This is a genomic window from Arthrobacter paludis (assembly GCF_056782315.1).
Genome location: NZ_JBXAEW010000010.1, coordinates 109,860 through 165,890 on the forward strand (window position 1 = coordinate 109,860; position 56,031 = coordinate 165,890).

At 72.7% G+C, this 56,031-nt stretch carries 51 protein-coding genes and 2 pseudogenes (2 of these 53 running past the window's edge); 32 read left to right on the plus strand and 21 right to left on the minus strand.

Features of this window, described 5'->3' with window-relative positions:
• From AC1Q5D_RS10250 to AC1Q5D_RS10290, 9 genes are all read left to right on the plus strand, one after another.
• On the plus strand, positions 1-98 hold the 3' end of the coding sequence (locus tag AC1Q5D_RS10250) for a hypothetical protein (RefSeq protein ID WP_481738495.1). The gene continues 667 nt to the left of window position 1, outside the view; 98 of the gene's 765 nt are visible here — the last part of the coding sequence; its start codon lies off the left edge, out of view; it ends in the stop codon at positions 96-98.
• A gap of 9 nt (positions 99-107) precedes the next feature.
• Entirely contained in the window at positions 108-1,193 is a 1,086-nt protein-coding gene (locus AC1Q5D_RS10255) for a hypothetical protein (RefSeq protein WP_481738496.1), read from the plus strand.
• Between the two features lie 14 nt (positions 1,194-1,207).
• Positions 1,208-4,300, plus strand: coding sequence for a hypothetical protein (locus AC1Q5D_RS10260; protein ID WP_481738497.1), 3,093 nt, complete (start codon positions 1,208-1,210; stop codon positions 4,298-4,300).
• Positions 4,301-4,317: 17 nt separating this feature from the next.
• The gene (locus tag AC1Q5D_RS10265) at positions 4,318-4,674 is read left to right on the plus strand and encodes a hypothetical protein (RefSeq protein WP_481738498.1); all 357 of its coding nucleotides are present in this window, start codon (positions 4,318-4,320) and stop codon (positions 4,672-4,674) included.
• Between the two features lie 164 nt (positions 4,675-4,838).
• Positions 4,839-5,132, plus strand: coding sequence for a hypothetical protein (locus tag AC1Q5D_RS10270; RefSeq protein ID WP_481738499.1), 294 nt, complete (start codon positions 4,839-4,841; stop codon positions 5,130-5,132).
• On the plus strand, positions 5,129-5,938 hold the full coding sequence (locus AC1Q5D_RS10275) for a hypothetical protein (RefSeq protein WP_481738500.1): 810 nt from the start codon (positions 5,129-5,131) through the stop codon (positions 5,936-5,938). Before AC1Q5D_RS10270 ends, AC1Q5D_RS10275 begins: the two co-directional genes overlap by 4 nt.
• The gene (locus tag AC1Q5D_RS10280) at positions 5,935-6,081 is read left to right on the plus strand and encodes a hypothetical protein (RefSeq protein ID WP_481738501.1); all 147 of its coding nucleotides are present in this window, start codon (positions 5,935-5,937) and stop codon (positions 6,079-6,081) included. The genes AC1Q5D_RS10275 and AC1Q5D_RS10280 overlap by 4 nt, the downstream gene beginning before the upstream one ends.
• Positions 6,081-7,085, plus strand: a complete 1,005-nt coding sequence (locus AC1Q5D_RS10285) for a hypothetical protein (protein WP_481738502.1) — start codon at positions 6,081-6,083, stop codon at positions 7,083-7,085. Before AC1Q5D_RS10280 ends, AC1Q5D_RS10285 begins: the two co-directional genes overlap by 1 nt.
• A gap of 2 nt (positions 7,086-7,087) precedes the next feature.
• Positions 7,088-7,441, plus strand: coding sequence for a hypothetical protein (locus AC1Q5D_RS10290; RefSeq protein ID WP_481738503.1), 354 nt, complete (start codon positions 7,088-7,090; stop codon positions 7,439-7,441).
• Between the two features lie 1,114 nt (positions 7,442-8,555).
• On the opposite strand, the gene AC1Q5D_RS10295 is transcribed toward AC1Q5D_RS10290, so the two are convergent.
• Positions 8,556-9,005: a Panacea domain-containing protein gene (locus AC1Q5D_RS10295; RefSeq protein ID WP_481738504.1), complete on the minus strand. Its 450-nt coding sequence runs from the start codon at positions 9,003-9,005 to the stop codon at positions 8,556-8,558.
• Between the two features lie 221 nt (positions 9,006-9,226).
• Between AC1Q5D_RS10295 and AC1Q5D_RS10300 the strand changes: the two genes are divergently transcribed.
• From AC1Q5D_RS10300 to AC1Q5D_RS10310, 3 genes are all read left to right on the plus strand, one after another.
• On the plus strand, positions 9,227-9,349 hold the full coding sequence (locus tag AC1Q5D_RS10300; protein ID WP_481738505.1) for a hypothetical protein: 123 nt from the start codon (positions 9,227-9,229) through the stop codon (positions 9,347-9,349).
• Between the two features lie 556 nt (positions 9,350-9,905).
• Positions 9,906-11,495 carry a M23 family metallopeptidase gene (locus AC1Q5D_RS10305; RefSeq protein WP_481738506.1) on the plus strand — a complete coding sequence of 530 codons (1,590 nt, stop codon included), beginning with the start codon at positions 9,906-9,908 and terminating at the stop codon, positions 11,493-11,495.
• Positions 11,496-11,602: 107 nt separating this feature from the next.
• Complete coding sequence (locus AC1Q5D_RS10310) at positions 11,603-12,871, plus strand: glycosyltransferase (RefSeq protein ID WP_481738507.1); 1,269 nt, start codon at positions 11,603-11,605, stop codon at positions 12,869-12,871.
• Here the strand turns inward: AC1Q5D_RS10310 and AC1Q5D_RS10315 are convergent.
• Genes AC1Q5D_RS10315 through AC1Q5D_RS10325 form a run of 3 tightly spaced genes read right to left on the minus strand, consistent with a single transcriptional unit; the run spans position 12,868 to position 16,387 of the window.
• The gene (locus tag AC1Q5D_RS10315; RefSeq protein WP_481738508.1) at positions 12,868-13,761 is read right to left on the minus strand and encodes a MaoC/PaaZ C-terminal domain-containing protein; all 894 of its coding nucleotides are present in this window, start codon (positions 13,759-13,761) and stop codon (positions 12,868-12,870) included. The two genes, AC1Q5D_RS10310 and AC1Q5D_RS10315, sit on opposite strands and share 4 nt — an antisense overlap.
• Positions 13,758-15,095 (minus strand): 3-oxoacyl-ACP reductase, encoded by a 1,338-nt coding sequence (locus tag AC1Q5D_RS10320; RefSeq protein WP_481738509.1) that lies wholly within the window; start codon positions 15,093-15,095, stop codon positions 13,758-13,760. Before AC1Q5D_RS10320 ends, AC1Q5D_RS10315 begins: the two co-directional genes overlap by 4 nt.
• 2 nt (positions 15,096-15,097) lie before the next feature.
• The gene (locus AC1Q5D_RS10325) at positions 15,098-16,387 is read right to left on the minus strand and encodes an acetyl-CoA C-acetyltransferase (protein ID WP_481738510.1); all 1,290 of its coding nucleotides are present in this window, start codon (positions 16,385-16,387) and stop codon (positions 15,098-15,100) included.
• Positions 16,388-16,452: 65 nt separating this feature from the next.
• On the opposite strand from AC1Q5D_RS10325, the gene AC1Q5D_RS10330 reads away from it, so the two are divergent.
• A complete protein-coding gene (locus AC1Q5D_RS10330; RefSeq protein WP_481738511.1) occupies positions 16,453-17,130 on the plus strand; it encodes a TetR/AcrR family transcriptional regulator in 678 nt (225 codons plus the stop codon).
• Complete coding sequence (locus AC1Q5D_RS10335; RefSeq protein ID WP_481738512.1) at positions 17,073-19,232, plus strand: acyl-CoA dehydrogenase family protein; 2,160 nt, start codon at positions 17,073-17,075, stop codon at positions 19,230-19,232. The genes AC1Q5D_RS10330 and AC1Q5D_RS10335 overlap by 58 nt, the downstream gene beginning before the upstream one ends.
• Before the next feature lie 136 nt (positions 19,233-19,368).
• Here AC1Q5D_RS10335 and glgA read toward each other — a convergent pair whose 3' ends face one another.
• A complete protein-coding gene (gene glgA / locus AC1Q5D_RS10340) occupies positions 19,369-20,571 on the minus strand; it encodes a glycogen synthase (protein ID WP_481738513.1) in 1,203 nt (400 codons plus the stop codon).
• Positions 20,572-20,673: 102 nt separating this feature from the next.
• Here glgA and glgC point away from each other — a divergent pair.
• Positions 20,674-21,915, plus strand: a pseudogene (gene glgC / locus AC1Q5D_RS10345) (glucose-1-phosphate adenylyltransferase); the annotation flags it as partial.
• Here glgC and AC1Q5D_RS10350 read toward each other — a convergent pair.
• Entirely contained in the window at positions 21,912-22,622 is a 711-nt protein-coding gene (locus AC1Q5D_RS10350; RefSeq protein ID WP_481738514.1) for an ion transporter, read from the minus strand. The pseudogene glgC and the gene AC1Q5D_RS10350 overlap by 4 nt on opposite strands.
• 82 nt (positions 22,623-22,704) lie before the next feature.
• Here AC1Q5D_RS10350 and pepN point away from each other — a divergent pair, with 82 nt between their 5' ends.
• From pepN to AC1Q5D_RS10365, 3 genes are all read left to right on the plus strand, one after another.
• Entirely contained in the window at positions 22,705-25,362 is a 2,658-nt protein-coding gene (gene pepN / locus AC1Q5D_RS10355; protein WP_481738515.1) for an aminopeptidase N, read from the plus strand.
• Positions 25,363-25,506: 144 nt separating this feature from the next.
• The gene (locus AC1Q5D_RS10360; RefSeq protein ID WP_481738516.1) at positions 25,507-26,163 is read left to right on the plus strand and encodes a dihydrofolate reductase family protein; all 657 of its coding nucleotides are present in this window, start codon (positions 25,507-25,509) and stop codon (positions 26,161-26,163) included.
• Between the two features lie 158 nt (positions 26,164-26,321).
• Positions 26,322-27,161 (plus strand): alpha/beta fold hydrolase, encoded by an 840-nt coding sequence (locus tag AC1Q5D_RS10365; RefSeq protein ID WP_481738517.1) that lies wholly within the window; start codon positions 26,322-26,324, stop codon positions 27,159-27,161.
• On the opposite strand, the gene lplAB is transcribed toward AC1Q5D_RS10365, so the two are convergent.
• Positions 27,145-28,236: a lipoate-protein ligase LplAB gene (gene lplAB, locus AC1Q5D_RS10370; protein ID WP_481738518.1), complete on the minus strand. Its 1,092-nt coding sequence runs from the start codon at positions 28,234-28,236 to the stop codon at positions 27,145-27,147. The genes AC1Q5D_RS10365 and lplAB overlap by 17 nt on opposite strands.
• 87 nt (positions 28,237-28,323) lie before the next feature.
• Positions 28,324-29,094, minus strand: a complete 771-nt coding sequence (locus AC1Q5D_RS10375) for an SDR family oxidoreductase (protein WP_481738519.1) — start codon at positions 29,092-29,094, stop codon at positions 28,324-28,326.
• A 92-nt stretch (positions 29,095-29,186) separates the two neighbouring features.
• Between AC1Q5D_RS10375 and AC1Q5D_RS10380 the strand changes: the two genes are divergently transcribed.
• A complete protein-coding gene (locus tag AC1Q5D_RS10380) occupies positions 29,187-30,161 on the plus strand; it encodes a sigma-70 family RNA polymerase sigma factor (protein WP_481738520.1) in 975 nt (324 codons plus the stop codon).
• A 71-nt stretch (positions 30,162-30,232) separates the two neighbouring features.
• On the opposite strand, the gene AC1Q5D_RS10385 is transcribed toward AC1Q5D_RS10380, so the two are convergent.
• The 4 genes from AC1Q5D_RS10385 to AC1Q5D_RS10400 all read right to left on the minus strand — a co-directional run bounded on the left by AC1Q5D_RS10385 (position 30,233) and on the right by AC1Q5D_RS10400 (position 33,027).
• Complete coding sequence (locus AC1Q5D_RS10385; protein WP_481738521.1) at positions 30,233-30,490, minus strand: type B 50S ribosomal protein L31; 258 nt, start codon at positions 30,488-30,490, stop codon at positions 30,233-30,235.
• Between the two features lie 123 nt (positions 30,491-30,613).
• Complete coding sequence (locus AC1Q5D_RS10390) at positions 30,614-31,420, minus strand: TrmH family RNA methyltransferase (RefSeq protein WP_481738522.1); 807 nt, start codon at positions 31,418-31,420, stop codon at positions 30,614-30,616.
• Positions 31,420-32,217 carry a sulfite exporter TauE/SafE family protein gene (locus AC1Q5D_RS10395; RefSeq protein WP_481738548.1) on the minus strand — a complete coding sequence of 266 codons (798 nt, stop codon included), beginning with the start codon at positions 32,215-32,217 and terminating at the stop codon, positions 31,420-31,422. Before AC1Q5D_RS10395 ends, AC1Q5D_RS10390 begins: the two co-directional genes overlap by 1 nt.
• A gap of 6 nt (positions 32,218-32,223) precedes the next feature.
• On the minus strand, positions 32,224-33,027 hold the full coding sequence (locus AC1Q5D_RS10400; protein ID WP_481738523.1) for an ABC transporter ATP-binding protein: 804 nt from the start codon (positions 33,025-33,027) through the stop codon (positions 32,224-32,226).
• 121 nt (positions 33,028-33,148) lie between these two features.
• Between AC1Q5D_RS10400 and serB the strand changes: the two genes are divergently transcribed.
• The 3 genes from serB (at position 33,149) to AC1Q5D_RS10415 (ending at position 38,181) form a co-directional block, all read left to right on the plus strand.
• Positions 33,149-34,063 carry a phosphoserine phosphatase SerB gene (gene serB, locus AC1Q5D_RS10405; RefSeq protein ID WP_481738524.1) on the plus strand — a complete coding sequence of 305 codons (915 nt, stop codon included), beginning with the start codon at positions 33,149-33,151 and terminating at the stop codon, positions 34,061-34,063.
• A gap of 168 nt (positions 34,064-34,231) precedes the next feature.
• Positions 34,232-35,923, plus strand: a complete 1,692-nt coding sequence (locus tag AC1Q5D_RS10410) for a VanW family protein (protein WP_481738525.1) — start codon at positions 34,232-34,234, stop codon at positions 35,921-35,923.
• Between the two features lie 197 nt (positions 35,924-36,120).
• Positions 36,121-38,181 (plus strand): Ig-like domain-containing protein, encoded by a 2,061-nt coding sequence (locus AC1Q5D_RS10415; protein WP_481738526.1) that lies wholly within the window; start codon positions 36,121-36,123, stop codon positions 38,179-38,181.
• 143 nt (positions 38,182-38,324) lie between these two features.
• Here AC1Q5D_RS10415 and AC1Q5D_RS10420 read toward each other — a convergent pair whose 3' ends face one another.
• A complete protein-coding gene (locus tag AC1Q5D_RS10420) occupies positions 38,325-39,074 on the minus strand; it encodes an SDR family oxidoreductase (RefSeq protein ID WP_481738527.1) in 750 nt (249 codons plus the stop codon).
• Positions 39,075-39,225: 151 nt separating this feature from the next.
• Positions 39,226-39,948: a 3-oxoacyl-ACP reductase FabG gene (gene fabG, locus AC1Q5D_RS10425; protein WP_481738528.1), complete on the minus strand. Its 723-nt coding sequence runs from the start codon at positions 39,946-39,948 to the stop codon at positions 39,226-39,228.
• Positions 39,949-40,087: 139 nt separating this feature from the next.
• Here fabG and AC1Q5D_RS10430 point away from each other — a divergent pair, with 139 nt between their 5' ends.
• Genes AC1Q5D_RS10430 through AC1Q5D_RS10440 form a run of 3 tightly spaced genes read left to right on the plus strand, consistent with a single transcriptional unit; the run spans position 40,088 to position 41,823 of the window.
• The gene (locus tag AC1Q5D_RS10430; RefSeq protein WP_481738529.1) at positions 40,088-40,684 is read left to right on the plus strand and encodes a DUF3099 domain-containing protein; all 597 of its coding nucleotides are present in this window, start codon (positions 40,088-40,090) and stop codon (positions 40,682-40,684) included.
• The gene (locus tag AC1Q5D_RS10435; RefSeq protein WP_481738530.1) at positions 40,681-40,929 is read left to right on the plus strand and encodes a hypothetical protein; all 249 of its coding nucleotides are present in this window, start codon (positions 40,681-40,683) and stop codon (positions 40,927-40,929) included. The genes AC1Q5D_RS10430 and AC1Q5D_RS10435 overlap by 4 nt, the downstream gene beginning before the upstream one ends.
• A 6-nt stretch (positions 40,930-40,935) precedes the next feature.
• The gene (locus AC1Q5D_RS10440) at positions 40,936-41,823 is read left to right on the plus strand and encodes an SURF1 family cytochrome oxidase biogenesis protein (protein WP_481738531.1); all 888 of its coding nucleotides are present in this window, start codon (positions 40,936-40,938) and stop codon (positions 41,821-41,823) included.
• A gap of 49 nt (positions 41,824-41,872) precedes the next feature.
• Here the strand turns inward: AC1Q5D_RS10440 and AC1Q5D_RS10445 are convergent, their stop codons facing one another.
• Positions 41,873-43,474, minus strand: coding sequence for an ABC-F family ATP-binding cassette domain-containing protein (locus AC1Q5D_RS10445; RefSeq protein WP_481738532.1), 1,602 nt, complete (start codon positions 43,472-43,474; stop codon positions 41,873-41,875).
• Positions 43,475-43,589: 115 nt separating this feature from the next.
• Here AC1Q5D_RS10445 and AC1Q5D_RS10450 point away from each other — a divergent pair, with 115 nt between their 5' ends.
• From AC1Q5D_RS10450 to ypfJ, 4 genes and pseudogenes are all read left to right on the plus strand, one after another.
• Positions 43,590-44,210, plus strand: a complete 621-nt coding sequence (locus AC1Q5D_RS10450; RefSeq protein WP_481738533.1) for a biotin transporter BioY — start codon at positions 43,590-43,592, stop codon at positions 44,208-44,210.
• 3 nt (positions 44,211-44,213) lie between these two features.
• Positions 44,214-44,942 carry an energy-coupling factor ABC transporter ATP-binding protein gene (locus AC1Q5D_RS10455; protein WP_481738534.1) on the plus strand — a complete coding sequence of 243 codons (729 nt, stop codon included), beginning with the start codon at positions 44,214-44,216 and terminating at the stop codon, positions 44,940-44,942.
• Positions 44,942-45,595 (plus strand): energy-coupling factor transporter transmembrane component T family protein, encoded by a 654-nt coding sequence (locus AC1Q5D_RS10460; protein ID WP_481738535.1) that lies wholly within the window; start codon positions 44,942-44,944, stop codon positions 45,593-45,595. The genes AC1Q5D_RS10455 and AC1Q5D_RS10460 overlap by 1 nt, the downstream gene beginning before the upstream one ends.
• Positions 45,596-45,685: 90 nt before the next feature.
• A pseudogene (gene ypfJ / locus AC1Q5D_RS10465) lies at positions 45,686-46,586 on the plus strand (KPN_02809 family neutral zinc metallopeptidase).
• A gap of 156 nt (positions 46,587-46,742) precedes the next feature.
• Here the strand turns inward: ypfJ and AC1Q5D_RS10470 are convergent.
• The 5 genes from AC1Q5D_RS10470 to AC1Q5D_RS10490 are packed head-to-tail and all read right to left on the minus strand — an operon-like array spanning position 46,743 to position 51,343.
• A complete protein-coding gene (locus tag AC1Q5D_RS10470; protein WP_481738536.1) occupies positions 46,743-47,081 on the minus strand; it encodes a metal-sulfur cluster assembly factor in 339 nt (112 codons plus the stop codon).
• A gap of 2 nt (positions 47,082-47,083) precedes the next feature.
• A complete protein-coding gene (gene sufC, locus AC1Q5D_RS10475; RefSeq protein ID WP_481738537.1) occupies positions 47,084-47,839 on the minus strand; it encodes a Fe-S cluster assembly ATPase SufC in 756 nt (251 codons plus the stop codon).
• A gap of 23 nt (positions 47,840-47,862) precedes the next feature.
• Positions 47,863-49,113 (minus strand): Fe-S cluster assembly protein SufD, encoded by a 1,251-nt coding sequence (sufD, locus tag AC1Q5D_RS10480; protein WP_481738538.1) that lies wholly within the window; start codon positions 49,111-49,113, stop codon positions 47,863-47,865.
• Positions 49,114-49,115: 2 nt separating this feature from the next.
• Positions 49,116-50,576 carry a Fe-S cluster assembly protein SufB gene (gene sufB, locus AC1Q5D_RS10485; protein WP_481738539.1) on the minus strand — a complete coding sequence of 487 codons (1,461 nt, stop codon included), beginning with the start codon at positions 50,574-50,576 and terminating at the stop codon, positions 49,116-49,118.
• Positions 50,573-51,343 (minus strand): helix-turn-helix transcriptional regulator, encoded by a 771-nt coding sequence (locus AC1Q5D_RS10490; RefSeq protein WP_481738540.1) that lies wholly within the window; start codon positions 51,341-51,343, stop codon positions 50,573-50,575. Before AC1Q5D_RS10490 ends, sufB begins: the two co-directional genes overlap by 4 nt.
• A gap of 345 nt (positions 51,344-51,688) precedes the next feature.
• Between AC1Q5D_RS10490 and AC1Q5D_RS10495 the strand changes: the two genes are divergently transcribed.
• From AC1Q5D_RS10495 to AC1Q5D_RS10505, 3 genes are all read left to right on the plus strand, one after another.
• Positions 51,689-52,645 carry an ABC transporter ATP-binding protein gene (locus AC1Q5D_RS10495; RefSeq protein ID WP_481738541.1) on the plus strand — a complete coding sequence of 319 codons (957 nt, stop codon included), beginning with the start codon at positions 51,689-51,691 and terminating at the stop codon, positions 52,643-52,645.
• Between the two features lie 109 nt (positions 52,646-52,754).
• Complete coding sequence (locus AC1Q5D_RS10500; protein WP_481738549.1) at positions 52,755-53,441, plus strand: ABC transporter permease; 687 nt, start codon at positions 52,755-52,757, stop codon at positions 53,439-53,441.
• 55 nt (positions 53,442-53,496) lie between these two features.
• Positions 53,497-54,435 carry a COX15/CtaA family protein gene (locus AC1Q5D_RS10505; protein WP_481738542.1) on the plus strand — a complete coding sequence of 313 codons (939 nt, stop codon included), beginning with the start codon at positions 53,497-53,499 and terminating at the stop codon, positions 54,433-54,435.
• A 258-nt stretch (positions 54,436-54,693) separates the two neighbouring features.
• On the opposite strand, the gene AC1Q5D_RS10510 is transcribed toward AC1Q5D_RS10505, so the two are convergent.
• A protein-coding gene (locus tag AC1Q5D_RS10510; protein ID WP_481738543.1) for an HNH endonuclease signature motif containing protein crosses the window boundary here: on the minus strand, positions 54,694-56,031 show its 3' portion. 276 nt of this gene lie beyond the right edge of the window; 1,338 of the gene's 1,614 nt are visible here — the last part of the coding sequence; the start codon falls outside the window, past its right edge; its stop codon occupies positions 54,694-54,696.

A 56,031-nucleotide genomic window follows, 5' to 3' on the forward strand; every position in this document is an offset into this window, starting at 1 on the left:
GGGTGCGCCCGTACGTTTCCCGCGCCGCCAACGTCATCCCCGCCACATCGGGGGGCATCGGCATCTACAAGGTCATGGTCAGGGACACCTGGATGTAGGAGGCGCGCATGGGATGGACGTACTGGTCGGTGGAGACCCACACGGGGACGAAGCTCGCACCGCTCCCCGTGCGGATGCAGGGCAACGTGATGCGCGGCCTGAACCTGGCCGACGACCCCGCCCAGGCCAGCGTCTCGGCCATCGACCCTGACTGGGCCAAGGCCGACTTGGACGACCTGACGACCGAGATGAACCGCCTCGTCGTCATGTGCCTTGACGACCAGCCGCTGCACGCGTGGCAGATCGAGCGCCGCCGGTACAGCGAGGCCGCGAAGTCCTGGGACCTGGAGCTGCGCCCCATCGGCGAGATCCTCGACGGGCGTGCCCTGATCGGGCCGGCCTCGACATACCCGTCCCAGTCCTACTACAAGTTCGGCCCCGCCTCGTTCTCGGCCATCGCGGACCGTGTGGTGCGCCAGGTCGCGGAGAACAACGCCGAGGTCTGGGACGACCTTCCGATCCTCTACCCTCCGTTCATCTCCGGAACCGAGGAGATGCGCTACTACGGATACAACGCGTTGACCGTCCTCGACGCCCTCGAGGAGCTGACGGAAATGTCCGGGGGCCCGGACCTGGACTTCCGGCCCGTCTGGAACGCCGGCAAGTTCGCGTGGCAGATGGACGCCCACCCGTCCCTGAACTACGGGGCCCAGATCGACCTGCATGTCGGGGGCGGAGGAGCAACGGATGTCCTGTACGAGCGGGACGGCAAGACCCTCGCGACCCGGGCCCACGTGTTCGGGGAGGGCACCGGACGGGCCACGATCAGCGCCTCGGCCACGGTGGGAGCCGGGCAGTCCTACGCGACCAACGAACAGATCCACACCGGCAAGCGGACCAAGAAACTTGCCCACGTCCAGGGGTTCGCGGCCCGCATCGTCGACCGGTACGGGGCGCCCTCCGAGTGGGTCTCCGCGTCCATTCTGCGCGACGGGACGCCCGGCCTGTCTGATCTGAAACTCGGCATGAAGGTCGTCCTCCAGACACCGAAGGACGACCCCGCCCTGAAGGGGCGCAGGATCACGACCCGGTTGGCTGGATACAGCTTCGCGCAGAACTCACGGAAGGTCGGCCTCGACCTCCTCGTCCCCTAAGGAGGTACTCGCCAGTGGCACGGATCCCGCTGCAGCCCCACCGTCGCAATCCCCTGGCCATGGCCCGCGCCGCGGACCGCAAGGCCCGCCGGGACCTGCTGCACGCCTCCGACCTGCAGAACGCCTCGGTCACGATCGACGACCCCGCGAACCCGGGCACGGACCTGGACGTCGGGATCCCGGAGATGGCGGTCCGGCAGGTCGAGCACGACGCGACGATGGTGGAGCTGGATTCCCGGCTGGGCACGGCGGAGGGCAACATCACCACCGCGCAGGGGCGCCTGGACACGGCGGAGTCGGACCTGGACGCCGCGTTCGGGCAGATCACGACCGCCCAGAACACGGCGAACGCCGCGCAGACGGCGGCCAGCAACGCGCAGACCACCGCGGACACTGCCGTGACCGACGCGGCCGCTGCGCAGGCCCTCGCGGACGCCCTGGCGGCGAAGGCGGAGAACCTGGTCCTGAACGGGTCCGCGGAGCTGGGCGACACGTCCCACTGGCCGGCCATGGTGCAGCTGGCCATGGACCAGACCCCGTCCGGGTTCCCAGGCGCGTTCAAGGTCGGCTCCTCGTCGACCGCCATCCCGGAGCACCTGGACCGGATCACCGTCGACCCGGCGAACACGTACCGGATGACGGCCCTGATCAAGGGGACGGCCGGGGTCCGCCAGTACCTGGTGGTCAACCAGTACGACGTCGACGGGCTCGTGGTCAGCCACCAGATGGCCAACCGGACCGCGGGGTCCGAGACCACCCTCGCCGCCGCACTGAACCCCGGGGACACCACTATCAGCCTGACCGACGGCGCCGGCTGGGCCAGCGGGGTCCTCTGCTGGATCGGGGCGTTCCCGTACGCCACGACGACGGGGCCCGTCTACCAGGCCTCCGACGGGTACACGCGGACGCTCGGCACCCTGTACTCGGGCTCCAACTACCCGACCGTGTCCGGGAACACCGTCACCCTGCCCATGCCCTACGCGGGTCCCGCCCTTCCGGCCGGGCAGCAGGTCGCCCAGATGCGGGCCGGCGGCTCCTACCTCTACCCGACCAACCGGCTCGCGACCGGCGGCTGGGACACGCTCACCGGGACCACGGATCCCGGCGTCTCGTCCGGGATCTTCGGGCAGGAGGCCAGGCACCTGCGCCCGGGCTGCGCGAAGGTCTCGGTCTCGTTCCTGCTCAACTACCAGGGCACGACGGCGACCACCTACTTCACGGGCGTCCGGCTGGTGAACGTGAACGCCGAGCAGGCCGCCGCCGATGCCCAGGCCGCGGCCGACGCCGCGCAGACGGACGCCACCCAGGCGCTCGCGGACGCCGCCGCGGCGCAGACCGCGGCCGGGAACGCCCAATCGACGGCGGACCAGGCCCTCACGAGCGCCAACGGGAAGACGAAGGTCTACCGGGACACGCTCGCCCCCTCCGGCGCCGGCACGGCTATCGGCGACGTGTGGTGGCGGTACAAGGACACGACCTGGACGCAGCTGACCGGGCAGTGGTTCTGGAACGGGACCACCTGGGACGCGACGAAGCTCTCCCACGAGACCATCGCGTCCCTCGACGTGGGGTCCCTCGTCGTGATCGGCCAGTCCACGCTCTCCGACGTCGTGGCCGAGCACATCGCGGCCCGGTCCGGGCAGTTCATCAGCCTCGACGTCGAGCAGCTGACCGCCACCGGGACGTCGACGATCGCCACGGCGGTGATCGACGAGCTGTGGGCGGACTTCGCGGCGTTCAAGACCGTCGTCGCCGGGATGCTCGACGCAGCGGGGATCTGGGCGGACACGGCCTGGTTGGGCACGTTCGAGTCCTCGCAGGCGAAGTTCCGGTCCGTGAACGGGACCCGCGAGCTCACGATCAACAAGGACGGGCTCGTCGTCACCGACGTCCTGGCCGACGGCTCCACCGAGGAGCTCGTGAAGATCACGGCCGCGGAGATCGAGCGGCTCACGATCAAGAACACCGTCGACGACGGCGGGGACGTCACGATCGACAACGCCGGCGGGCTCTCGGCCGCGACCGTGAACGCCGGGTCCCTGCTCGTCGACGGCACCGACGTGATGGGCCAGCTGAACCGGCAGTGGGAGCTCGTGGCCCGCGGCCGCCGGGACTCCTCCACGGGCGTCCGGGCCTCGACGTCCTCTTCGCACAACCAGCCGGTCTACCGGCTCGAGTACGAGGTCGAGCCCGGCTGGGAGTACGTCGTGAAGTTCACGGGCTGCAAAGCCACCAGCGGGGGCGTGAACACTCGCGCCCGCTGGAGGATCGCCGCCACCACCGACGGGACCCTGGCCACGACCAGCGCCACCATCCGGCAGGAGGCAATCTCCGGGGCCCGTCCCTCCGCGGTGAACGAGCTGCCGTCCGTGGACCTCCAGTGGTCCCTCCCGAACCAGACCCAGCGCACCGTCTCCGCCCTGCTCTACTACTCCGCCTACGGGGGCGTGGACCCGGTCGCCCTGGATGTCTGGGGAGACACCCCTCTCGAGGTCGAGGTCGTGCGCCGGCCCCTCATCGGGGTCTCCGGGTACGGCGGCTACGTCGGGTCCACTTCGGCCGGTTCGACCGAGGAGACCCCGACGGCGGCGCCGATGAAGGTCACCCAGACCTGGTCGGCGACCGGCTGCAACTCGTGGCGCAACGGGGCCGCCTACGGAGGCGGCACCTGGATGTACCAGGGGTACACCCCCTACGACGCCGCGGGCGGCATCAAGACCAGCCACTGCGTATTCGGGGCAGGGTCCCGCGGCCAATCCATCCCCACCGCGATGGGGGCGGCCACCGAGATCGTAAAGCTCGAGGTCTACCTGTACTTCGAGCACTGGTACGCGGGCGCCGGCGGCACGGCGAACCTCTACCGGCACGGGTCCACGGCCGTCGGCTCCTACCCGGGCGGGACGTTCATGAAGTCCGTCGGGTGGAAGCGCGGGCAGGGCAAGTGGGTGGAGATCACCGACAGCGCCTCCATCTCCGCGTTCCTGGCCGGCAGCTTCCAGGGCTTCACCCTCTCCACAGGGTCCACGTCCTCCGAGTTCTACGGGTACGCCCGCGGCACCGGGAGCCTGAGGCCGAAGATCCGATGCACGTACATGACCACCGCCTAACAGGAAGGGGCAAGCGCATGGACACCGGACTCATCAAGGTCCGCCACGCATTCGACGACCAGGACCTCCAGGACAGGGTCGCCGGTGCGCAGCTCGTCTACGTCACCCAGAACGCCGCCAACCACCCGCCGGGTTCCCCCGAGCGTGCCCTGTGCGACCAGGTCCGCTCGAACCCGACGCAGGCGATCCAGGAGTTCGTCACCGAGGCGGTCCTGAACCCGACCATCCAGTCCGCGATCGCGTATAGGGAGCAGGACTCGTCCACGGATTCGTCCCTGGTGCTCGACCAGGACCTCTCGTTCGTCATCGGCGACCGCTGGCCCGCCGTCGCGGCCCGCCTCATCGACCCGACAACGGTCCCGCCCGCCGGGTAGAGCAGCCCGACAGCCATCACAGCCGCGGTGATTCCCGCGGCTGGCACCCGACCCCCGGAAGGCCCGACTGCCCTCGCCGACCGGGGCCTTCCGCGTACCCACACCCGTACCGCCGCTCCCGCCGTTCCCCGGGGCCGGCCCGCACGAATTGGAGGAGCCGGAGTGTGGAGCCTGCAACTGCCGGAGCGATCACGTCCCTTCTGCCGCAGCTCGGCATCGCCGGAATCGGCTTGCTGCTCATCGGTGGTCTCGGGTTCTGGTGGCTCCGCGCCAGCAAGGACCTGCGCGAGGAGAAGGAAGGCGTCATCGGCCGCCAGAACGAGAGGATTCGGGAGCTCAAGACCGAGCTCGTGGACATGGCGGCCGAGCGGGACAAGTACCGCGAGGCCTACTACGCGGCGAAGTACCCGGGATCCGGGGTTGACCCATTCGACGAGCAGGAGGCGCATTCCGAATGACGCAGCGTGAGATGCAGCTCGAGCGGAAGCGCCGGGTACTCGGCATCGTTTTCGCCGCGGTCCTCCTGGCCGCCCTCGTCGGTGTGTACGCGTTCGGGGTCTTCCAGGGCCGCCGGGCGGACGTCGCCGCGTCCAACGCCAACGCGCTCGCCCAGCAGGTCCAGGCGATCTGCGAGAAGGACGGCGGGAAGGTCATGGTCGAGGACCGGGACCTCTGCGTGAAGGCCAACCGCGTCATCGCGGCGCCCGCGGACCCGATCCCCGGGCCGCCTGGACCGCCAGGTCCGCAGGGCGAAACCGGGCCCCGCGGCGTCCAGGGTCCGCCCGGGCCTCCCGGCCCGGAGGGACCAGAGGGAGACCAAGGACCGGCAGGCCCGGACGGTCCGGCGGGGCCCGAGGGCGAGCCCGGCCCGGCAGGCGCAGACGGGGAACCCGGAGAGCCTGGCGAGACCGGTCCGCAGGGAGAACCGGGAGACGCCGGCCCGCAGGGCGAGCGCGGTCCAGTCGGACCGAGCGGTCCTGCCGGGCCCGAAGGCCCCCCGGGAGCCGATGGCAGCGACGGCGCAGCCGGTCCCCCAGGCCCCCCAGGCCCAGCGGGTCCCGCCGGCCCGGCGGGGCCGGCAGGGACCGACGGCGCCGACGGCCGCGGCATCGTCTCCATCCAGTGCGTCGGCACGGGCGACACGTCCCATTGGGAGGTCACCTACACGGACGGCACGACGGAGACCAGCGACGGCCCGTGCCGCCTCGACACCATCCCCGGTAACGCGCCGGCAGACCCCCTAGCAGGAGGCACCACGCCATGAGCCAGACCCCCGACGAGACCCCGAACGACCTCGGCTGGGACCGGGCCCGGGACGGGTTCATGATCGACCACGCTGCAGCCGACGACGAATGCGCGGCCCTGCTGCGCGATCCGACCGACGACGAGCTGAGGGAGGACCGCTGATGGCGCGCCTGCTGAATCTGCCCTGGGCGCTCCAGCTCTGGGGCCTGCCGGTCAAAGTCGTCGACGGGTGGGAGACCAGCGGATCGGACCACATCTACGCGTACGGGCATCTCGCCCACTGGACGGCCGGACCGCAGTCCGGCGACATGCCCTCGCTCGCGGTCTGCGTGCTGGGCCGCCCAGGCCTGCCGCCACCGCTCTGCCAGGACTTCCTGCCCCGCGGCCTCACCCCGGCAACGCAGAACGTTTACGTCGTCTCAAGCGGGCGGGCGAACCACGCCGGCCGCGGCGACTACCGGGGCGCCGACGGCAACACCGACGTCACCGGCACCGAGGTCGAGTGGTCCGGACGGCCCGGCGAGCTGACCGCCTGGCAGCGGTACGCGTGGCCGCGGATCAACGCCGCCCACCACACCCTCGGCCAGAAGTGGGTGGCCGGCCACGACGAGTACGCGGTCCCCCGCGGCCGCAAGATCGACATCGGCGGCGAGATCGAGTGGCTGCGCGCCGAGACCGCCCGCCTGATCAGCATCGGCCCCGAGGCCGCCCGGCGCGAGAAGTTCGGCGCCACCATCATCCCCGCAGCAGACGCCATCACGGATCCGGAGGAGCTCACCGTGGCAGACATCAGCAAGATCCTGGAGCAGTTCAAGAACCTTCCGACCAAGGCCGACGTCCAGCAGATGATCAACGACCGCATTAACGCGGGCGTGGTCATCGACTTGAAGAACACCGCCGCCTGGTGGAAGTCCCACGTCACGGGCGAGCAGATGAACATCCGGCTGTCCCAGCTACTCCAGAACATGGATCTGCGCACGCAGCGGAACCAGCGGGACAACCAGATCGTCAAGGCCCTCGTCCGGCTGCTGATCGCCGAGCAGGGGAAGACGGCCGAGCAGGTCGCGGCCCTGTACGCCGCGGCGGAGAAGGAGGCCGACGCCGCGGTGGGCGAGCTCGCGGCCGCCGAGGAGGCCGACCGCACCCTGCCCCCGGAGGTGGCGTAGCCGTGGGCAAACACGAGGCAACCGTGGCCACCCGGGAGCCGGTGGCCATCCGCACGCTCGTCACGGCGGCGGTGGCGGCCGTCCTGCACGCCCTGGTCGTCACCGGGGTCCTCCCCCTCGCTCCGGAGGCGGAGAACGCTGTCGTCCTCGCCGTCGACGCCGTCGCCGCCCTGGTGATCGTGTTCATGGTCCGGCCGGCCGTGACCCCGGTGAAGGCTCCGGCCATCCCAGGATCCGTGGTCCTGCACGAACAGGAGGCCTCCGAGCTGTACGAGTCCCAGCAGGAGCTACAGCGTCGCAAGGACGCCGCTATGAAGCGTCCCGGCGACGACGGCTACACCGTCCCCACAGGCTGACCCTTCCCCGGGGTCCGCATCGCCGTGGGTGCGTCACGACCGCGGCACCGCCGGCCGCCCGGAGCCTGCAGCTCCCCGGGCGGCTGGCACAACCTCCCCACCTTGTATCGGTCCCCACAAGGTGGGGATACACCCTGGATTGGTCCGGCCATAGGCTGGGTCCACCCGGGGAACAGGTAGCGCCCCCACTCTCCTTCAGGAGGGTGGGGGCGCTTTCCTCTCGTTTCAATCCGCTATTGCGCGGTTCCATGTGTAGGCATAGTCTCAGAGTCCGCACCGGGGGGATGCGGCGAGGGCTGTCTCACCTCGGTCCAGGGTGGGGCGGTCTCATCGCACCTCCGCCATCGGCAGAAGACAGCGAAACGCCCCCACCTTCAAACGCGAAGGTGGGGGTGTTTTCGTGCGCGAATCGGTTCTTCGGCCTAGGGTCTGTTAGTCTGCCTGCTGCCACCCTTGGTGGCGTCGGCCGTCGGCGGCATCCCCCAACCTCGCCGCCCGAGCGACCCCCAACTCGCACGGCCGACGGCGCCCCACGTTCCCCCGAACCGGTGGGGCGCCCCCCAATTTCGAAGCGATGCAGCTGGGATGGGTCTTGGTGGACGGCCGCTCAATGTTTAGTTGGGGTCCGTCGGGTAAACCCGGTGATGCTCGTCGTACCAGATGACATGGAAGTAGGCGCCCTCGCGGACACCCCATAGACGTTTGGCACCGGACAGACGGAAGCGAAATAGGGTATCGGGAGCGTCCTCCCCCAAATGCTTCCGAAGGCGATCCTGAGCCACTTTCGGGAGAACGCTGACGTCCATCTGATGATGCTTCTTATGCTGGCGGGTCCGTGAAGATGTCCGCTCAGCCTCGATCTGCCGCCACGTCTTACCACTCATGTCCGCAAGGAAGTTGAGGACTTCCTTCCAGATTCCGGAGTGCGGTCCCCACTGCCATTCGCAGTCGAGCGCAGGTCCGGCGTCCAGGTCAATGTGGTTTGCGCTGAAACGAAACGGCGAAGACTCGTACCTCGTTGCCGCCTCGAAGGAAGGCTCTTCGGGAACAACTTTCGGGCGCTTCTTCGGGACTGCCCGTTCCGGGAACCGACCCTTCTTTCCCCCGCCCATGCCTAAGCGGACGCGGCCAAGGCCGAGAAGTACTCCTGCATCACGTCTTGGGTAATCGGGGTCGTCGAACGTGCGCCCACATTCAGGCCCTCCCGCGCTTCGAGCCATGGTCGCTCGCTGTGCGTCATGTCCGAGAGTTGTTGGCCGGTGAGCATGCCGTAGTGATCAACAACCGCATCTACGGTTTCCTTCTCAGCTTCGGTCAGCGCCTGGGGGTCACCGACGCCGTCAGGGAGGGCATCAATGACGAAGCGGCCCCGGTGCTGATCGAAGAGGTCGTACACGACCGGACCGTTGGCCCATGCCTGAATCTGCTCTGGAAAAAGCGGGCGCTCGTCCCAAGCCAGCGACCACCCCTGTGAGTAGTAGCAGAGCTTCTGGAGCTTCATTGTGCTGATTGGGGTCTCAAACTTGGACAAGATATAAGCCGCTACGTCGTGCACGGTCGCCATTTCGATCCCCCTACAGTTTGAGTACCACGCGTTGTCAACAGTGTTATCCACAGGCGCTGTGGATAGTCTAATCGTTTCGCCTTTCCAATTGGAAATCCAGGCCCGGGCGCGTTTCAGCGGGAAAATACCCCCGCTCCAGATTCGCGGATTCGCCGGCGCGCACCGTTCTCAATGCGGGCGGGGTCTGGCGTGTCGCCGTCGTCGTAGCCCAACCTGTCAGCATGGAACAAATCGACCCCGACGACTGCCAGATCACGATGCGCGACGACGTGCTGAGGATCGTCCACGACGGCCGCGTCTACGAGGCCGTCGTCCCTCCCCCGCCGCCCGTGGGTGGGCGTTGATGGGATCAACTCGAATCCTGCCGCCAGCGCTCGGCGCTCCGTCGCACTCCGCACCGTTCCGCACTGGTCGCTAACGGGTCGGAGGGTCTAACCGCCGCCAAGTAGTTTTCAAGTCCCCCCTCGCGCACAGACGGCCCCCGACCGGAGAGATCCGGTCGGGGGCCTTTTGCTTGCCCCGACGCTGTCGGCGGCGCACCGCCGTCGGATCAGACGGCGACCCCGGACCGAACGCCGGCACCCCAGGCTGCGGGCCAAACCTTTTCCCAAGAAACGGCCTAGCCCGGCCGACACGCCACCGGTACCGTAATGAACGGATGACCGGAACGTGTTCCGCGTCACTTGGGGGGACAGCGCAGTGACACCAGGGGGAACAATGCGCCGCATCGACCATCCGCCGAGCCAGGCGGGCACCACAACATCCCATGCCTTCCGGTGGATGGCTTCGGCCTCGGCCGTCGCATTGCTGATTGCCGCCGCGCCCGTTTCGGCGACGACCACCCTGCAGACCGCCCAGCCGGACCGCCCCGCGGTCGCTGGCGGATCCGGAGGTGCCGGCGTGTTGGCGCCCGCCGTGGTGTCGCCGGGTCCCGGGGCCCCGCTGCTTCCGGGCGTCGCCCTGCCCGCCCTGCACCAGGACGACGGCGCCGCGGGGTCGGCCTGGAAGCGGGTCGCCCTGAACAACCCGGGCGCCGGGGGCGCCGACGCCGTCGACCCGAACCGGCTGGGCCTTTCGAGCGCACCGGCGCCGGAGGCGCTGCCCCTGGGCCTGCGCCTGATCCATCCCGTCCCGCCGACGCGCCTGACGAGCCTGTTCGGCTGGCGGGACAATCCCACGGGTCCGGGCCGGCAGCACCACATCGGCCAGGACTACGCCATCCCGTGCGGCTCCCCCGTGCATGCGTCCGCCGCCGGCACGGTCGTGCAGTCCGCCTGGGCGGGCCATTCCGGCTACCGCGTGACGATCGACCACGGCAACGGCGTGCGCACGGCCTACAGCCACAACTCCGTGCTGCTCCTGGACGTGGGCACCCGCGTCGCGCAGGGCCAGGTCATCGCCCTGGCGGGCACGACCGGCAACTCCACCGGCTGCCACGTGCACTTCGAGGTGCATCTGAACGGCCAGTGGGTGGACCCGGCCCGCTACCTGCCGCGCGTGCCCGGCCAAGGCGGGGGCGTGGACTACGCCATCGGCATGGGCGGCGGCTACGGCGGCGGTTCGGGCGGGGATCCCGGGCGCGTGGACCCGCCGGAGTCCGAGCGCCCCGAACGCAGCGACGGGGGCACGGAGCGCGCGGAGCGCCAGCTGGTCGCGGCCGCCTCGGCGACCCCCACCCCCACGTCCCGGTCGTACGCCGGGACCGCCGAACGGTCCGCGGACTCCTCGCCCGAGCCGGAGCCTTCGCCGGCCCCGAAGCCGAGCCCGTCGCCCTCGCCGACCACGACCCCGTCGCCCGCTGCCACCCCGTCGCCGTCCACGACCCCGTCGCCGTCGCCGACGCCCAAGGCAACGCCCACACCCACACCCACGCCCGATCCCACACCGACGTCAACGCCCACGCCGGATCCCACACCGACGCAGACGGAGACGCAGACTCCCAAGCCAGCGCCCGATCCGACCCCGACGCCCAAGCCGACGTCCGATCCGACCCCGACGCAGACGGGGACGGAGACGGGGACGCCGCCTCCCAAGCCAACGCCCGATCCCACCCCGACGCCCAAACCGACACCCGATCCGACCCCGACGCAGACGGAAGCGCCAACGGTCGATCCGACGGCCGAGCCCACGAAAACCACTCCCGCCCCCGCGGAGTCGTCGGTCGCACCGCCGCCCGCCTCCGGGGCGTCGGCCGGCACCGGCGAACCGACCGGCGAGGCCCAGGCCTCGGCGGACAACACCTCCGCGGCGCCGACCACCGAGGCGCAGGCCGCGGAGGCGACGGCCGCGGAGGCGGCATCCACCGTGGCCGCCCTTGACGTCGACGCCGACGGGATTCTCAACGAGATCGACCCGGACGTGGACGGCGACGGCACGGACAACGCCGCGGACGACGACGTCGACGGGGACGGAACGCTGAACGCGGCCGACCCCGATGCGGACGGCGACGGCGTTGCCTCCGCGGTCGACGACACGCCCCTCGGCGTCTAGGACCGCACCCGAGGAAGCCCCACGGGGCGTCCCCGGGTGGCCGTTCCTCACCCGGCGGGACTAAGGTTCAACTGTTCGAACCGGCCCCCTGGGCACCCGAGGAAGCGATGCCAGCACCTGATGACCCCCTGCCGCCCGCCGCGGCGCAGGCGGACGGCCCCGGCCCCGAGCCGCGCCCGCTACGCGTGGCGATGCTCTCGCTGCACACCTCGCCCCTGGCCCAGCCCGGGTCCGGCGACGCCGGCGGCATGAACGTGTACGTGCGCGAACTGGCGGCCGCGCTGCGGACCGGCGGCCACGCCGTCGACATCTTCACTCGGGCCGTGGACACCGACGGCACCGTGGTGCTGGACGACGGCGTCGTCGTCCACCACATCGACGCCGGCCCGCGGGGGGTCCTTCCCAAGGAGCGCCTGCCCGAGCACCTGCCGGAGGCCGCCTCCGCCATCGACGCCTGCTGCGCCGGCCGCTTCGACCTGATCCATAGCCACTACTGGATGTCCGGCCTCGCCGGCCTGGAGCTGGCCCGGCGCTGGTCCGTGCCGCTCGTGCACACCATGCACACCATGGGCCGGGTGAAGTCCCGCGACGACGCCGCGGCCCAGGAGCCCGGCAACCGGCTCGAGGCGGAGACGATGCTCGCCGCGTCCGCGACCCGGCTGACGGCGAACACGCGCACGGAGGCGGCGGAACTCGTCGGGCTCTACGGCGCGCCCGCGGACCGCATCGACGTCGTCCCGCCGGGGGCGGACCTGCGCGTGTTCCGCCCCGCCGGCGCCGCCCGCTGGCTGGAGGGCCGGCCCGCCCGCGGCGCCGCGAACGGACGCCCGCTGCGCCTGCTGTTTGCGGGGCGGATCCAGCGCCTGAAGGGTCCACAGATCCTGGTCCGGGCCCTGGGCGTGCTTCGGGACCGCGGCGGCCCGCCCGTCGAGCTGGCCGTGCTCGGTTCCCGCAGCGGTGCGGCCACCCTCGACCTGGCGGGGCTGGCCCGCGAACACGGCGTGGGCGACGCGGTCCATGTGCTTCCGCCCGTGCCGGCCCGGGAACTCGCGGCCTGGTTCCGGGGCGCCGACGCCGTGGCCGTCCCCTCCTACAGCGAGTCGTTCGGCCTGGTCGCCCTCGAGGCCCAGGCGTGCGGGACCCCCGTGCTCGCCCACAACGTCGGCGGGTTGCGCCACGCCGTCGCGGACGGCCGCACCGGCAGGCTCGTCTCCGGCACGGACCCGGCGCTGTGGGCGGACGCCATCGCCGCCCTCGCCGCCACCCCGGACCTCCAGGCGGCCTGGGGCGCGGCGGCGGCCGAGCACGCCCGCGGCTTCAGCTGGCAGCGCACCGCGGAGCGGGCCGCCGCCAGCTACGACCGCGCCCTCGGCTAGGGCCGGTCCCCGCCCCGCTGCTCCACGCTCCCGGCAAAGTGCACCCGGCCACGGGCGGCGTTCCACCCGGTGAACCGGGTGGCCCCGTCCGCGGGTTCGACGGCGAAGTCGACCCGCGCCGGCAGCGTCACCGGGGCCTTGAAGCCGATCGACCAGTCGTACCCGCCCTCCCGAGGGGCCGTGGCGGCCAGCGCCCGGCCCGCAAGGTACATCCCGTGCGCGATGGCCCGTTTCAGCCCCAGGACCTTCGCCGGGAGCGCGCCCAGGTGGATGGGGTTGTAGTCCCCGAGCACGGCGGCGTATTCGCGGCCCGTGTCCGCCGGCAGCCGCCAGCGCGCGGTCCGGGCCGCGGGGACGGCCTCCGGCTCCCGTTCCGGGCGGTCGGGCCGCGGCCCGTCCCAGACGTCCCGGGCCAGGTACGTCGACACGCCCCGCCAGACGGTCTCCCCGGCGACGGCCGCCTCGGAGACGACGTCGACCCGCGTGCCGGCGTGGTGCGGGGCCAGTTTCTCGGCCCACGCCGTGAGCTCCAGTCGCTCCCCCACACCGATGGGACGGCGGTGTTCGACGGCGTTGGCCAGGTGCAGCATGCCCAGCAGGGGCAGCGGGAACCCCGGGGCGGCCATCACCGAGACCGCGACCGGGAAGGCCATGCCGTGGACGAAGACGCTCGGGAGCGTGTCGCGCAGCGCGTCGCCCATGAGCCGCTGGTAGCCCGCCAACCGGTACGGGTCCACGGCGACTCCGGTGACCCGGTGGGCAACCTCCGGCAACTCCAGGTGGGCCGGCTGGCCCCTGAGGGCCAGCGAGGCGGCGTGCCGGCCTGCGGCGCGCGCGTAGATTCCGGCGAGCCCCGGGACCGCGGGAAGGTCGACCGTGCGGCGGCTCATGCGCCCACCAGCGACTGTCCGCAGACCCGCAGGGTCCGCCCGTTGATGCCGCCCGCCGCCGGGGAGGCGAGGAACGCCACCGCCTCGGCCACGTCCACGGGCAGGCCACCCTGCATGAGCGACGGCAGCAGCAACCGGGCGACGGCGCGCGTGGGCGCGGGGATCCGCGCCGTCATGTCCGTCTCGATGAACCCGGGGGCCACGGCGTTGATGGCGCCCCCGGCGGCCGCGGCGGGCTCGGCGCTCGCGGCGACCATGCCGATGACCCCGGCCTTCGACGCGGCGTAGTTGGTCTGGCCGCGGTTGCCGGCGATGCCGCTGGTCGAGGCGAGGCACACGATGCGCGGCGCGCCGCCTTCCGCGGATAGGAACGCGCGGTTCATGCGCAGCTGCGACTCCAGGTTCACGGCCATGACGGAATCCCACCGCGCCGCGTCCATGTTCGCCAGGAGCTTGTCGCGGGTGATCCCGGCGTTGTGCACGACGATGTCGAGCGAGCCGTGGCGCTCCGCCGCGTGGGCTGCGATCGCCTCCCCGGCGTCCGGGCGGGTCACGTCCAGCTGCAGCGCGGTGCCGCGGACGGAGTTCGCCACGGCGGAGAGCGCGTCCCCGGCGGCCGGCATGTCCACGGCGACCACGCGGGCGCCGTCCCGGGAGAGCGTGCGGGCGATGGCTGCGCCGATCCCCCGTGCCGCGCCGGTGACCACGGCCGTCTGGCCCTCCAGGGGACGGTCCCAGTCGGAGGGGATCCCGCCGCCGTCGGAGTCGACGGCCAGGAACTGTCCGTCGACGTAGGCGCTGCGGCCCGAGAGCAGGAAGCGCAGGGCCCCCGCGGCCGAGGGGGCGTCGGCCCCGGTCCCGTCAGCCAGCACGATTCCGTTGCCCGTGGCCCCGCCGCGCAGCTCGCGGGCGAGGGAACGCAGCAGGCCCTCGACCCCCTGGCGCGCGGCTGCGGTCTCGGGATCCGGGGCCCCGGAGGCGGGCCGGGACACGGTGACGACCCGGCCTCCGGGTGCCAGCTGGCGCAGCGCGCACCCGGTCTCCAGGGCCGGGCCGGAGAGGTCGGCGGGGGCGGCCACGGAGTCGAGCGCGACGACGATGGCCCCGAGCCGCTCACCGTCCGGACTGGTGCGGCGGACGTCCAGACCCCAGCCGAGCAGCGTCTCGGACAGGTGGTGGGCCGCCTCCCCGGCACCGAGGAGCAGGACCGGCCCGGGCACCAGCGGACCGCCGGGGGTGTACCGCCGCAGCGCGGCGGGCCGGGGAAGTCCGAGCGCCTTGGCCAGCTGGGCGGTCGCGCCCGTGTTGACGAGCTTCAGGTAGGTGTCGGCCACGGCTACCGCGCCTCCAGGATCGCCGCAACGCCCTGGCCCCCGGCCGCGCAGACCGAGACGAGTGCGCGCCCGCCGCCGTTCTCGTGCAGCAGCTTGGCGGCCGTGGCGACGATGCGGCCGCCGGTCGCGGCGAACGGGTGGCCGCACGCGAGCGAGGAGCCGTTGACGTTGAGCCGGGCGCGGTCGATCGCCCCGAGGGGCGCGTTGAGGCCGAGCTTGTTGCGGCAGAAGTCGGCGTCCTCCCACGCGGCCAGGCTCGAGAGCACGGTCCCGGCAAATGCCTCGTGGATCTCGTAGAAGTCGAAGTCCTGCAGCGTCAGGCCCTGCCGCGCCAGAAGGCGGGGCACGGCGTAGGCGGGCGCCATCAGCAGGCCCTCCCGGCCGTGCACGAAGTCGACGGCGGCGGCCTCGAAGTCGACGAATTCCGCCAGGACCGGCAGGCCGTGCTCCGCCGCGTACTCCTCAGAGCCGAGCAGGACCGAGGAGGCGCCATCGGTGAGCGGCGTCGAGTTGCCCGCCGTCATCGTGGCGGCCGCGCCCAGGTCCTTGCCGAACACCGGCTTGAGGCCGGAGAGCTTCTCCGGTGTGGAGTCGGCGCGGAGGTTGTTGTCGCGGCCCAGGCCCCGGTACCCGGTGACGAGGTCGTCGAAGAAGTTCCGGTCGTAGGCCGCTGCGAGGTTGCGGTGGCTGGCCGCGGCGAGCTCGTCCTGGGCCTCGCGGGTAATGCCCCACGCCGCGGTCGTCAGCGCCTGGTGCTCCCCCATCGACAGCCCCGTCCGCGGTTCGGGCGTGCCGGGAGCGACGGGGACGAGGTCCTTGGGCCGGATCTTCGCCACGGCCGCGACCCGCTGTTGCAGGGTCTTGGCGCGCGAGAGCTCAAGGAGCGCGCGGCGCAGCCCCTCCCCGACCGCCATGGGCGCGTCGGAGATGGAGTCCACGCCGCAGGCGATGCCCGAGTCGAGCTGCCCCAGCCGGATCTTGTTGGCGAGGGACCCGATGGCCTCCATGCCGGTGGCGCAGGCCATCTGCACGTCGTAGGCCGGCGTCGCCGGGTCCAGGGCGGTGCCCAGGACCGACTCGCGGACCAGGTTGAAGTTGCGGGAATGCTTCAGCACGGCGCCGCCGGCGACCGCGCCGAGGCGGCGGTCCTGGAGCCCGAAGCGGGCGACCAGCCCGTCGAGCGCGGCGGTGAGCATGTCCTGGTTGGAGGCCTCGGCGTACGCGCCGTGGGCGCGTGCGAACGGGATGCGGTTGCCGCCGATGACGACGGCGGGGCGGGTCTGCGTGGGCATGCGTCCTCCTGCTCGGACTGTGACGTGAATTACCGATACCTAGCGTACCTGATACGCTGGGTACCGTGAACAGCAACACCAACGCCGCGCCGGCTGCGGCGACGGACGGCCGCTCCTCCCGGTGGGAGCGCCACCGCGCCGAGCGCCGCGCGGAACTCGTGCGGACCGCACGGCAGGCGATCCACCAGCTCGGACCGGGCGCCTCCATGGAGGACGTCGCGGCGGCGGCGGGCACCAGCAAGTCCGTCTTCTACCGGTACTTCGGGGACAAGGACGGCCTGCGCCGCGCGGTCGGCGAGATCGTCGTCGCGCGGATGCGGACCCGGGTGCTCGCGGCGGCGCGCGATGCGGCGACGGAGCGCGAGGCGCTGCGGGCCATGGTCGGCACGTACCTCGACCTGGCCCAGACGTCGCCCAACGTGTACTTCTTCGTCACCGCGCCCGGCGGTAGCCACGGCGGCGCGGAGGACCACATCGACGCCTTCTTCGCGGAGCTCGCCGCCATGATGGGCGAGCGCATGGCGGCGTACCGGGCCGCCTCGGGCGCTGCCGCCCCGAGCGGGGCGACCGCGCTCTGGCCCTCGGCGGCGATCGGCATGGTCCGGGCGGCCGGCGAGGCCTGGCTCCGCCAGCCGGAGGCCCCCGGCCACCCCACCGAGACCGAACTCGCCCACGAACTCACCGCATGGCTGGTGCGCGGCATCGCGCCCGGCCCCTCCGACCAGGGAAAGGCCCGCCAGTGACCGAAGAAACCCCCACCGCCACCACCCCGAACCCCACCGTCGACGCCGCCGCCCTGGGCGAACTTCTGCTCGGGCGCTGGGCCGACGTCAGGCGCCAGGCCCGCGCACTCGGCGCACGCGACGACCTGCACCGCATCGAGGGGCTGGGCATGGACGAACACCGCGAACGCGTCCTGGGCCAGCTCCACCGGCTCGTCGAGGCGGGCGGCGTCCACCGGGCCTTCCCGGAGCGGTTCGGCGGCGGCGACGACCACGGCGGCAACGTCGCCGGGTTCGAGGAGCTGGTCACCGCCGATCCGTCGCTGCAAATCAAGGCCGGCGTGCAGTGGGGGCTCTTCGGGTCCGCCGTCCTGCACCTCGGCACCGAGGAGCACCACGAGCGCTGGCTGCCCGGGATCATGTCGCTCGAAGTCCCGGGCGCGTTCGCCATGACGGAGATCGGCCACGGCTCAGACGTCGCGTCGATCGCCACGACCGCGACGTACGACGAGGCGACGCAGGAGTTCGTCGTCCACACCCCGTTCCGGGCGGCCTGGAAGGAGTTCCTGGGCAATGCGGCCCTGCACGGGCGCGCGGCCGTGGTCTTCGCGCAGCTGGTGACCCGCGGCGTCAACCACGGCGTGCACGCCTTCTACGTTCCCCTCCGGGACGACGCCGGCCGCTTCCTTCCCGGCGTCGGCGGGGAGGACGACGGCCTCAAGGGCGGACTCAACGGCATCGACAACGGCCGGCTGCATTTCGACCGGGTCCGCATCCCGCGCACGAACTTGCTCAACCGCTACGGGGACGTCGCCGCCGACGGGACCTACTCCTCGTCCATCGCCAGTCCGGGCCGGCGCTTCTTCACCATGCTCGGCACCCTCGTGCAGGGCCGGGTGTCGCTGGACGGGGCGGCCGCCGCAGCGAGCAAGGTCGCGCTGCAGATCGCCGTCACGTACGCCAACGAGCGCCGCCAGTTCAACGCCTCCTCGCCCGTGCGCGAGGAGGTCCTGCTGGACTACCAGCGGCACCAGCGCCGGCTCCTGACCCGCGTGGCGACCACCTACGCGATGTCCTTCGCCCACGAGGAGCTGCTGGAGAAGTTCGACGACGTCTTCTCCGGCCGGACGGACACCGACGCCGACCGACAGGACCTCGAGACCCTGGCCGCCGCCCTGAAGCCGCTGTCCACCTGGCACGCGCTGGACATCCTGCAGGAATGCCGCGAGGCCTGCGGGGGCGCCGGCTTCATGGCCAAGAACCGGTTCACGTCGCTCCGGGCGGACCTGGACATCTACGCGACGTTCGAGGGCGACAACAACATCCTGCTGCAGCTGGTCGCCAAGCGCCTGCTCGCCGACTACGCGCAGGAGTTCCGCCACTTGGACGCCGGGGCCCTCGCCCGGTACGTGGTCCGGCACGCCGAGCGGGTGGCCATCAACCGCTCCGGCCTGCGCCAGCTGGCGCAGACCTGGGCGGACACGGGCAGCGAGCGCCGCAGCGCGAACTTCCTGAAGGACCCGCAGACGCAACGCGACCTGCTGGCGGACCGGGTCCGGACCATGGTCGCCGAGATCGTCGACGGGCTGCGCACCGCGTCCGGACCGGGCGGTTCCGCTGCGGCGTTCAACGAGCGCCAGGACGACGCCATTGCCGCCGCCCGGGCCCACGCCGAACTCCTGCTGTGGGAGGCGTTCACCCGCGGAGTCGAGCGCGTCCAGGACGAGGGCACCCGCTGCGTCCTGACGTGGTTGCGCGACCTCTACGGGCTGTGCCTCATCGAGGACAACCTCGGCTGGTACCTCATGCACGGGCACCTCTCCGGCCAGCGCGCCCGGACCCTCGGCCCGTACATCAACCGGCTCCTGGCCCGGCTGCGCCCGCACGCCCAGGATCTCGTCGACGCGTTCGGCTACGGCCCCGAGCACCTGCGGGCGGAGATCGCCACCGGCATCGAGGCCGAGCGCCAGGCAGAGGCCATGGAGCACCAGCGCCGGCGGCGTGCCGCGGCCGACGCGCCGCTGGACGAGAAGGTCCTCGTGGCCCGGCGCAAGGCCGCGGAGAAGGCCGCCAAGCGCGAGCGCACGCAACGGCTGCGCCCCACCGCGACACCGGCGCGGTAGGCGGAGGCCTGAGGCCAGCCCCGGACGGTGCGGCCGGCGCCCCGGCGGGGCCGGCCGCCGACCGCGCGCCGGCCGGCGGGCGCCGCGCCGGCCGGCCGGCGGCGCTGGTTCCCCCCGGCGGCACGGCGCCCGCGGGTCAGGCCCCGTTCAGCGCGGCCCGGTAGACCCCGACCGTCTTCTCGGCGATGGATTCCCAGCTGAAGTGCGCGGCCGCGCGGCGGCGCCCGGCCTCGCCCATCTCCCGGGCCCGTGCGGGGTCCTCCAGGGCCCGGACCAGGGCCGCGGCGAAGTCGGCCACGAAGCCCTCGGGGTCCAGCGGGGTGCCGGTGCCGTCGTCGGACTGCTCGAGCGGGACCAGATAGCCCGTCTCGCCGTCGGCCACGACTTCGGGGATGCCTCCGGTCGCGCTGGCGACCACGGCCGTGCCGCACGCCATGGCCTCGAGGTTGACGATGCCCAGCGGCTCGTAGACGGACGGGCACGCGAACACGGTCGCCTGGGTCAGGACCTGGATCAGCGTCTCGCGCGGGAGCATGCGTTCGATCACGACGACGTTCTGCCGCGTCGCGCGCAGGTCCTCGATCAGCGCGTTCACCTCGGCGGCGAGCTCGGGGGTGTCGGCGGCCCCCGCGCAGAGGACCAGCTGGACGTCCTCCGGGAGGTGGGACGCGGCGCGCAGCAGGAACGGGACGCCCTTCTGGCGGGTGATGCGCCCGACGAACGCGACGGTGCGCAGGTCGGGGTCGATGCCCAGTTCCCGGAGGGGCGACACGTCGGGGGCCGGCTGCCAGCGGGCGGTGTCGATGCCGTTGTGGACCACGTGCACCTTGGCGGGGTCGATCGCCGGGTAGGCGCGCACGATGTCGCGGCGCATGCCGTTTGAGACGGCGACGACGGCGGCGGCCCCGTGGTAGGCCGTCGACTCCGCCCAGGAGCTCAGCGCGTAGCCGCCGCCGAGCTGCTCCGCCTTCCACGGCCGGAGCGGCTCGAGGGAGTGGGCGCTGACGACGTGCGGGATCGAGTGCAGCAGCGAGCCGAGGTGGCCGGCCATGTTCGCGTACCAGGTGTGCGAGTGGACCAGGTCCGCGCCCGCGAGGTCGCCCACGATGCCAAGGTCGGTCCCGAGGGTCTGCACGGCCGGGTTGGCGCCCTCGAGCCCGCCCGGGATGGAGTAGCTGGACACGCGGGCCCCGTGGTAGTCGGCGGGCCGGGGGTCCCCGAACGCGCGGATCCGGAGGTCCACGAGCGGGGCCAGGACGCGGCCGAGCTCGGCCACGTGCACGCCGGCTCCGCCGTAGATGGCGGGGGGGAATTCCTTGGTAACAATGTCAACTCGCACAGTGACAACGTAGTGCCTGCGTGTCGGCTCACCTAGTGTGACAACCGACAGCGACGAACGCGGGCCGGGGAACGCCCGCACGCGGAACGAAGGGGAACGCACAGCATGTACACGAACGTCCTGACCATCGTCCTGGCGGGCGGGGAAGGCAAGCGGCTGATGCCGCTGACGATGGACCGGGCCAAGCCCGCCGTGCCCTTCGGAGGCACGTACCGGCTGATCGACTTCGCGCTGTCCAACATCGTGAACTCCGGGTACCGGCGGGTGGTCGTGCTGACGCAGTACAAGTCGCACAGCCTGGACCGGCACGTGTCGGAGACCTGGCGCATGTCGCCGCACCTGGGCAGCTACGTCGCATCGGTGCCCGCCCAGCAACGCCTCGGCAAGGAGTGGTTCCTGGGCTCGGCGAACGCCATCTACCAGTCGCTGAACCTGATCCACGACGCGCAGCCGGACTACGTGATCGTCGTCGGCGCCGACCACGTCTACCGGATGGACTTCTCCGAGATGGTCGCGGCGCACAAGGCCTCCGGCCTGCCGGCGACGGTCGCCGCCGTCCGGCAGCCGGTGTCCCAGGCCAACCAGTTCGGCGTCATCGAGACCGACCCGTCCGCGCCCGGACGGATCAGCGCGTTCGTGGAGAAGCCGGACACGACGGCGGGCCTGCCCGACGACCCGGACAGCTTCCTGGCCTCGATGGGCAACTACGTCTTCACCACGCGGGACCTGATCGCGGCGCTCGAGGAGGACCACACGCGCGGGGACACCAAGCACGACATGGGCGGGGACATCGTCCCCCACTTCGTGGAGCGCGGGGAGTGCGGCGTCTACGACTTCTCGACGAACATCGTGCCCGGGGAGGACCCGTCCGCACCGCGCTACTGGCGCGACGTGGGCACGCTGGACTCGTACTACGACGCCCATCAGGACCTCCTGGCGCCGATCCCCGAGTTCAGCCTCTACAACCGCTCGTGGCCGCTGTTCACCCGCCAGAACTCGGCGCCGCCGGCGAAGCTGGTCCGCGGAGCGGACGGGCGCAACGGCGAGGCGCACGGCTCCATGTTGGCGCAGGGCGCGGTGGTCTCGGGCGCGTACGTCGAGTCCTCGATCCTCTCCCCCGGCGTGTCCGTGAACCAGGGGGCGGAAGTCACCGACTCCGTCCTCATGGAGGATGTCCGGATCGGCGAGGGCGCGCTGGTGCGCCGCGCCATCCTGGACAAGAACGTGGTGGTCCCTCCCGGGGCGCGCATCGGCGTGGACCGGGAGGAGGACCTCGCGCGCGGCTTCACGGTCACGCCCTCCGGCCTGACGGTCCTGAGCAAGGGGCAGCTGGTCGCCCCCTAGCGGCCGTCTCCCCCGGCCGGCCCGCCCCGGGCGCGTTCGCCCTCGGACCCGCTCCGCAGGAAGAACGCGCCCAGGGCGCCGGCCAGGGCCGCGAAGACCACCACGGAATACGCCGCCAGGGCCACCTGCAGGACCCGCGAGAACGCGTCCTGCGGCGTGATGCCGCCGCCCGTCATGGTCGCGAGCGCGGCCTCGTACAGCGCGGTGCCGTAGTCCGGGTGGGCGCCGGTCGCGTAGAGCGCCTGGCTCGCCGCAAGGATGACGACGGCGGTGGTGGCCGCCAACCAGCCGAGCCGGCCGGTCAGCAGCCGCCCGGCCGAGCGCGACCCGCGCACGCCGGCCCCGAGGATCCCCCCAACCCGGCTGACCCGCGCGACCCGGGCGAGCCTGAACACGCGCACGGCCCGCAGGAAGCGCAGGAACGGCACCGCGAGGAACACCAGCTGCCACCAATTGCGCCGCCAGATCCGGGCCTGGAAGCGGGCGACTGCGGCGCGCAGCGCGAACTCCGCCGCGAACACGGCCCAGAACACCCAGCCGGCCGCCTCCAACACGCGGCTCCAGAACGGCTCTTCCACCAGCAACTGGCCCGTGACCACGAACAGGAACAGGACGCCGAGCACGCCCATGGGCCGGTCCAGCCGGCGGGCCAGCCGCTCGCCGGCCACGAGCCGGCGCCTCCGCTCCCCGTCGCCGTCGTCCACCATGCCGCCACGATGGCACGGATCCGCCGCGGGGTGAACGCGGCCCGGCCCCGGGGGAACCGCCGTCGGTGGTTGAATGGGCGCCGTGGAGACTGCGACGCAACGAGCCGACAACGAGAACCTGACCCGCACCGAGGCCGAAGACCGAGCCCGGCTGCTGACGGTCCGCTCCTACCGCGTGCACCTTGACCTGTCCCGCGCCGGGGACGCCGCCGTGGCGGGGTTCCCTTCCCGCACGCGCGTCGAGTTCGCGTGTGCGGAACCGGGCGCCTCCACGTTCCTGGACTTCATCCACGGCGGCGTGTCCGCGGTGCGGCTCAACGGGCGCGACCTGGACCCGGCCGCCTGCGTCGAGGGCGCGCGCATCGCGCTGCCGGGCCTGGCCGCTGAGAACACGGTCGAGGTCGAGGGGACGGCCCTCTACAGCACCAGCGGCGAGGGGCTGCACCGGTACGTGGACCCCGCCGACGGCCGCACGTACCTCTACACGCAGTACGAGCCCGCCGACGCCCGCCGGGTCTTCGCCGACTTCGAGCAGCCGGACCTCAAGGCGCGCTTCACGTTCACCGTCGCCGCCCCCGCCGGCTGGACGGTCGCCTCCAACCGGGCCGTCGAGCGGCACACGGAGCGGCCGGACGGCACGGCGGTCTGGGTCTTCGGCGAAACCGAGCCGATGTCCACGTACATCACGACCGTGCTCGCCGGGCCGTACCACCACGAGACTGGTTCCTGGAGCCGGGGCCTGCCGGACGGCACCACGCTCGAGGTCCCCCTGGGCCTCTATTGCCGCGCGTCCCTGGCCCCCAGCCTGGACGCGGAGCGGATCCTGGACACCACCCGCGCCGGCCTGGACTTCTTCCACGACCTGTTCGGCCACCCCTATCCGTGGGGCAAGTACGAGCAGGCCTTCGTGCCCGAATACAACCTCGGGGCCATGGAGAACCCGGGACTCGTCACGTTCACCGAGCAGTACGTCTTCCGCTCGCGCGCGACGCGCGCCCAGTACGAGGGTCGGGCCACGACGATCATGCACGAGATGGCCCACATGTGGTTCGGGGACCTCGTGACCATGCGCTGGTGGGACGACCTGTGGCTCAAGGAGTCGTTCGCCGACTACATGGGCACCCTCGCGGTCGCCGAGGCCACGGAGTTCGAGACGGCCTGGACCACGTTCGCCAACCGCCGCAAGGCGTGGGCCTACGTCCAGGACCAGCTGCCCACCACCCACCCCATCACCGCAGACATCACGGACCTCGAGGCCGCCCGCCAGAACTTCGATGGAATCACGTACGCCAAGGGCGCCTCGGTACTCAAGCAGCTGGCGGCCTACGTGGGCCCGGACGCCTTCGCCGCCGCCGCCCGCGAGTACTTCCGCCGCCACGCGTGGGGGAAGACCACGCTCGGCGACTTCCTCGCGGTGCTCGGGGAGGCGTCCGGCCGGGACATGGGGACGTGGGCGCGCGCGTGGCTGCAGACGGCCGGCGTCCCGCGGCTGTGGGTGGAGCTGGAGGAGGACGACGCCGGCGCCGTCACGGCGGCCCGGCTGCGCCAGGCCGGCACGGACCCGGCCACGGGCGGGGAGGTGCTGCGCCCGCACACCGTGCGCGTCGGGACGTTCGCCCTCGAGGACGGGCGCCTGGTCCGCACCGGGTCCCTCGAGGCCGACATCGACGGGGCCTCCGCCGCGCTGCCGGGCCTGGCCGGCCGGGCCCGCCCCGCCGTCGTCCTGCCCAACGACGGCGACCTGACCTACGCCAAGGTCCGCTTCGACGACGCCTCCCTGGCCGTGCTCCTGGGACACCTCGACACCCTGGACGACCCGCTGGCCCGCGCGACCGCCTGGGCGGCGCTGTGGAACATGGTGCGGGACGCCGAGCTCGCCGCCCCCGTGTTCGTGGAGGCCGTGTGCCGGATGGCGCCCTCCGTGGACGACCCGGGCGTGCTGCAGTCCCTGCTGGACCAGGCCCTGCACGCGGCCGGCGACTACTGCCCGCCCGGCCTGCGCAGCGCCGAGCGCTCCCGGCTCGCGGACCGGCTCGCCGGGCTGGTCGCCGCGGCGCAGCCCGGCTCCGACCACCAGGTCGCGTACGCGCGCACCCTGGCCCGACTGGCCCGGCACGGCGGCGCGGACGACTGGGCCCGCGGCCTCCTGGACGGCACGGTGGCCGTCCCGGGTCTGGACGTCGACGAGCGGCTCGTGTGGCTGCTGCTGCAGGCCCTCGCCGCGCGGGGCCTCGCCGGCGCAGACGACCTCGACGCCCGCCGCGGGGCGGCGCCGTCCGCGGAGGCCACGGTCGGGCACGCCCTGGCGTTGGCGGCCCGGCCCACCCCCGGGGCCAAGCGGGCCGCGTGGGACGCGGTCCTGGCCGGGGCGCGCGACGGCGTCCCGCTCTCCAACGACGTGCTCAGCGCGACGGTCGAGGGCTTCATGCTCGGCGGGCACGAACTGGTCGACGCGTTCTACACCGGGTACTGGCCGGAGCTCGAACGGATCTGGCGCCAGATGAGCATCGGCCAGGCCACGCGGGTCGTGCAGGGCCTGTTCCCCCGCCACCAGGACCTCGGTCCCGAGGGCCCGGACCGGCACCCCGTACTGCTCGCCGCCGGCGCTTGGTTGGATGCGCACCGGGCCGCGCCGGCGGCGCTGCGCCGGATCGTCGTCGAGCAGCGCGACCACCTCGCGCGGTCCCTGCGCGCCCAGGCGGTGGCGGGGACCGCCGCGCCCGCCCGCCCGGAGGGCTAGCCGGCCGCGCCCAGCGCTCCGGGGGACCGACGGCGCGGCCGCGGCACCGGTCCGCGGGTGCCGCCCACCCCTCCCGCTGCGGGCCTGTGGGGCGTAGCATCGGCGGCGGGCCGGCACGCCGGTCCGCAACGGAAGGAGCCCCCCGTGCCCGCACTCCGCGTCCACAACCTCAGCGTCTCCCTGGACGGCTACGCCGCCGGGCCGGACCAGAGCATCGACGAACCGCTGGGGCTCGGCGGCGAGCGCCTGCACGACTGGATCCTGCGCACCCGCTTCGGGCGCACCCTGATCGGCGAGGAGGGCGGCACGGACGGGATCGACCAGCGCTACGCCGCCGCCGGCGACGAGGGCCTCGGGGCAACCATCATGGGCCGGAACATGTTCGGTCCCGTGCGGGGCCCGTGGCCCGACGGGTCGTGGCAGGGCTGGTGGGGCGAGGACCCGCCGTTCCACCACCCGGTCTTCGTCATGACCCACCACCTGCGCGAGTCCGTGCCCATGGCGGGCGGGACGGTCTTCCACTTCGTCGATGCCGCGCCCCGCGACGTCCTCGACCTGGCCATGGAGGCGGCGGGCGGCCGGGACGTCCGCCTCGGCGGCGGGGCGGCCACGGTGCGGCAGTTCCTGGCCGAAGGGCTCGTGGACCTGCTCCACGTCGCCGTCGTGCCCGTGCTGCTCGGCGGCGGCGAGTCGCTCTTCGACGGCGGGACGGCAGCCCTCGCCGGCGGCTCGGCCGCCGGCTACCGCGTCGACGGACCCGAGGCGGGCGACGGCGTCGCGCATTTCACCCTCACCCGCTGAGCGCGGCGCGGTCCCTTCCCGTGGGCGGACGCCCTCCCCCCGCGTCGCCCGCCTTGCTCCTCTCCCCCGGCCGCGCCGCGCGGTGTAGTTTGGGGGAACGGTACGGGTGCCGGCGCCACGCACGGCCCCGAGCGGACGCCCCACGGGAGGACAGTGTCATGGCCGAGTCGCGAACCATCGACCTGGCGACCGGGATCCGCGTGCCCATCCTCGAACAGGGCGACCCGCACGGCACGGCCGTGCTGCTCCTGCACTCCTATGCCGTCTCCGGGATCTTCTGGAAGCCGCTGCTCGAGCGCCTGCCCGAGACGGTGCACGCGATCGCCCCCACGGCCCGCGGCCACGGGGGCGCGGACAAGCCGGAGACCGGCTACGGACAGAACGACTACGCCGCCGACGCGCTCGCCGTCCTGGACGCGCTGGGCATCGAGCGCGCGGTCCTCGTCGGCCACTCCAGCGGCGGCTACGTGGCCCGTGCCGTGGCCGAGCGGGCGCCGCGCCGGGTCGGCGGCCTGGTGCTGCTGGCCAGCCCGTACAGCCTCCAGGGGCGTCGCGCGCCGTTCGCCGACCGGGTCGAGGCCATGGCCGACCCGGTCAGCGACGAGGACATCCGCGCGGTGCAGCAGGTATGGAACCGCGCCTGGGACGTCCCGGAGGAGCTGGTCCAGGAGATGTTCGAGGAGCGGCGACGGATCCCCGCCCGGGTCTGGCAGCTGACCCTGAGCGGCATCGAACTGGCCCCGATGCCGATCGCCCCGCTCCGGCACATTCCGGCGCTCGTGGTCCATGGCGACGCCGACCGGTTCCTCACTCCCGCCGAGCAGCGCCGTCTCGCCGAGGAGCTGCACTGCGCCGAAGTCACCGTCTACCCGGACACCGGGCACACCGTCCTGTGGGAGCGGCCGCAGCGCGTCGCCGACGACCTGCTGGCGTTCCTGGTCCGGATCGGGGCGCTCCCCGGCGACGTCCCGGATCGACGGATCACGGGACCCGCGTGAGCCACTCCCGGGTCCGGAACTTGGCGTCGGCCAGCTCCTCGGCGCGTGCCAGTGACGCCGGAGACAGGCCGACCCGGCGGGCCCCGTAGCGGCGCTCGAAGGTGCGCACCATCGCCTCGATGACGTCGGTGCGCGGCATGCCGGTTTGCCGCTTGAGCGGGTCCACGCGCTTCTTCGCGCTGGTGGTGCCCTTGTCGGAGAGCTTCTCCCGCCCGATCCGCAGCACCTGGGTCATCTTCTCCGCGTCGATGTCATAGCTCATGGTGACGTGGTGGAGCATTCCGCCCCCGGCCAACCGCTTCTGGGCGGCGCCGCCGATCTTCCCCTCGGGCGTCGCGATGTCGTTCAGCGGCTTGTAGTAGGCCTCCACGCCGAGCCCGGCCAGGGCCTCCATGACCCAGGCGTCCAGAAACGGGTACGAGTCCGCGAAGCTCATGCCGTCCACGAGGGAGACGGGAAGATACAGGGAGTACGTGATGCAGTTGCCCGACTCCATGAACATCGCCCCTCCCCCGCTGACCCGCCGCACGACCGTCACCCCGTGGCGCGCGGCCGCGTCGGGGTCGACCTCGTTGCGCAGCGACTGGAAGCTGCCGATGACGACGGCGGGCTCGCTCCAGTCCCACAGCCGCAGGGTCGGCCGGCGCTCGCCGGCGGCGACCTCGCGCGTCAGGACCTCGTCGAGGGCCACCTGGGTCGTGATCGGCAGCGGGGACGGCCCAATGACCTCCCAGTCGTGGTCGGCCCACGTCGTCGCGAGCCCGAGCGCGCGGCGGACGGCGACGGCGACCGCCGAGGGGTCGAAGCCGAACAGCACGGCCGAGGGGTCGAGGCGGCGCGCCACGGCGTCGCGCAGTTCCCCGTGCGGCGTGTCCACGCCCAAGCCCGCCAGGGCCGCGTTGATGTCCAGCAGCGCGTCGTCCGGCTCGAGGAAGAAGTCCCCATTGATGTTGGCGGCGGCGATCGCCCCGTCGGCGACCGCCAGGTCGGCGACAACGAGCTTGCCTCCAGGGACCTTGTATTCACCGTGGTGCGTGTAGCGCGTATCGGGGGCCAGGGGGGTCTCGTCGGGCATGGGGCCATCCTAGGCGGACCGGCCGGCCGCTCGGGTCTCCGCCGCCCGCGGGCCGGCAGGCCCCCGGGCTGGGCCGTCACGGACGCCCTACAGTCCCCCTCGTCCGGAACCGCCGAGTGCCTCCGCCCAGGAGCGCGCGCCCCGCTCCGCGTCGGGCCCGGCGAGGTTCGCGCCCGCGCGGTAGGCGCGGCCGACGCCCCCGATCAGCGGCACGGGCACCAACGCCCGGCGGCGCCCGGTGGCGGAGAGGTAGCTCCGGGCAAGGTCCGGGAACCCGAGGGCCTCGGGGCCGACCACGTCCGGGACGCGGCCGCGCGGGACCCCCAGGGCGAGTCGGGCCAGCCGGTCGGCAACCTCCTCGGCCGCCACGGGCTCCATCCTCACGGCCGCCGGGGCGGGCACCACCGGCGAGGCCGCCAGCGCACCGAGCACCTTGAGCAGCAGCTCGTGGAATTGCGCGGCGCGCAGCACCGTCCAGGGGATCCCCGACTCCGCGACAACGCGTTCCATCGCGAGTTTCCCGCGGAACCAGGCCAGCGGCACCCGGTCCGCCCCCACGACGGACACCGCGACCAGGTGCCGCACCCCGGCGCCGCGGGCCGCGGCGACGAGGTGACGGGCCGCCACGTCGTCGCCCCTGGGTCCGCCGGCCAGGTGCAGCACCGCGTCCGCGCCGGCGGCCGCCTCGGGGATGCCTTCGCCGGTCAGGAGGTCCCCGGTCGCGTACCGGAGGCCGCCCTCGGCAGGCCGGTGGGTCCGCGTGAGGATCCGCAGTTCCGCGCCCCGACCGCGCAGGCGCGGGACCACCCGCCGGCCGAGCGTTCCCGTGCCGCCGGTGATGAGGAGTGTGGTGGGCATGGTCGTCTCCCTTGCTCTCGTGCGTTAGCCTCCCCGCAGGGGTGCGGGCAGTCACCCCGTATGACACGGGCGGGACGGGGAGTGTGACAGCGATGGAGCCGGAGGAAACGGTCCGGGTCCTCGGGCCGCGCCCCGTCCGGGCGGGCTCGGGCGGGACGCGGGAGGCTTTCGAGACCGAACGCCGGCGCCTGCTGGGGATCGCCTACCGGATCCTGGGCTCGTGGGCGGACGCGGAGGACGCAGTGCAGGAGGCCTGGCTGCGGGCGGACCGCGCGGGCACCGACGGGGTCGACAACGTACCCGCGTGGTTGGCGACCGTCGTCGCGCGCGTCTGCCTGAACCAGCTGCGCGCGCGCAGGGCGCGCCCCGAGGACCCGTGGGGCGCCCGGATCCCGGACCCCGTGCTGGGGCCCGGCGACGGCGGCGACCCGGAATACGGCGCGGTCCTGGCGGACTCGGTCGGCCTGGCCCTGCAGGTGGTGTTGGGGTCGCTGCGTCCCGACGAGCGGGTCGCGTTCGTCCTGCACGACCTGTTCGCGGTCCCGTTCGAGGACATCGCCGCGCTCCTCTCGCGCTCCGCCGCCGCCGCGCGGCAACTGGCGAGCCGGGCGCGCCGCAGGGTGCGGGACCAGGCCCCGCCGGTCGACCCGGACCTGTCCCTCCAGCGGCGGGCGGTCGCTGCGTTCTTCGCGGCCACCCGCACCGGGGACCTGGAGGCCCTGCTGGCCGTGCTGCACCCTGACGTCGTGCTTCGCTCCAATGGCGGCCGCGCCCGGCCGGCCCAGTCGGTGGAGCTCCGCGGCGCCCGCCGGGTCGCCTCCCGGGCCGTGGCGTTCGGGGCCCTCGCTCCGCATGCCGTGCCCTGCCTGGTCCACGGCGCGGCCGCTGCCCGGGTGGTGGTCGGCGGGCGGCTCGTCTCGATCATGGCCTTCACTGTGGCGGGCGGACGGATCGCCGCGATCGACGTGCTGGCCGACCCGGAGCGCCTCGCCCCGCTGGCGCCGGGGCCCGCCCCATGGTCCCGCCGGGACAGAGCCGGTCCGGCGGGAGAGCCGCGTACCGACTAGGACGGCACCAGTCCGGCCGGTTAAACGCGGGCGGGGACCCCCGAAGGGGTCCCCGTGCGGCGTGGCGGAGGCTAGGCCTTCTTGCCGAAGTTCTTGAAGCGCGCGTTGAAGCGCTCGACGCGGCCGGCGGAGTCCATGATGCGCTGCTTGCCGGTGTAGAACGGGTGCGACGCGGCGGAGATCTCGACGTCGATGACCGGGTAGGTGTTCCCGTCCTCCCACTCGATGGTCTTGGAGGAGGTGGCGGTGGAGCGGGTCAGGACCTTCTCGCCGGAAGCCAGGTCGTTGAACACGACCGGGCCGTACTGGGGGTGGATGTCAGCCTTCATGCGTAAACCTTTGTTCTTGCCCCTGGATTTTGCCAGGGGCGCCTCGGTTGGATGGCGGCCCGACAAGGAGCGGGCCGACGCACCACTTTACCCTACGCGGCCGCATCGGCCCAACCGCGCCGCTCAGCGCGCCCGCATCTCCCAGAAGGCGACGGCGGAGGCCGCGGCCACGTTCAGCGAGTCCACTCCAGGCCGCATCGGGATGACGACCCGCGTGTCGGAGCCCGCCAGCGCGGCCGCGGACACGCCGGCCCCCTCGGTGCCCATGACCAGCGCGAGGCGCTCGTGTCCGCGGGCGGCCAGGGCGTCGATGGGGATGGCGTCCGGCGTGACCTCGAGGGCCGCGATGTGGAAGCCGGCACCGCGCAGGACCTCCAGACCGCCGGGCCAGGCGTCGAAGCGGGCCCAGGGCACCTGGAAGACGGTGCCCATGGACACCCGGATGGCCCGGCGGTAGAGCGGGTCCGCGCTGCGCGGCGTCACGAGGACGGCGTCGACGCCGAGCCCCGCGGCCGAACGGACGATCGCGCCGAGGTTGGTGTGGTCGACGATGTCCTCCAGGACCACGACCCGGCGGGCCCCGGCCAGGACGTCGGCCGCGGGTACGGGCGCGGGCCGGTGCATGGCGGCGAGGGCGCCCCGGTGCAGGTGGAAGCCGGTGATTTCCTCCAGCACACCGGGTTCGCCAACGAACGCCGGGGTGTCCGGGTGGGCGTCCAGGACGTCGGCCATGCCGTCGATCCACTTCTCCGCCAGGAAGAACGAGCGGGGCCGGTGCCCGGCGGCCAGGGCCCGGCGCAGGACCTTGGGCGACTCGGCGATGTACAGCCCGCGCCCCGGGTCGGTGCGCTGGCGGAGGGCCGCGTCGGAGAGGGCGACGTAGTCGGCGACGCGCGGGTCGGCCGCGGACTCCAGCCGGATTAGCGGCATCAGCCCTCCACCAGGCGCCACACCATGTTGGCCAGCGCGATGAGGCCGAGCACGACGATCACGCTGCGCAGGAGCAGCGGCGAGAGCCGGCGGCCGATGTGTGCGCCGACGAACCCGCCGATCAGCGACCCGACGGCGATGAGCGCCACGACCAGCCAGTTGATCCGGTCGAAGGCGAAGAGCAGGTAGGAGCACGCGGCCACGAGGTTCACGGCCAGGGAGAGGATCACCTTGATGGCGTTGGACTGCTGGAGGGTCCCGTGGAGGAAGACCCCGAACAGGCCCATGAGGATGACGCCCTGGGCGGCCGTGAAGTAGCCCCCGTAGACGCCGGTCAGGAACACCAGCGGGTACAGGACCGGCGGCAGCGGGTGCGCGTCGACCTCGTGGGGGCCGGCCGCGTCCAGGGCCTGGCGCCGCTTCGCCCAGGCGGAAAGCCGGGGCTGGAACACGACAAGCAGCACCGCGACGGCGATCAGGACGGGCGCGACGTAGCCGAAGACCGTCTCGGGCAGGTGCAGCAGCAGCCAGGCCCCGAGCAGGCCGCCGAGCACGGAGACCGGCAGCAGGCGCAGCAGGGTGCGCCGGGCGCTGGCCGCCTCCCGCCGGTAGCCCCAGGCCCCGGAGAAGCCGCCGGCGACGAGGCCCATGGCGTTGGAGATGATCGAGTTCACGGGGCCGTACCCGAGCGCGACCAGGATCGGGAACGTCACCAGCGAGCCCGAGCCCACGATCGTGTTGATCGTGCCGGCCCACAGCCCGCCGACGAAGACCAGGGCCTCGCGCCAGAACTCCAGCACGGGCTAGGCGGGGGCGACGGCCGTCGTGGCGGCGACCGCCGTGTAGCGGCCGCCCTCGCTGGAGACCTTCAGCGGCATGCCGAACGTGGCGGAGAGGTTCTCCTCCGTGAGCGTTTCCGCGAGCGGACCGGCGGCGACGACGCCGCCGTCGCGCAGCAGCAGCGCGTGCGTGAAGCCCGGCGGCACCTCCTCGAGGTGGTGCGTGACCAGCACGAGGGCCGGCGCCGCGTCGTCGGACGCCAGCTCGGTCAGGCTGGCCACGAGCTCCTCGCGGCCGGCGAGGTCGAGGCCGGCCCCGGGCTCGTCCAGCAGCAGCAGCTCGGGGTCGGTCATCAGGGCCCGGGCGATCTGCACGCGCTTGCGCTCGCCCTCCGAGAGCGAGGCGAACGGCCGGTTGATGAGCGTGGAGACGCCCCACTCGTGCAGCAGCGCGAAGGCGCGGCGCTCGTCGAGCCGCTCGTACTCCTCGCGCCAGCGCCCCGTGTGGCCGTACGCGGCGGTCAGGACGACGTCGAGGACCTTCTCGTGCCCGGGGATGTTGTTCGCGAGCGCCGCGGAGGACAGGCCGATCAGCGGGCGCAGCTCGAACACGTCGACCTTCCCCAGCGTCTCCCCCAGCACGGAGGCCGTGCCGGTCGTGGGGTGCATCCGCGTGGCCGCGATCTGCAGCAGCGTGGTCTTGCCCGCCCCGTTCGGGCCCAGCACGACCCAACGCTCGCCCTCGGCGACCGTCCAGTCGACGTCCGACACCAGCTGCTTGCGCCCGCGCACCACGCCGACGCCGGAGAAACCCAGCACTTCACTCATGGGGAAAACAGTAGGACAGCGGCGGGCCAATGCGCGAAACCACGACCTCCCGGGCCGCGCCGGGCGGGGGCAGCCCCGGGCCGATTGGCGCCCGGGCGCCCGCGCCGGGGAGAATCGGCCCATGCACAGCGCCCCCGTCCTCGTCCACTACTCCCCCGCGCCCGCAGGCGCCCCGGCCCCGGCCGAGCCCGCGGGCCTGCGCGCCGCGGTCGGGCGCTCCGGCCACCGCGTCGCGGCGGAGGCGCCGTTTACCGGGGAGGGCTACGCGGGGGCGCGCTGGACGGTGGCCGCGTCAGACGGCGGGGCCGTCGACGCGGCGGCCCTGCGGCGCGAGGTCGCCGCCGCGGCCGCGGACCTGGCCCCGGGGGCCGGGGCCGCCGTCGTGCCCGCCGCGCTGGCCGGTGCGCCGCGCCTGCTGCTCGTGATGGACGTGGACTCGACGCTGATCCGCCAGGAGGTCATCGAACTGCTGGCCGTCCACGCGGGCAAGGAGGCGGAGGTCGCCGCCGTGACCGAGGCCGCGATGCGCGGCGAGCTCGACTTCGCCCAGAGCCTCCACGCCCGGGTCGCCACGCTCTCCGGCCTGCCCGTCTCCGTCGTGGAGGCCGTGCGCGGCGCCGTCGAACTCTCCCCCGGGGCCAGGGAACTCGTGGCGGCCTTCCACGCGGCCGGCCACGCCGTCGGCGTCGTCTCCGGCGGCTTCATCCAGATCCTCGCACCGCTCGCGGAGGACCTGGGACTCGACTTCGCGACGGCGAACACGCTCGGCGTCGACGGCGGACGACTGACTGGGACGGTCGAGGGCGACGTCGTCGACCGTGCGGCCAAGGAGGCGCGCCTGCGCGAGTGGGCCGGCGCGCTCGGCATCCCGCTGGAGCACACGATCGCGGCCGGCGACGGCGCCAACGACCTCGACATGGTCCGCGCGGCCGGGCTGGGCGTGGCCTATAACGCGAAGCCCGCCCTGCGCGACGAGGCCGACGCCGCCATCGACCTGCCGCGCCTGGACATCATCCGCCACCTCGCGGGGGTCTAGGCCCGCACGCGCGGCCGGCCCCCGGCCGCCACCCGCGCGCCACTCCGACACACCCGGGGAGACCGGTGGCGTGTCGCCCACGCCACGGTCCGGCCAGGCCCTGCCGCCACGCTCCGTCCCTTACCATGGATTGGATACCCCCGGCAACCAATTGACAGGCAGGGACACGTGGGCAAGGACGGAAAGCGGCGCGGACGCGCTGGCTGGTGGATCGCCTCGGGCGTCGTCGTGGCCGCAGCGGCGGCCTACGGCGGGACGGCCGCCGCCACGGCGGGCACCATCCCCGACGGCACCACCGTCCACGGGGTCGACGTCGGGGGGCTCGCCCCGGAAGCGGCGGCCGACCGGCTGTCGGACCGGCTCGGTCCGGTCGCCGGCGAACCGATCGCCGTCGAGGCGGGCGGGCGGAAGGCGACCCTCGACCCCGCCCAGGCGGGCCTGGCCCTCGACGTCGAGGGGACCCTCGACGGCACGACCGGGTTCACGTTGGACCCGGTGGTGCTCTGGGACCGCCTCACCGGCGGGCGCGAGATCGAGCCGGAGCTCCGCGTCGACCGGCAGCGCCTCCACGACGCCGTCCAGGCCGCGTCCGAGGAGGCCCTCAACGCCAAGCCCACCGAGGGCAGCATCGGCTTCGAGGGAACCGAGATCACGGTCGAAGAGCCGCGGCCGGGAGTCGAAGTGGAGGTGGCGGGCGCCGTCGACACCGTCGCCGCCTCCTGGTTCGATCCCGCGGGACCGCTGCAGTTGCCGGCCGAGCGCCCGAAGCCCAAGGTCCCCGCGGAGGCGTACGAGACCGCGCGCCGGGAACTCGCCGCACCACTCGTGAACGGGCCGGTCACGGTCACGGCCGGAACGCTGTCCGGACGCCTCGACCCCGCGGTGCTTGCGGCGGCCGCCTCGTTCCCCGCGCAGAACGGCAAGATCGGCCTGGAGCTGGACGGCGACCGCCTCGCCGAGGCCCTGCTGGAGGCGAACCCCGAGCTCGGCTCGACGGCGCGCGACGCGGAGATCGTCTTGCGGGACGGGCGCCCGGCGGTCATCCCGTCGCGCGTCGGCCGCGGCATCGACACCGGCAACCTCGGCGCGAAGATCACGGCCGCGCTGGACAACGGGAAGCGAACCGTTTCCGTGGCCATGCGCGAAACGCAGCCGGACCTGACCACGCGGGAGGCGGAGGACCTCGGCGTCGACGAGATCCTCGTCGACTTCTCCACCCCCTACCCGACCAGCAACGAGGTCAGGACCCAGAACCTCCGCGCCGGCTCGCAGAAGCTCAACGGCGTCCTCGTCATGCCGGGCGAAACGTTCTCGCTCCTGGAGCACCTCGCACCGGTCACCAAGGCCAACGGGTACTTCGAGTCCGGCGTGGTGGAGGGCGGCTTCGAGAGCACGGCAGTGGGCGGCGGCCTATCGCAGATCTCCACGCAGCTGTTCAATGCGGGTTTCCTGGCAGGCATGGACGACGTCGAGCACCAGCCGCACAGCCGCTGGTTCGAGCGCTATCCGGCCGGCCGGGAGGCGACGCTCTGGGAGGGCTCCATCGACATGAAGTGGCGCAACAACACCGACTACGCCGTGATGATCCAGGCGTGGGTCGGCCCGGACCGGGTGCACACCCGGCTCTGGGGGACGGACGTCTGGAACGTCCGGACGTCGACCTCCGAGCCGTTCAACATCAAGGAGCCGAAGACCGTCTACAACGACAACGAGAACTGCACGCCGGAGCCCGGCGGCAAGGACGGCTTCACGGTCGAGGTCACCCGCACGCGGTCCTCGGCCACCGGAAGCCTTCCGAAGGAGACCCTGCGCTGGACGTACCAGCCGTGGAACAAGGTGGTCTGCGAGCCGCAACCGTAGGCGCCCCGGCGCCCGTGTGGGCGCCTTCACACACTGCGGCCGCCCGGCAGATCGGGGCCGGGAGTCCTCCTCGGACCGTCCGCGACCGGATGCTCCGCGACCGGGCCCAAGGTTCCCACAGGGTCGTCGCGCAAGACTCGGGGGACGAGTCGCACCCGTGGGGTTGCCCTCGGGTGCCAGTCACCTGAGGAGGAGCCATGCCCGGCTTGACGCGCGCCCCGAACGAACCAACCATCACGGGGCCGCCCGGCCCCCGGGCGCCTTGGCGCCACGCCCCCGGACGCCGCGGCCTGGCGGGAGCCGCCGGCGCCACGCTGCTCGCCGCCGCCCTGGTCCCGCTCGCCGCACCGGCGCAGGCGGAGACCGCCGCCGTCGGCCCCGTTGACGCGGCCACGGGGTATCCGGCCTGGTACGACGACGGCACCGTCCGTCTCAAGTTCTGCGTCGACCCGGCCGAGGGCTGCCTGTCCGAGCTGCCGGATCCCGCGGCCCCGATCGCGTTCCCGGACAACTTCCCGGACGAGGCGTTCTGGTTTGTCGCCGAGGCAAGCGGCGGCAACCTGGGCCTCTACGAGGCCGCCCTGGAGGGCGCGTTCGCGAACGACGCCGTCGTCGAGGGTGAACAGATCGGCTTCGGACGGCTCCGCTTCCGGCTGGAGAACCTCGAGCCGGCAGCCGAATACACCATCACCCACCCGTACGGCGTGAACACCTTCACCGCGGCCGGTCCCGACGAGCAGCGACCCGGCACGATCAACGTGACCATCGACGAGGGCTGCGCCGAGGGCACGACCGGCTGCGACTGGAACGCGGTGGGCCAGGCCTTCCTGGGCGACTACGCGGCCGGGACGACGGCCGCGTTCCTGCGCCAGGACGGTGCACCCGCGGGCACCATCGGCGATCCCAACGTCGCCGCGACGGTCACCGGCGCGCCCTCGGGCGTCAACGAGGTCCGCGTGGTCGGGCCCGACGCGGGAGGGCCCGGCGTCGACACGCTCGTCGTGGACACCTTCGCGGTGCAGGGCGTGGTCTCGGACGCCGTCGACGGCGCCCCGGGCACACCGGACCTGGTCGCCACGTCCGACACGGGCCGCTCGTCGACGGACAACATCACCGCCGACGCGACGCCGTCGCTCGCGGGCACCGCGACGGCCGCCGACGGCAGCACCGTGGAGATCCTCGTGGACGGCGCCCTCGCCGGCACGGCCACCGTGGCCGGCAACGCCTTCACGGCGAACGTGGCCACGGCGTTGGCCGACGGCACACATCGCATCCAGGCCCGCCTAGCCAGCGACCCGACGCTGGTTTCCGGAACGCTGGCGATGGTCGTGGACACGGCCGCGCCCGTGGCCCAGGTGGTCCCGCCATTCCCGTCGACGCCCAGCGCCGACAACACGCCGACGATGAGCTTCACGTCGGAGGCGGGGGCCGCGTTCGAGTGCCGGCTGCTGGCGTCGAACGCAACGTTCGTGCCCTGCGCGTCGCCGCTGACCTACGACGCCCAGGTGGCGGGTTCCCACGTGTTCGAGGTCCGGGCCACCGACGCCGCCGGCAATACGGGCGCCGTCGCGCCGCGCGGGGTGCAGATCGGCGGCACCAGGGACACGACGCGCCCGACCGTCGTCGGCCGCTACCCGGGCAACGGGACCACGGGGGCGTCGGTGACCGGCAACATCGCCGTCCGCTTCAGCGAGTACGTCCAGGGGGTCCGCAACACGACGCTGCGGCTGCGCGGCCCGGACGGCGCGGCCATCCCGGCCACGGTGTCGCTGAACACCGCGACGCACCGCGCGACGCTCAACCCGGGCGTCGCGCTGCAGCCGAACACCCGCTACACCGTGGGGCTGGCCGGCAGTTCCGTCGCCATCCGCGACGCGTTCAACAACTCGCTGGCAAGCCAGACGTGGTCCTTCACCACCGGCGCCCTCCCGGGGACGCCCACGGTGACGAAGCGGATCCCGCCGGCGGACTCGACCGGCGCCCTGCGGACGCACAACATGCGGGCGTCGTTCAGCGAGGAGGTCCGGAACGTGACCACGGGCACCTTCCGGCTGAGCTGGGCCGCGACCGGGACACCGGTCCGCGGCACCGTGGTCCGCAACGGCAGCCTCAACCAGTGGATGCTGGACCCGGCGAACACGCTGCCGTCGAACTCCACGTTCCGCGTGACGCTGGTGGGCGGCACGACCGGGATCACGGACAACGACGGCAACCCGCTGGCCAGCGAGTCCTGGACCTTCAGGACCGGCAGCCGGTAGGCCGACACCGCGGACGGGCCCCCGTCCGCAGCAACAGGGGCTCCCCGCGCCACCGGCGCGGGGAGCCCCTCCGCGCGGTTCCGCGCCGGCGCGCGGGCCGTTCCCCGCGCCGCGCCGGAAGCGGCGGCCGCCGGTCCGGCGCCCTACGCCTGCTTGAGGAAGTCCTCGGCGCCGCCGACGTACTCGGTGTGTCCCGTGGGCACGTCCGCCGTGGCCATGCGTGCGACCTCGGCGCCGAACTCCGCGACCGAGTAGAGCTTTCCGGCGGCCTCGCGCCGGGCCTCGATGGCCCCCGGCTCGAGCCGGTTGAGCAGCGTCGCGGTGATCGTGCCCTCGATCATGTCGGCGGAGACCACCACGAGGCTGATCCCCTTCTCCTCCAGGGCCGGGATCCGCTCGCGCAGGGCGACCTCGCCGGCGCGCTTGGAGCGGGCGACGGGCACGTACGCGTCCATGGTCGGCACCGAGTCGATGAAGTGCGCCTGGTGGCTGGTGACGAAGACGACCCGGCTGCCCGGCTTCATCACGGCCGCCGCGGCGTCCAGCAGCTCCACCTGGGCGTCGCGGTTCAGGCGCAGCGCGTAGTCCTCGCCGAGGTCGGACTCCATGCCGCCGGACGCGTTGAGCACCAGGACGTCCACCCCGCCGAAATGCTCCATGGCGGCGTCGACCAGGGTCTGGGCGCCACCGTCGGCCGTGATGTCGGCACCCACGGCCACCGCGCGTCCGCCGGCCTCCTCGATGCCGGCGACGATCTTGTTGGCGCGGGGCGCCTTCTGCCGGTAGTTCACGACGACGGACGCGCCCTGCGCGGCCAGCACCTTGGCGGTCTCGGCGCCGACGCCGCGGGAGGAGCCTGTGACAATGGCGGACTTGCCGGTGAGATCGGACATCGGGGTGTCTCCTCGGTGGTTGCGGCGCGCCTCCGCGCGCCTTGTGGGAATCCTCAATACCGCGGCCGATGCGGCCGCTCCGACGTCCATCTTTCCACGTTGACGCCGGCCCGCCGTTGGAGGTTTCCTCCAACGGCGGGGGTGTGGGCCGCTAGTGCCCCATCCCGAGGCCGCCGTCGACGGGCACGACGGCGCCCGAGATGTAGGCGGCCTCGTCGCTGGCCACCCACCGCACCACGTTGGCGACCTCCTCCGGCTCTGCGAAGCGGCCGGCCGGGATCGACGCGAGGTAGTCCTTCTGCGTCTGCTCCGGCAGCGCCGCCGTCATGTCCGTGTTGATGAACCCCGGCGCGACGACGTTCGCGGTGATGCCGCGCCCACCCAGCTCGCGGGTCAGGGAACGGGCGATGCCAACCAGGCCCGCCTTCGAGGCGGCGTAGTTGACCTGGCCCGGGGACCCGTAGAGGCCGACGACGGAGGAGATCAGCACGACGCGTCCCTTGCGGAGCCGGATCATGCCCTTCGACGCGCGCTTGATCACGCGGAAGGCGCCGGTGAGGTTCGTGTCGACCACGGAGGTGAAGTCGTCCTCGCTCATCCGCAGCAGGAGGGTGTCGCGCGTGACGCCCGCGTTGGCGACGAGCACCTCGACCGGGCCGTGCCGCTCCTCGACCTCCGTGAACGCGGCGTCGATCGAGGCGGAGTCCGTCACGTCGGCCTTGACCCCGAGCATCCCCTCGGGGACCTCTCCGCTCCGGTAGGTCACCGCGACCTTGTCGCCATTGGCCTGGAAGGCGCGGGCGATGGCCAGGCCGATGCCGCGGGTGCCGCCCGTGACGAGGACGCTGCGGGGGGCGGGAGTGCTGTCGGTCATGGGTGGTCCTCCAGGGGCCGGGGTCGTCGGGATCCCGGCCATCCTACCGTCGGGCGCGGCCCCAGCGGCGAAGCCCCCGCACGGTTCGCCCCCGCCCGCACGGGGGTGAGAGAATGGACCGGTAGGACCAGAGAGGGACATGAGCCAGGCACCGCACACCCACCGCCACGAGCCAGCCCCCGTGCATCGGATCACGGAGGCCGACGAGTCGCGCTCTGCGGACATGCACCACCGGATGGTCAAGTACACGATCTCCATGAGCGTGCGCATGGCGTGCTTCATCGCGGCCTTCTTTACGACCGGGCCCCTCCAGTGGGCGTTCCTCGCCGGCGCCATCTTCCTGCCGTGGTTCGCCGTCGTCATCGCCAACGGAGGCGCCGACCGCACCCGGCGCGAGCCCCCCGCATCCTTCATCGACGGCCCGCCCCGGAGGGCACTGGGCCCCGGGGCCGCGGCCGCATCGGGAGCTTCCTCCCCGGGCGCCGCGGATGACGCCCGGCCGGGCCATGCCCCGGGTGGCGGCACGGCGGACGACGGCACGGACGACGGCGCGGCATGGGCCGCGCGTCCCGAGGGCGCCCGGGACGACCACACGGCTCCGAGGGCCGAGGGCCGGGGCGCCGCTCCCGCCGAGGACCACACGGGTCCCAGGACCGCCGCCGACGACGGGGAGGACTCGGACCTCGTCCTCGAGGGCGAGTTCGTCGAGGACGAGGCCCGGGAGGGCCGCCCGTGAGCATCTTCGACCAGCTGGCCGGGCCGACCGGGCCGGAGACGCCGACCTGCTCCCGGAAGGGGTGCCGCGACGCCGCCCAGTGGCGTCTGCAGTGGAACAATCCCCGCATCCACCCGCCCGAGCGGCGCAAGACCTGGCTCGCCTGCCCCGACCACGTGGACTGGCTGCGCGGCTACCTGACCGAGCGCGGGCTGTTCCGGGAACTGCTGCCGCTGCACGACACGAACCCCACCCCGGAGGCCTGAGACCCCTTGTACCGCTTCCTCGCCAGCACCCGCTGGATCGGCTGGTTCCTCCTCGTCTGCGTGTTCGCCGCCGCGTGCGTGGGGCTGGGCCGCTGGCAGATGTCGCGACTCGACCAGGCCCAGGCCGCCAACAGCCACGTGGACGCGAACTACGACGCGGCCCCCGTCCCGTATGCCGAGGCGTCCGGGCTGTTCGTGTCCCTGCCGGAGGACGCGACGTGGACGCCCGTGGCCCTGCGCGGCGAATACCTGGTGAAGGACACCACGGTGGTCCGCAACCGCCCGCTCAACGGCCGGCCCGGGTACGAGGTGCTGGTCCCGTTCCGGACCCTCTCGGGCGACACGGTCGTCGTCGACCGCGGCTGGTTGCCGATCGGCGACGAGACCGCCGGGCGCCCGGACACGATTCCGGCGCCTCCCAGGGGCACGGTCGACGTCGTCGTCCGGGTCAAGACCGGGGAGCCGGACGTCGCCCGAAGCGCACCGGAGGGGCAGCTCGCCTCGATCGAGCTGCCGCGCTTCGCGGACCGCCTCGACTACCCGATTGCCACCGGAGCCTACGGCGTCCTGGCTTCGGAGCGCCCCGCCCCGGCGACGACCCCCACGGCCCTGCCCCGACCGGAGACGGACGAGGGCAACCACCTCTCCTATTCGCTGCAGTGGTTCGCCTTCGGGGTCCTGGGCTTCGTCGGCCTCGGCTACGCGGCCCGGCAGCAGGCACGCATCAATCGCGAGGACCGCGAGGCGGCAGCGGAGGCCGAGGCCGCCGGCGTTCCGGTCGTGCATTCCGCGTACCGCGCTCCGCGCCAGCGCCCGTCCCGCCGGCGGTCGGGACCGACGGACGAGGAGCTTGAGGACGCCTACCTGGACGCCCTCGAGGAACGGCGGGGCTGACCTCCAAGAACGGCGGGGCCGACCTCGAGCACCGGCGGGGCCGACCGCGCTAGGCGAGGGTGACGAGCTCCAGGTAGCCGTCGTTCCACAGGTCCTCGTCGCCGTCGGGAAGCAGCACGACGCGTTCCGGATTCAGCGCCTCCACGGCACCCTCGTCGTGGCTGACCATGACGACGGCGCCCGGGTAGGACTTCAGGGCCGTCAGGATCTCGTGGCGCGAGGCGGGGTCGAGGTTGTTGGTCGGCTCGTCGAGCAGCAGCACGTTGGCGCTGGAGGCGACGATCGTCGCCAGGGCCAGACGGGTCTTCTCGCCGCCCGAAAGGACCCCCGCGGGCTTGTCGACATCGTCGCCGGTGAACATGAACGAGCCCAGGATGCCGCGCACGTCGGCGTCGCCGAGGTGGCTCGGCGCGGCGGACCGCATGTTCTCCAGGACGGTGCGCTCGGTGTCGAGGGTGTCGTGCTCCTGCGCGTAGTAGCCGACCTTCAGCCCGTGCCCCGGGGTGATCCCGCCGGTGTCCGGCTCCGTCACGCCGGCGAGCATGCGCAACAGCGTGGTCTTGCCCGCGCCGTTGAGCCCGAGGATCACGACCTTGGACCCGCGGTCCACGGCCAGGGAGACGTCCGTGAAGATCTCCAGGGAGCCGTACGACTTGCTCAGCCCCTCGGCCATCAGGGGCGTCTTGCCACAGGGGGCCGGCGTCGGGAAGCGCAGGGCGGCCACGCGGTCCTGCTGCCGGACCTCGTCGAGGCCGGAGAGCATCCGCTCGGCGCGCTTGGCCATGTTCTGCGCGGCCACGGCCTTGGTGGCCTTGGCGCGCATCTTGTCGGCCTGGGCCATCAGGTGGGAGGCCTTCTTCTCCGCGTTCGCGCGCTCGCGGCGGCGGGCCCGTTCGTCCGTCTCGCGCTGCTGCAGGTAGCGCTTCCATCCCATGTTGTAGACGTCCATCGTGGCGCGGTTGGCGTCCAGGTGGATGACCTTGTTCACCGTGGCCTCGAGGAGCCCGGTGTCGTGGGAGATGACCATCAGCCCGCCCTGGTGGTTCTTCAGGAAGTCGCGCAGCCAGGTGATGGAGTCGGCGTCGAGGTGGTTGGTCGGCTCGTCCAGCAGGAGCGTCTCGGCGTCGGAGTAGAGGATCCGGGCCAGTTCGACGCGGCGCCGCTGGCCGCCCGAGAGCGTGCGCAGCGGCTGGTTGAGGATCCGCTCCGGCAGGGCGAGGTTGTTGGAAATCGCGGCGGCCTCGGCCTCGGCCGCGTAGCCGCCGCCGGCGAGGAACTCCGCTTCGAGCCGGTCGTAGCGGCGCATCGCCCGGGAGCGCACCGCCTCGTCCTCGCTGGCCATGTCGGCCTGGGCGGTCCGGAGTTTGCCGACCACCTGGTCCAGGCCGCGCGCGGAGAGGATGCGGTCGCGGGCGAGCTGCTCCATGTCCGGGGTCCGCGGGTCCTGCGGCAGGTACCCGATCGAGCCCTGGCTCGTCACGGTCCCGCCCGCCGGCTGGCCCTCCCCCGCCAGAACGCGGGTCATCGTGGTCTTGCCGGCGCCGTTACGGCCCACGAGGCCGATCTTGTCGCCCTTGTCGATACGGAACGAGACGCCCTCCATCAGGAGCCGGGCGCCGGCGCGCAGTTCGAGGTCGGCTACGGAGATCACGCGAGAAATGCCTTTCGTGGGGAACCGATCCATCCTACGCCGCGTCCCGCCGACCCACGAATCCGCCTTGAACACCGTTCACCAATTGAACGGTGATCAAGTAGGCTGGTGTGCCATGACCAACCTCGCACCCGCTCCGGCCGGGACGCGGACCGGACGCGTCGGCGTCGGCCCCCGCGACCTGTCCCTCGTCGCCGTCTTCGCCGCGCTCGTCGCCGCCCTCACGCTGGTCCCCGCCGTGCCCGTCGGCGCACTCGGGGTGCCGATCACCCTGCAGACCCTCGGCGTCAGCCTCGCGGCGCTCGTCCTCGGCGCGTGGCGGGGTTCGGCCGCCATCGCCCTCTACGTCGTCGTCGGCTTGGCGGGCGTCCCGGTCTTCTCCAAGTTCAGCGGCGGCCTCGGCGTGCTCGCCGGCCCCAGCGCCGGCTACCTGCTGGCCTTCCCCCTCGCGGCGCTCGTCGCCGGTGCCGTCGCCACGGCGGTCCTGCTCCGCGCGCCAGCCCGCTGGCGCCTGACGCTGCTCTTCCTGGCGGGCATGGCCGGCTCGGTCCTCGTCACGCACCCGCTGGGCATCCTGGGCATGTCCGTCAACGCGCAGATCCCGCTGGCCCAGGCCGCGCTGCTCGACCTGGCGTACTGGCCGGGCGACATCGTGAAGAACCTCATCGCGGCCGCCGTGGCCGTGGCCGTGTTCAAGGCGTTCCCGCAGCTGGCGCGCCGCGACTTCCGCCGGTAGCCGATGCAGGGCATCCGCTTCGAAGGCGCCGGCGCGACCGTCCCCTCCCCCGTTCCCGGGGGCCGGGACGCGGTGCTGCTGCACCCGACGACCCTCGAGCTGACCGAGCGCCGCGTCGCCGTCGTCGGCTCGAACGGCTCCGGGAAGTCGACGCTGCTGCGCATGGTCAACGGACTCGTCGCCCCGACCACGGGGCGCGTGCTGGTCGACGGCCTCGACGTCGCGCGGCGCGTGCGCGAGGTCCGGCGCCGCGTCGGCTACCTGTTCACGGATCCGCTGGCGCAGCTGGTCATGCCGCTCGTCGTCGAGGACGTGGAGCTGTCCCTCAAGGCGTCCGTGCGCGACAGGTCGGCCCGGCGCCGCGCCGCGCTGGGGGTGCTCGAGGACCTCGGCATCGCCCACCTCGCCGAGCGCAGCATCCACGACCTGTCCGGCGGGGAACGGCAGCTGGCCGCCCTCGCCAGCGTTCTGGCGGCCGGGCAGGACGTGCTCGTGGCCGACGAACCGACCACCCTGCTGGACCTGCGCAACAACGCCCTGCTGCAGCGCACGCTGTTCGGCCTGCGCCAGCGGCTGGTCTATGCCACGCACGACCTGGACTTCGCGGCCCGCGCGGACCGGGTCCTCGTGGTCGACGGCGGCCGCATCGTGTACGACGGCGGGGCCGCGGCGGGGGTTGAGCACTACCGCAGGCTCGCCCTCGCCCTGGACCCTGTGGCCGGGGACGCCTGATGCGGGGCCACGACGCGCTGTTCGGCCTGCGGATCCCCGGCCGGTCCCCCGTCCACCGGGCCCCGCTGTGGGCCAAGTACCTCGTGTTGGCCGGCGCCGGGGCGGCCGTCGTCGTGCTGCGCTCGCCCGCCGTGAACCTGTCGCTCCTCGGCCTGTCGGTCGTGCTCTTCGCGGCGGCCGGGCGCCGGGTGCTGGCCGCGTGGCCCGCGATCCTGCGTCCCCTCTGGTGGGTCTTCGCGATCCTCGCGGCGCACCAGTGGTGGCTCTCCGGCCCCGTGGCCGCCGCGACCGTCGTCACCGGCATGCTCGCGGCGCTGCAGCTGGGGCGGCTGCTGCTGCTCACGACCCCGCAAGCCGAGCTCGTCGACGCCCTGGCCCGGGCCGCCGGCCCGCTGCGCCGCCTCGGGCTCGACCCGGACGCCTTCGCCCTGGCCGTCGCGCTCATGCTCCGCAGCATCCCCGCCCTCCTCGGTTCGCTGCAGGATGTCGGCGACGCCGCCCGGGCCCGCGGCCTGGGCCGGAACCCGCTGGCCCTGGCGACGCCCGCCGTCGTCGCCGCCGTCGGCTACGCGCACCGCACGGGGGACGCGCTGGCGGCCCGCGGGCTCGGCGACCCGCGCCTCGAACCTGCGGACGACGCCCCGCAGCCCTGACCGGCGTCCACGTCCTAAGCGATCCGGGGGGCCGTGAGGCCGGGCCGGCACCCCTCCCGCGTCCGGGCGGGCGGCGCTACTGTTGCGGCCATGAGCTTCAACGACGACGCGCGGCTGGATCCGGGTCGCGTCCGCGACTCGCGCGGACGCCGTCGGGGTCCGGCCATCGCGATCGGGGGCGGCGGCGGACTCCTGCTGCTGCTCGCGGCCGCCCTCTTCGGGATCAACCCCGACATGTTGGGCGAGCTCGGGCTCGGCGGGGACGCGGGCCAGCAACCGGCGGGGGGCGGGCTCGAGCAGTGCCAGACGGGCGCGGACGCCGATGCGCGCACCGACTGCCTGATCGTCGCGACCACCCAGTCGCTCGACGCCTTCTGGGTGCCCTACCTGGCAGACCGCGGACGGGAGCTGCCGCAGCCCGGCGTCGAGCTCTTCGCCGGCACCGTGACGACGGCGTGCGGGACGGCGGGTTCCGCGGTCGGTCCGTTCTACTGCCCGGCCGACAGCACCGCGTACTTCGACACGGGGTTCTTCGCGGACCTCGAGTCCCGTTTCGGGGCCGACGGCGGGCCGCTGGCCGAGGAGTACGTCGTCGCCACGAGTACGGCCACCACGTGCAGAACGTCCTGGGCACGCTCGAGCTCTCCCAGCGCGGCGGCGCGGGCGCCGGTTCCCTGGCGGTGCGAGTCGAGTTGCAGGCCGACTGCTTCGCCGGGCTCTGGGCGGCCTACGCGGCCCGCACCACGGACGAGACCGGGCAGCCGCTGCTCGAGCCGCTGACGCGCTCCGACATCGAGTCCGCGCTCTCGGCCGCCGCGGCCGTCGGAGGGACAGGATCCAGGAGTCGGCGACCGGACGCGTGGACCCCGAGGGCTGGACCCACGGTTCCAGCGCCCAGCGCCAGGCGTGGTTCCTGGCCGGCTACCGGACCGGCGACATCAACAGCTGCAACACGTTCGACGCCCTCGACCTGGACCGACCGCGGGCATAGGGCCGGGGACGCCGGCGGGCGTAGGACCGGGGACTCCGGCGGGCGCAGGGCCGGGGACTCCGGCGGGCGCAGGGCCGGGAACGCCGGCGGGCGCAGGGCCGGGAACGCCGGAAGGCGCCCACCGTGTGGTGGGCGCCTTCCCCGCGTGGCGGTGCGCTAGATGTTGAACCCGAGGGCCCGCATCTGGTCGCGGCCGTCGTCGGTGATCCGCTCGGGACCCCACGGCGGCATCCAGACCCAGTTCAGGCGCCAGTCGTCGACCAGCGACGAAATGGACGAACCGACCTGCTCCTCGATGACGTCCGTCAGCGGGCACGCCGCCGTCGTCAGCGTCATGTCGATGAGCAGCGCGCCGTCCTCCGCGTACTTCAGCCCGTACAGCAGGCCGAGGTCCACGACATTGACGCCGAGCTCCGGGTCGATGACGTCCTTGAGCGCCTCCTCGATGTCCTCCAGCGGCGTCTGCGTCTGGGGCGCGTCGTTGCCGGCGGTCATGGCTAGGCCTTCGCCAGGAAGCGGTCGTAGCCCTCTTCCTCGAGGCGGTCGGCGAGCTCCGGGCCGCCCTCCTCAGCAACGCGGCCGTCGACGAAGACGTGCACGAAGTCGGGCTTGATGTAGCGCAGGATGCGCGTGTAGTGGGTGATGAGCAGGGTGCCCATCTCGTGCTCGGCCTGGGCGCGGTTGACGCCCTCGGACACGACCTTCAGCGCGTCGACGTCGAGGCCGGAGTCGGTCTCGTCGAGCACGGCGAACTTCGGCTTGAAGAGCTCGAGCTGGAGGATCTCGACGCGCTTCTTCTCGCCGCCGGAGAAGCCCTCGTTCACGTTGCGGTTCGCGAAGTCGGCGTCGATCTTCAGGTTGGACATGGCGTTCTTGACGTCCTTGGTCCAGTGGCGCAGGCTCGGGGCCTCGCCGTCGATCGCGGTCTTCGCGGTGCGCAGGAAGTTGGTCATGGTGACGCCGGGGACCTCGACCGGGTACTGCATGGCCAGGAAGAGGCCGGCGCGGGCGCGCTCGTCGACGCTCATCTCGAGGACGTTTTCGCCGTCGAGCAGGATCTCGCCCGAGGTGACGTTGTAGCGCGGGTGGCCGGCGATGGTGGAGGCCAGCGTGGATTTGCCGGAGCCGTTGGGACCCATGATGGCGTGCGTCTCACCGGTCTTGATGGTGAGCGTGACGCCCTTGAGGATTTCCTTCTCGCCCTGCTCGGTCTCGATGGAGACGTGCAGGTCCTTGATTTCCAGGGTAGACAATGGTGTTCCTTTCGAACCTGAAGCTAGTTGTTGGTCGCCGCGAGCTCGGCTTCGATGTCCTCGGTGAGGCGGGCCTGCAGGTCCTCGGACGGGATCTGCTGCACGACCTCGTTGAGGAAGCCGCGCACGACCAGCCGGCGGGCCGTGGCCTCGTCGATGCCGCGCGCCATGAGGTAGAAGAGGTGCTCGTCGTCGAAGCGGCCGGTGGTGCTGGCGTGGCCGGCGCCCTCGATCAGGCCGGTCTCGATCTCGAGGTTCGGCACGGAGTCGGCCCGGGCCCCGTCCGTGAGGACCAGGTTGCGGTTGGCCTCGTAGGAGTCGGTGCCCTCGGCCTCCTTGCGGATCAGCACGTCGCCGACCCACACGGTGCGCGCGCCCTCGCCCTGCAGCGCGCCCTTGTAGAGCACGTTGGACGTGTTGCGCGGCGCGTTGTGGTCCACGAAGGAGCGGTGCTCCAGGTGCTGGCCCGCGTCGGCGAAGTACAGGCCGAGGAGGTTCGCCTCGGCGCCCTCGGCCGCGTAGCGGACGTTGGCGTTGAGGCGGACGACGGACCCGCCGAGCGTCACGGCGATGTGCCGGTACGTGGCTCCGCGGCCGACGAGGGCGTCCTGCTGGCCCACGTGGACGGCGCCGTCGTCCCAGCGCTGCACCGTGACCACGGTGAGCTGGGCGTGGTCGCCGACCACGATCTCGACGTTGCCGTTGAAGTCGGCGGCGCCGGTGTGCTCGATGACGACGACGGCGCGCGAGTTCGCGGCGGCCTCGAGGACCACGTGCGAGTTGGCGCGGCGCCCGGCGCCGGCGCCGACGACGTCGACGACGACCGGCTCGGCCAGCTCGCCGTCGATGGCGATGTGGGTCGCCTCGGGCGCGTTGGCGGAGCCGACGACGGCGGCGCGGTCGGCGGGAACCAGGACGGTGCCGCGCGGGGCCTGGCCGGCGGCCAGGGTCCCCGTGGTCACGCCCGCGGGCGCCTTGACGGTGACGTCGGCGGCGCCGGCCTCGCCCGCAGCGTCCGCGAGAATGCCGCGCAGCTTCTTCACCGGGGTGAAGCGCCACTCCTCCTCGCGGCCGGTGGGCACGGCGAAGTCCTCGACGTTGTGGCTGGTGACGCGCTCCGCGCGGGAGTGCATGACCTGGGTCTCGCTGCCGCCGCCGTGCGAATGGGCGCCGGTGACGTTCTCCGTGGCGAGGGCCTCGCCCTCTTCGGTCATGCCCTCGATGGAGGGGGCGCCGATGCGCGCCTTCTCGGCCGTAGTTGCGGTATCAGTCATGGTTAACCGACGGATCCTTCCATCTGCAGTTCAATGAGGCGGTTCAGCTCGAGCGCGTACTCCATCGGCAGCTCGCGGGCGATGGGCTCGACGAAGCCGCGGACGATCATGGCCATGGCCTCGTCCTCGGCCAGGCCGCGCGACATCAGGTAGAACAGCTGCTCCTCGGACACCCGCGAGACCGTGGCCTCGTGGCCCATCTGTACGTCGTCCTCGCGGACGTCGATGTACGGGTAGGTGTCGGAGCGGGAGATCGTGTCCACCAGCAGCGCGTCGCAGACCACCGAGTTCTTCACGCCCTTGGCGCCCTCGCGGACCTGGACGAGGCCGCGGTAGGCGGAGCGGCCGCCGTTGCGGGCCACCGACTTCGCGACGATCGCCGAGGAGGTGTTCGGGGCGATGTGCACCATCTTGGAGCCGGTGTCCTGGTGCTGGCCCTCGCCGGCGAAGGCGATGGACAGGGTCTCGCCCTTGGCGTGCTCACCCGTGAGGTACACGGCCGGGTACTTCATGGTCACCTTGGAGCCGATGTTGCCGTCGACCCACTCCATGGTCGCGCCCTCCTCGCAGACGGCGCGCTTGGTGACGAGGTTGTAGACGTTGTTCGACCAGTTCTGGATCGTCGTGTAGCGGACGCGGGCGCCCTTCTTGACGATGATCTCGACGACGGCGGAGTGCAGCGAGTCGGACTGGTAGATCGGGGCGGTGCAGCCCTCGATGTAGTGGACGTAGGAGTCCTCGTCCGCGATGATCAGCGTCCGCTCGAACTGGCCCATGTTCTCCGTGTTGATGCGGAAGTAGGCCTGCAGCGGGATCTCGACGTGGACGCCCTTCGGGACGTACACGAACGAGCCGCCGGACCACACGGCCGTGTTCAGCGACGCGAACTTGTTGTCGCCGACCGGGATGACGGAGCCGAAGTACTCCTGGAAGATCTCCGGGTGCTCCTTCAGGCCGGTGTCCGTGTCCAGGAAGATGACGCCCTGGCGCTCCAGGTCCTCGCGGAGCTGGTGGTAGACGACCTCGGACTCGTACTGGGCGGCGACGCCCGCGACCAGGCGCTGCTTCTCCGCCTCCGGGATGCCGAGCTTGTCGTAGGTGTTCTTGATGTCCTCGGGCAGGTCCTCCCAGCTGGTGGCCTGCTTCTCCGTGGAGCGGACGAAGTACTTGATGTTGTCGAAATCGATCCCCGACAGGTCCGCGCCCCAGGTGGGCATGGGCTTGCGGTCGAAGTACTTCAGGCCCTTGAGGCGCAGGTCGAGCATCCACTCGGGCTCGTTCTTCTTCTGCGAGATGTCGCGGACGACATCCTCATTCAGACCACGGCGCGCGTTGGCGCCTGCGTCGTCGCGGTCGGCCCAGCCGTACTCGTAGTTGCCGATGCCGTGGAGTTCGGGATTCTTCTCCAGGATCTCGGCGATCACGCCCGGGTCGGCGCTCTCCTGTGCAATCTGATCCGTCATCGCGGCCTCTCCTGCTTGGTGATCTTGATTCGCGTTCTCTTCTCAGCGGGCTGAGGAGTCTCGTGGCGGCCCACGGGGATGTGGGTCGTGCAAACGTGTCCGCCCCCGGCCAGCGTCGACAACCGCCTGACGTCGACGCCCAGGAGGCGGGAAAACACCTCGGTCTCCTGGTCGCAGAAGACCGGGAACTCGCGGGCCAGATCCTGGATGGGGCAATGGCCCTGGCATAGCTGCACGCTGCGCATCGTCGGCGGGAGTTTGGCGGAACCGATGTCGCGCGTGGAGGCGACGTAGCCGTCGGTGCTCAGGGCCTCGGCCAGGGCCTCCGCGCGGTCCTCCAGCCCCTCCCCCGCGGCCTCGACGATCGGGGCGTACCGGCGCTCCATCTCGCTGAAGCGCCGCTTCGCGAAGGCATCGACCGCCTCGGTGCCGGCGGCGCGGGACAGCTCTCCGAGCGCCTCGACGGCGATGTCGAGGTAGTCGTTGCCGAGCTTGGCCTGGCCGCGGTGGCTCAGGACGTAGCGGCGGGCGGGGCGACCGGCCCCGGAGGTCTGGTTGGCGACGAGCTTGACCTCGACGAGGCCTTGGCGGCTCAGGGCGTCGAGGTGGCGGCGGACGGCGGCCGGAGTGAAGCCGAGCAGCTCCCCCAGTTCGGCGGCGCTGACGGGGCCCTCTTCGAGGACAGCCTGCAGCACTCGGTCCCGGGTGCGCTCCTCCGCGTCCGTCGGCACCGGCTGGCGGGTGCGCGGACCCGCGTCGGGCAACATTGAAGGGGAAGAATACACAACACAAGCATGACGTAATGTTGCCGAGTCCGCCAGTAAGGTGTGGCTTACTAGACAGCCATGCGCTAAAGCGCCGGAGTGCGGCGCCGCCGCCGCGCCAGTCCGTGTGGAGCGTAGCACTGCCGGTCCCGGTGGACCATCTGGCCTGCAGCGGGCCGACGGCGCCGAGTGGCTCGCTATTGGATGCCCGTTACAGCCCCGGGCGGCGGACGCCCAGTACTCCACCCCCGGATGCCCGCTCGGGCCCCGGCCGAGGGCGCCCAGTACTCCACCCCCGGATGCCTGCTCCAGCCCCCGGGCCGACTCTACGTGGCGTAGAATATTTGGGTGCCCACCTCCCCCTCACTTCAGGTCGAAGACCTGCGCAAGGACTTCGGGCCAGTGGCGGCCCACGACGGCCGGATGGTGCGCGTCCTCAACGGTGTCAGCCTTACTGCCCGCCCCGGCGCGGTGACGACCCTGCTCGGCTCCAACGGCGCCGGCAAGACGACGACGCTCGCCTGCGCGCAGGGCCTGCTGAAGCCCGACGCCGGCACCGTCCGCCTACTCGGCCTCGACCCAGCGACCGCCGGTGGCGCGCTGCGGTCCCGCGTCGGCGTGATGCTGCAGGATGGCGGGCTGCCGCCCTCCATCAAGCCGCTGCACCTCCTCCGCCACATCGCTGGCATGTACGCGGATCCCCTCGACGTCGACGGCATCTCCGAGCGGCTCGGCATCGGGCGTTTCGCCCACACGACCATCCGCCGCCTCTCGGGCGGCGAGCGGCAGCGAGTGGCCCTCGCCGCCGCCCTGATCGGCCGCCCCGAGGTCGTCTTCCTGGACGAGCCGAGCGCCGGCCTGGACCCGCAGACCCGCCAGGTCGTCTTCGACCTGATCGGTGAACTGCGCGACGCCGGGCTCTGCATCGTCCTCACCACGCACCTCATGGAGGACGCGGAGCGGCTGTCCGACTACGTCTACATCATCGAGGGGGGCCGGAACGTCGCCGAGGGGACCGTCGCCGAGCTCACGGCCCGCGCGGCCTCCGACTCCCCCGCCCGGACCCTGGCGTTCACGGCCCGGCCCGGACTACCGACCGGACCGCTGGCCCCCGATTCATCGATCCGCATCACCTCGACGTCCGATGGCCACTACACCGCCGTCGGCCTCGATTCGCCCCGGCACCTGAGCGAGCTCGCCACGTGGTGGGCGGAACACGACTGCTTCCCCGACTCGATCGGCCTCGAGGCCCGGAGCCTGGAGGACGTGTTCCTCGAAATCGCCGAAGGAGGCCCCCGTGGCTGACACCCCCACGGCGCCGCAGGCCGCTGGGCACTCCCCCTACACCCCGGCGGGACAACCCAACGCCGCCGCGCCCGCGCTACGGATCCTCCGGCACGGGGGCTACGAGGCGATGATGATGCTTCGCAACGGCGAGCAGCTCGTCCTCGCCGTCGTCCTGCCCCTGCTGGCGTTGCTCGGACTCGTCTTCACCGACCTCCTCGACGGCGTCGCCCCGACGCGCATCGATGCGGCGGCGCCGGGCGTCCTCGCCCTGTGCGTCATGTCGACCGCGTTCACCGGCCAGGGCATCGCCACCGGGTTCGACCGCCGGTACGGCGTCCTGAAGTACCTGTCCACCACGCCACTGGGGCGCGGCGGGCTCGTGTTCGGCAAGTGCCTGGCCGTCTTGGCGGTCCTCTCCGTGCAGGTCGTGGTCATCGGCGGGGCTTCCCTGCTCCTCGGCTGGCGGCCCGCCCTCATGGGCATCCCCGTCGCCGTCGTCCTGCTGGTGCTCGGCGCAGCCGCCTTCACGTCGCTGGGGCTCCTCATCGCGGGAACCGTGAGGCCGGAAGCCACCCTCGCCATCACGAACCTTGCGTGGATCCTGCTGGCCGCGGTCGGTGGCATCCTGATCCCCGGCTCGCGTCTCCCGGGGCTGGTGCAGCCCGTCGTGGAGGTCCTCCCGTCGGCGGCCCTCGGCGACGCCATGCGGGCGGCACTCGTCGACGCCTCCGTCCACGCCGACTCCCTTTTGATCCTGCTCGCCTGGACCGTGCTGGCCGGATTTGCCGCCACCAAGTGGTTCCGGTGGACGTAGACCCGAAGACGTACCGCCCCCGGCCCACCCTCTGCATCCACGAAGGACGAAGCACATGAGCACCCCCACCGCCCCCGCCGCCGGACGCTGGACGGACCGGCTTCCCACCCGGGTCGGCCGCGGCGTCCACGCGCTGGCGATCGCATCGTTGGTCTCGCAGATCGGGATCATCGTCACGGGAGGCGCCGTCCGCCTCACCGAGTCCGGCCTCGGCTGCTCGGAATGGCCGAACTGCGTTCCGGGCTCCATGACGCCGACGCCCGAGATGGGCATCCACGGACTCATTGAGTTCGGCAACCGCACCCTGACCTTCGTCCTGACGATCGTGGCGGTGGCGATGCTGCTGGCGGTGTGGAGGCTGCGCAAGACGGAGCCCACGGTCTTCGGTCTGGCGATCGCGCTGCTGTCGGTCATCCCCGCCCAGGCACTCATTGGCGGCATCACGGTTTGGACCGACCTGAACCCCTGGGTGGTCAGCCTGCACTTCCTGGTGTCAGCGGCCCTCGTTGCCGCCGCGATGCTTCTCGTCAACCGCACCGGACGCATCCTCCGGGGCGAAGCCACCGTCGCGGACCCCACCGCCAGCAGCGCGCTCCGGTCAACGGGCTGGGTCATCGCCCTGAGCGCGGCCGCCGCCGTCGTCCTCGGCACCATCGTGACCGGAACGGGGCCCCACGCCGGTGACGCGCTTGCGCCCCGCCACGCCTTCAGCCCCGAACTCGTGACGCGTATCCACGTGGTACCCGTGTACGTCCTCGTCGCGTCGGTCCTCCTCGCTGCGTGGCTCGTCCGCAAGGAGAAGGCCGACAGCCGCTTGTCCCGTGCCGTCGTGTGGCTCATCGCCGTGGTTCTGCTGCAGGCCGTCATCGGATACGTGCAGCACTTCACCGGCCTGCCCATCGGGCTCGTGCTCCTCCACATGCTGGGCTCGGCGCTGCTCGTTGCCGCCGCGGCGAACGTGTGGGACCGGTCGACCGGGCGCTTCCCGCTGTAGCCGAAGGACGCGCCGGCGACATTCCGTGTGCCGGGCCAGACACGTGTCGGACGCCCACGCCACGCGCCCCGGCGAGGAATGACCGGAACCCGACGCGGCATGACCGCCGCAGACCAGCCCGAGGCGCCGGATACACGAGGGCCCGGCGGCCTGCGGCCCACGAGAGCAGCGACTGACCGGCGCCTGGCCCAGCAGCAGCATCTGATCGGCGTCTGGCCCCGCAGCAGCATCTGATCGGCGTCTGGCCCCGCTCCGGCGTCAGCGGCCGTGGTCGGGTGATGCTGTTTCTTCGTCGTCGGGTGTGGGTGGCGGGTCGCCGTGTGGGGGTGGGGTTTGGTCGATGTCGTGTTGGGTGACTTGGTTGCGCAGGCGGGTGAGGGAGCGGGCCCATTCGGCCTCGTACATGCGGGCGGTTTCGGCGGTGGCGGCCGGGGTTTCGGGGGCCCTGGGGTGTTGGGGTTCGGCCGGGGGTTGGGTGCCGCGGACGGTCCAGGGGATGTCGGGTTCGCTGGTGTAGGTGCGTGCGGTGAGGGTGGTGATTTCGATTTTGCCGCCGCCGAGGCGGCGGGTGGTGAGCAGGCCGGCGGTTTTCAGGGCGTGGTCGCGGCGGCAGAGGCCTTCGAGGTTGTCCATGTCGGTGGTGCCGCCGTCAGCCCAGGCGGTGGTGTGGTCGTGTTCCATGGCGGGGCTGGTGCAGGAGGGGGCGGCGCAGCGGGGGCGCCGCAGGGTCAGGACCCGGCGTTGGGCGGTGTTGGGCCGGTAGCGGGTGCGTCCCAGCTCCAGGGGCGCGAGCCGGTCGGGTGGTTCACGCAGCCGGTCCCACACCCCGGCGGGCACGACCGGCGCCACGGGAATGGGGGTCGGGGTTTGCGTTTCGGTTTCCGCTCCGGGCGGGTTGCCGCGGGCGCTGGTGGTGGTGCGGAGGATTTCGCGTTCGGTGTTGGTGGGCCGGTATTTGGTAGCGGCCATGGCGGTGAGGGCGGTGCCGTCCGCGGTGGCGTAGAGGCGGCCCCAGGTCGGGGCGTTGGCGGCGATCCGCAGGGCGGTGGCCGCGTCGATGGGACCGAACCCGACGAGTTCGGCCACCCCCAACGCCCCGGCGTCCGCGTACGGGGACGCCGCACCGCCAGCGGCATCCCCCGCGCCACCGGCAGCCGCCACGCCAGCAGTGCCGGCCGTTCTGGCCGCCGCTGCCGCGGGAGCCGCTGCCTCCGCCGCGGACGTGACGCCGCGTTCACCCGCGCCGGCGCCTTCGGCCTCGGCCGCCCGGCCGGCCGCGCCGGCGCCTTCGGCCTCGACGGCTGGGCCGGTCTCGTCCGCATCGTTCGTTGCCGCAGTTGCCGTGGCGCCGGCTCCGTCCGGCGTCGCGTGGCCGGGGGTAGCTTGCGTGGCCTCATCGGCGTGGTGGGCTTCGTTCCCGTTCGCCGTCGTGGCCTCGCCGGGGCCCGCCGCGGACGCGGCATCCGGGTCCGCGGCGGCCGCGGGAGCCGAGGCCGAATCGGCCGCCGACCCGGCCGGCACGGGGCCGCCGCTGCCACTGCCACTGCCTCGACTGTTGCCGTTGAGGCCGCCATCGTCGGTGCGGCCGCTGAGGTT

What these genes read in the sequence shown, in the direction of transcription:
- AC1Q5D_RS10380 (WP_481738520.1), top strand. Translation starts at nt 29,187, where the DNA reads ATGGAGCCGGAGGAAACGGTCCGGGTCCTCGGGCCGCGCCCCGTCCGG.
- lplAB (WP_481738518.1), bottom strand. Translation starts at nt 28,236, where the DNA reads ATGCCCGACGAGACCCCCCTGGCCCCCGATACGCGCTACACGCACCAC.
- AC1Q5D_RS10450 (WP_481738533.1), top strand. Translation starts at nt 43,590, where the DNA reads ATGACCAACCTCGCACCCGCTCCGGCCGGGACGCGGACCGGACGCGTC.
- AC1Q5D_RS10315 (WP_481738508.1), bottom strand. Translation starts at nt 13,761, where the DNA reads ATGAGCCGCCGCACGGTCGACCTTCCCGCGGTCCCGGGGCTCGCCGGA.
- AC1Q5D_RS10385 (WP_481738521.1), bottom strand. Translation starts at nt 30,490, where the DNA reads ATGAAGGCTGACATCCACCCCCAGTACGGCCCGGTCGTGTTCAACGAC.
- AC1Q5D_RS10285 (WP_481738502.1), top strand. Translation starts at nt 6,081, where the DNA reads ATGGCGCGCCTGCTGAATCTGCCCTGGGCGCTCCAGCTCTGGGGCCTG.
- AC1Q5D_RS10335 (WP_481738512.1), top strand. Translation starts at nt 17,073, where the DNA reads ATGGCTGGTGCGCGGCATCGCGCCCGGCCCCTCCGACCAGGGAAAGGC.
- AC1Q5D_RS10470 (WP_481738536.1), bottom strand. Translation starts at nt 47,081, where the DNA reads ATGACCGCCGGCAACGACGCGCCCCAGACGCAGACGCCGCTGGAGGAC.
- AC1Q5D_RS10275 (WP_481738500.1), top strand. Translation starts at nt 5,129, where the DNA reads ATGACGCAGCGTGAGATGCAGCTCGAGCGGAAGCGCCGGGTACTCGGC.
- AC1Q5D_RS10300 (WP_481738505.1), top strand. Translation starts at nt 9,227, where the DNA reads ATGGAACAAATCGACCCCGACGACTGCCAGATCACGATGCGCGACGAC.
- fabG (WP_481738528.1), bottom strand. Translation starts at nt 39,948, where the DNA reads ATGACCGACAGCACTCCCGCCCCCCGCAGCGTCCTCGTCACGGGCGGC.
- sufB (WP_481738539.1), bottom strand. Translation starts at nt 50,576, where the DNA reads ATGACGGATCAGATTGCACAGGAGAGCGCCGACCCGGGCGTGATCGCC.
- AC1Q5D_RS10325 (WP_481738510.1), bottom strand. Translation starts at nt 16,387, where the DNA reads ATGCCCACGCAGACCCGCCCCGCCGTCGTCATCGGCGGCAACCGCATC.
- AC1Q5D_RS10280 (WP_481738501.1), top strand. Translation starts at nt 5,935, where the DNA reads ATGAGCCAGACCCCCGACGAGACCCCGAACGACCTCGGCTGGGACCGG.
- AC1Q5D_RS10490 (WP_481738540.1), bottom strand. Translation starts at nt 51,343, where the DNA reads ATGTTGCCCGACGCGGGTCCGCGCACCCGCCAGCCGGTGCCGACGGAC.
- AC1Q5D_RS10505 (WP_481738542.1), top strand. Translation starts at nt 53,497, where the DNA reads ATGAGCACCCCCACCGCCCCCGCCGCCGGACGCTGGACGGACCGGCTT.
- AC1Q5D_RS10500 (WP_481738549.1), top strand. Translation starts at nt 52,755, where the DNA reads ATGATGATGCTTCGCAACGGCGAGCAGCTCGTCCTCGCCGTCGTCCTG.
- AC1Q5D_RS10390 (WP_481738522.1), bottom strand. Translation starts at nt 31,420, where the DNA reads ATGCCGCTAATCCGGCTGGAGTCCGCGGCCGACCCGCGCGTCGCCGAC.
- AC1Q5D_RS10455 (WP_481738534.1), top strand. Translation starts at nt 44,214, where the DNA reads ATGCAGGGCATCCGCTTCGAAGGCGCCGGCGCGACCGTCCCCTCCCCC.
- AC1Q5D_RS10310 (WP_481738507.1), top strand. Translation starts at nt 11,603, where the DNA reads ATGCCAGCACCTGATGACCCCCTGCCGCCCGCCGCGGCGCAGGCGGAC.
- AC1Q5D_RS10350 (WP_481738514.1), bottom strand. Translation starts at nt 22,622, where the DNA reads ATGGTGGACGACGGCGACGGGGAGCGGAGGCGCCGGCTCGTGGCCGGC.
- AC1Q5D_RS10415 (WP_481738526.1), top strand. Translation starts at nt 36,121, where the DNA reads ATGCCCGGCTTGACGCGCGCCCCGAACGAACCAACCATCACGGGGCCG.
- AC1Q5D_RS10400 (WP_481738523.1), bottom strand. Translation starts at nt 33,027, where the DNA reads ATGAGTGAAGTGCTGGGTTTCTCCGGCGTCGGCGTGGTGCGCGGGCGC.
- sufD (WP_481738538.1), bottom strand. Translation starts at nt 49,113, where the DNA reads ATGACTGATACCGCAACTACGGCCGAGAAGGCGCGCATCGGCGCCCCC.
- AC1Q5D_RS10295 (WP_481738504.1), bottom strand. Translation starts at nt 9,005, where the DNA reads ATGGCGACCGTGCACGACGTAGCGGCTTATATCTTGTCCAAGTTTGAG.
- AC1Q5D_RS10375 (WP_481738519.1), bottom strand. Translation starts at nt 29,094, where the DNA reads ATGCCCACCACACTCCTCATCACCGGCGGCACGGGAACGCTCGGCCGG.
- AC1Q5D_RS10255 (WP_481738496.1), top strand. Translation starts at nt 108, where the DNA reads ATGGGATGGACGTACTGGTCGGTGGAGACCCACACGGGGACGAAGCTC.
- AC1Q5D_RS10420 (WP_481738527.1), bottom strand. Translation starts at nt 39,074, where the DNA reads ATGTCCGATCTCACCGGCAAGTCCGCCATTGTCACAGGCTCCTCCCGC.
- AC1Q5D_RS10265 (WP_481738498.1), top strand. Translation starts at nt 4,318, where the DNA reads ATGGACACCGGACTCATCAAGGTCCGCCACGCATTCGACGACCAGGAC.
- AC1Q5D_RS10430 (WP_481738529.1), top strand. Translation starts at nt 40,088, where the DNA reads ATGAGCCAGGCACCGCACACCCACCGCCACGAGCCAGCCCCCGTGCAT.
- serB (WP_481738524.1), top strand. Translation starts at nt 33,149, where the DNA reads ATGCACAGCGCCCCCGTCCTCGTCCACTACTCCCCCGCGCCCGCAGGC.
- AC1Q5D_RS10460 (WP_481738535.1), top strand. Translation starts at nt 44,942, where the DNA reads ATGCGGGGCCACGACGCGCTGTTCGGCCTGCGGATCCCCGGCCGGTCC.
- AC1Q5D_RS10365 (WP_481738517.1), top strand. Translation starts at nt 26,322, where the DNA reads ATGGCCGAGTCGCGAACCATCGACCTGGCGACCGGGATCCGCGTGCCC.